A 57671-nucleotide genomic window follows, 5' to 3' on the forward strand; every position below is an offset into this window, starting at 1 on the left:
GCCCCATGAAGGGGCCTATATTCCGGCGTTTTCCGCGAGAGGTGAGAATGCTGCGATCTGCCCGCTTTGCCGCTATTGCCGTCCTTTGCACGCTGACCTTCTCGGCGAGTCTTTGCCACGCCCAGACGCAGGACCGCCGCGTGCCGTCCTCGCAGGCGGAACTGCGGCTGTCCTATGCGCCGATTGTGCAGCGGGTGCAGCCGGCGGTGGTCAATGTCTACGCCGCCAAGATGGTGCAGAACCGCAATCCGCTGCTGGACGATCCGATCTTCCGCCGCTTCTTCGGCGTGCCGGGACAGCAGCCCGAGCAGATGCAGCGTTCGCTCGGCTCCGGCGTAATGGTCGATGCGTCCGGCCTCGTCGTGACGAACAATCACGTGATCGAGGGCGCCGACCAGGTCAAGGTCTCGCTCGCCGACAAGCGCGAATACGAGGCCGAGATCGTGCTGAAGGACAGCCGCACCGACCTTGCGGTGCTCAGGCTGAAAGACACCAAGGAGAAATTCACGACGCTCGACTTCGCCAATTCCGACGAGCTGTTGGTCGGCGATGTCGTGCTCGCGATCGGCAATCCGTTCGGCGTCGGCCAGACCGTCACGCACGGCATCATCTCGGCGCTGGCGCGCACCCAGGTCGGGATCACCGACTACCAGTTCTTCATCCAGACCGATGCCGCGATCAATCCCGGCAATTCCGGCGGCGCGCTGGTCGACATGACCGGCCGGCTCGCCGGCATCAACACCGCGATCTTCTCGCGCTCCGGCGGCTCGCAGGGCATCGGCTTTGCCATCCCTGCCAACATGGTGCGCGTGGTGGTGGCCTCCGCCAAGAGCGGCGGCAAGGCGGTGAAGCGGCCGTGGCTCGGCGCGCGCCTGCAGGCCGTGACGCCCGAGATCGCCGAGACGCTGGGGCTGAAGCTGCCGAGCGGGGCGCTGGTCGCCAATGTCGCGCCGAACAGCCCGGCGGCGCGGGCGGGGCTGAAACTCTCCGACCTGATTGTCGCGATCGACGGCCAGGCCATCGATGATCCCAATGCGTTCGATTATCGCTTTGCGACCCGTCCGCTCGGCGGCAGCGCGCAGATCGACGTGCAGCGCGGCGGCAAGGCCGTGAAGCTCACCGTGGCGCTGGAGACCGCACCCGACACCGACCGCGACGAGATCGTGCTGACCGCGCGGTCGCCGTTCCAGGGCGCCAGGGTCGCCAACATCTCGCCTGCGGTGGCCGATGAGCTGCATCTCGATGCCGGTGCCGAGGGTGTCGTGGTGACCGATCTCGCCGACGACGGTACCGCAGCCAGTGTCGGCTTCCAGAAGGGCGACATCATCCTCGCGGTCAACAATGAGAAGATCACTCGGACCAGCGACCTCGACAAGGCCTCGAAGACCGGGACGCGGGTCTGGCGCATCACGCTGGTGCGCGGTGGCCAGCAGATCAACGTGACGCTCGGCGGATGAGCCCCAAAGTGAGCCGCAAGTGAGCCCAAAGCAACCGCGCGACGCTGCCAATTTGTTCGCCGCGGCGGGGATGGAGCAGGACGCTCCGCGACCGCTGCCGGACCGGCTGCGCCCGCGATCGCTCGCCGATGTCGTCGGTCAGGACCATATCCTCGGTCCCGACGGCGCGCTGACCCGCATGCTGGAGACACGCACGCTGGGCTCGCTGGTGTTCTGGGGACCTCCGGGCACAGGCAAGACCACGGTGGCGCGGCTATTGGCCGATGCCACCGAGCTGCATTTCGAGCAAATCTCGGCGGTGTTCTCCGGCGTTGCCGACCTCAAGAAGGTGTTCGACGCTGCGCGCGCCCGCCGCGAGACCGGCAAGGGCACGTTGTTGTTCGTCGACGAGGTGCATCGCTTCAACCGCGCGCAGCAGGATTCCTTTCTGCCCGTGATGGAAGATGGCACGGTGGTGCTGGTCGGCGCCACCACGGAAAATCCGTCGTTCGAGCTCAACGCGGCGCTCTTGTCGCGCGCGCGCGTGCTGGTGTTTCACTCGCTCGATTCCTCTGCGATCGAAAAACTGTTCGCCAATGCCGAGAAGATCGAGGGCAGGGCGCTGCCGCTCGATGCGGAAGCCCGCGCGGTGCTGGTGCGGATGGCCGATGGCGACGGCCGCGCGTCGCTGACCCTGGCGGAGGAGGTCTGGCGGGCCGCGCGCAAGGACGAGGTGTTCAACGCCGAGCAGTTGCAGGAGATCCTGCAGCGCCGTGCGCCGATCTACGACAAGTCCGCCGACGGTCATTACAATCTGATCTCGGCGCTGCACAAGTCGGTGCGCGGCTCGGATCCGGACGCTGCGCTGTATTATCTCGCCCGCATGTTCGATGCCGGCGAGGATCCGCTGTTCCTGGCGCGGCGCGTGGTGCGGATGGCGGTGGAGGACATCGGGCTTGCCGATCCGCAGGCGCTCGCGGTCTGCAACGCCGCCAAGGACGCCTATGACTTCCTCGGCTCGCCGGAGGGTGAGCTCGCGATCGCGCAGGCCGTGATCTATCTTGCCACCGCGCCGAAATCGAACGCAGCCTACGCCGCGTTTGGCGCTGCGATGCAGGCGGCGAAGCAGAATGGCTCGCTGCTGCCGCCGAAGCACATCCTGAATTCGCCGACCAAATTGATGAAGTCCGAGGGCTACGGCTCGGGCTATCAATACGACCACGACATGCCCGACGCGTTCTCCGGCCAGGACTACTTCCCGGAGGCGATGGGGCGCCAGACCTTCTACGATCCGCCCGACCGCGGTTTTGAACGCGAGATCCGCAAGCGGCTGGACTATTGGGCCAAGCTGCGGGCGCAGCGCGGAAACGGCTGACACTTCCCTGAAATAGCCTTATGATATACCGGCAACCTCTGGAGGTGCCGCGTGGATAATGTCTGGCTGACCGCTGCCATCGTCGGCGTGCCACTTCTCGCCGGTCTTGGTTTGGTCGGGGCATTGGTGCGCAGGATCCTCAACAATCCTGACATCCCCAATGGCGTCGCAGCCGTGCTTGGTGTTGCGGCGTTGCTGTGCGTCGCGCCGACCATCCTCAATCTCGCCATCAAGCTGCCCGGCGGCACCGAAGTCAGCCTGGTCAGGGAACAGCTGCAGACGCAGACCCAGCAGATCAAGGCCGATGTCGGCGAGCAGGGGGCCGACGTCAAGGGACAGATCGTGGCATTGCGCCGCCGCGTCGAGGCGCTCGAAAAAACGACCAGGGTTGCCGCGACGCCCGCCGCCGCGCCGGCGGAAACCGACGTCAACAAGAACAAGGTCGTCGTCGTCCTCTATGTCGCCGAGCAAAAGGACCTGGCGAAGCAGATGCAGGACTATTTGCTGCAGCAGGGCTATAGCGCCAACGCGGTCTATACCGATTTCGCCGAGCTCAGCGATGCCAACCACCTCGCATCAGGCACCGTTGCGTTCGTCTCGGCCGAAAGCAACTCTTCGCTGCGCAACGATGTCGAGAAGGTGCTGCGCACCAAGTTTCCGCAGGTGCAAACGGCCGTCGACGCCAGTTCGCCGAAGATCACCAGCGGCGCGATCCAGGTACGGTTGTTCTGAGCGCGCCGCCACGGCCGATCTGGCGCATCCCATTCGAGCGCTCCCCGATTCAAGCCTGTTTAGCCCAGCATCGCCTACTCTGGCGCGGAATTTGTACCGATTCGCCGTGACGATTCGCGGCATTTGCGCTACCCAACGGCTTAACTTCGGAGTTCCAACCCCATGAGCCGCCGCGTCAAAAGACCTCTCCGCCCAGCGGGCGATCGCCCCAAGGGCGCGCGTCCCTATCGCGGCTCGACAGCCGAGCGCGCGTCGGCGCACCGTCCGGGCGGCAAGCCGCCGGTGCCGCGCTTTGCGGCCGCGCCGCCGCGCGCGGCCAAGCCATTTGTGCCGGAACCTGAGAAAGTCGTCGCCGAGCCGCCGCCGTTGCCGACCAAGGTCCAGACCGTCGTCGTGACGGCGGATGAGAACAACATGCGGGTCGATCGCTTTCTCGAGGCGCGTTTCCCCGGCCTGTCGTTTTCCCACATCCAGCGCATCGTTCGCAAAGGCGAGTTGCGCGTCAACGGCAAGCGCGCCGACAGCAAGGACCGGCTCGAAGAAGGCCAAAGCGTCCGCATTCCGCCGCTGAAGCTCGACACGCCCAAGGTGGCCGGCAGCCTCTCCGAAGCGGCCAAGAAGACTCTTCAGGACCTCAAGGACATGATCCTGTTCGAAGACGCCGACGTGATGGTGCTGAACAAGCCCGCGGGTCTGGCGGTCCAGGGCGGCTCCGGCATCACGCGCAATGTCGACGACATGCTGGAGGTGATGCGCGATGCCAAGGGACAGAAGCCTCGGCTGGTGCATCGCCTCGACCGGGAGACTTCGGGCTGCCTGGTGATTGCCAAGACGCGCTTTGCCGCGACCGCATTGACCGGCTCGTTCCGGCATCGCTCGGCGCGAAAAATCTACTGGGCGCTGGTCGCGGGCGTGCCGAAGCCGAAGCAGGGCCGCATCTCGACCTATCTCGCCAAGGAGGAGAGCGAGGACGACACCATCATGCGGATCGCAGCGCATGGCGATGAGGGCGCAAGCCACGCCGTGACCTACTATGCGCTGGTCGAGGCGTCGGCAGCGAAGCTCGCCTGGGTGTCGCTCAAACCGGTGACCGGCCGCACCCACCAGCTGCGTGCTCACATGGCGCATATCAATCACGCGATCGTGGGCGATCCCAAATACTTCAACAAGGAGAACTGGCAGCTGCCCGGCGGCATGCAAAACCGGCTGCATCTGCTGGCGCGCCGCATCGTGATTCCGCATCCGCGCGGCGGCGTGATCGATGCGAGCGCACCGCTGCCGCCACATATGCTGCAATCCTGGAATCTGCTTGGGCTCGAGGCCGACCGGTTCGATCCGATCGAGAACGCCCCCGAGGAGTGACCGGCTGCTGCCGGCGCTGAATATACTCCGCACAGAGCAACAACGATCAAACGGCGTCGAACGCGGCGGCTATGTTGCCGCGCGCTGGGTCTTGCCAGCGTGCAATCATAATCAATGAGGCTGTCCATGACCGGGACTTGGCTCCGCACCGCGCTTTTGCTTGGGCTTCTTGGCTCGGCTGCCGTCCCGACGGCCGCTGATGCCGAAACCGTCGTGCTGCGGGGCGGCAGCGTCTACGCTTCGCCGGACGCTGCGCCGCTCTCCGATGCCGTCGTCGTGATGACCGACGGCGTCATCAGCGCGGTCGGCAAGTCCGGCGACATCCAGCTGCCTTCAGACGCGCGCGTGATCGATTGCAGCGGCAAGACGATCGTTGCCGGCTTCTGGAACAGCCATGTCCATTTCACGGAAGGCGCGTGGCGGAATGCCGCCACGGCACCGGCCGCGCCGATGACGGCGCACATGCAGGAGATGCTGACGCAATGGGGCTTCACCACGGTGTGGGATCTCGGTTCGAACCCGGTCGACATCATCCCACTGCGCAAGCGCATCGCCGCGGGCGAGGTCGCCGGCCCCACCATCTTGCTTGCCGGCAACATGTTCCCCAAGGGCGGTCATCCCGTTTACGTCCCCAGCGAGGTCAAGCTTCCCGAAGTCGCGACGCCGGAGGAGGCCGCGCAATGGGCGCGCGACTATCTCGCCATGGGCGAGGACGGCATCAAGCTGTTCACCGGCGCGTTCATGGGCGACAAGCCGGTCATCAACATGGACCCGGCCATCGCCAAGGCCGCGGTCGATGTGGCGCATGCGCGCGGCAAACCAGTGTTCGCCCATCCGCAGAACAAGATCGGCGTAGAGACGGTGATCGCGGCTGACGTCGACATTCTCGCGCACACCGCGCCTTCGCAAGGCGACTATACTCCCGAACAGCTTGCACGCTTCAAGGCGCAGGGAACGGCATTGATCCCGACGCTGTCGCTGTTTACGACCGTCGTCCTGATCCCCGCAGTCACGGAACGCCTCGTTGCCGCGGGCGTCAACCAGCTCAAGCAGTTTTCCGAGAACGGCGGTGCGATCCTGTTCGGCACCGACGTCGGATTCATCAATCTCTACGACACCACGCGGGAATATCAGCTGATGCATCGCGCGCTGTCGGAGCGCCAGGTGCTGGCGTCGCTGACAACCAACCCCGCCCAGTATTTCAAGACCGCAGGGAAGGGCCGGGTCGAGAAGGGTCTTGACGCCGACATCGTGGTGCTCGACGGCGATCCCGTCAGCGACGTCAGGAATCTTGCCAAAGTGAGCACCACGATCCGCGCCGGTCACGTGATCTATCAGAAGCCGTGAAGGTCAATCCGGGAAGGGGCATATCAGCGCGGCGTTGACGATCGTGCGGTTGGCTTGAACCGTCGCCACAGGGTGACGATATGTAAGCCATGAAACGATCGTTGATCCTCAACTGTGCCGTGATCTGCGCCTTGAGCGCCGGCAGCGCATTCGCGCAAACCATCCCGCCCGGCGGCTCGCTGTACAACCCGCCGCCGCCTGCGCCTCCGCCGCCGCCCCGGATCTATGTGCCGGAAATCCCGAAGATGGATGCGGTGCCGACGCAGCCGAGCGTCCGCTCCGGCCGCAGCTCGTTCGGCGACCGCGTCAGCAGATGCCTGGACGAGGGCGCCGCCGCCGGACTGAACCAGGCCGACCGTTCCACCTATTCGCGGTCCTGCGCCAATCTCCGGGACTAGGGCATACGCTCATCAAACTTGAGACGCCCGCTTGAGAGACCAAAGCCGACGCAAGCCGGCCATTCCAGCATTCCGCCTTTACCCCGCAGCGCACCCACATCTGAAGATAGACACGATCTGAACCTGTCAGTTGGGACGGTGCGTCCGTCGGCACCAGGCGCACGCGGCGTCGCCTTCACGATTGCTTCGTTGCGATCGTCCGCCTAAGATTTCATCGGCGCTGCATAGAACCGTCGAATTTACGCAAAGGAGGCGCCGCCATCTCTCGGCGTCGCAATATCGCAATTAGGCCAGCCTCGCCATTCTGGCGATATCTGCGAGGTGTCCGCGCCGGGTGGCCTAAATGTTGCTTTCCATTCTTCAAGCCAGACCCGGTGTTTAAGCCAATGTCCCGGTGAATCGATCGTAGGCTCCAAGCGAGGCACTCTTACCCCCAAAGAGGAGACCCCATGAAACCGTTCCAGCAGACACGCCGTGCTTTAAACGTAGCCGTTGCGGCAGCCGCGATCGCCGCGGTCGTTGGAGGCACCGCAGCATTAGCCGAACAAAAGGTGGTCAAGGTCGGGATTATATTGCCGTTCACGGGGGCCGACGCCGAGGACGCCACCCTGATCAAGAACGGAGTCCTGATCGCTTTCGACGAGGCCAACGCTGCCGGCGGGGTTGCCGGTTACACGATCGTTCCGGTGATCTACGACGACGGCACAGCCACCGCCGGCCAGTATGATCCCGCCCAGGCCGCCACCAATACAAAGAAGCTGATCGCCGACCCGCTGGTCGTCGCCAATGTCGGGCCGGAAATGAGCGGCAGCGGCAAGGCAATGTCGCCCATCCTCAGCGCGGCTGACATGGCGACGATCACGCCTTCCTCGACCAACCCCGATATCACTGATCCCAAGATGGCCGCGCAATTCCGGCCCAAGGGCAAGGCGGTCTATTTCCGGACCGTGACGACGGATGCCTACCAGGGGCCGAACATGGCCAACTACTTCAAGTCCAAGCTGCATGTGAAGAAGGTCTACATCCTCGATGACTCCGGTGCCTACGGCGTCGGTCTCGCCAATGCATTCGAAAATCGGGCAAAGGCGATCGGCATCGAGGTCGTCGGTCACGACCAGCTCGATCCCAAGGAAGCCGACTACACGACCGCTCTGACCAAGATCAAGGCGCTCAATCCGGACGCCCTCTATTATGGCGGCGTCGCGCAAGCCGGCGTCAAGCTCGCCAAGCAGGCGTCGGAGACCATCCCGACCATGATCAAGGCTGGCGGCGATGGCGTCGCCGGCGGCAGCTTCCTCAAGGGCGGCGGCTTCCCGGCGATCGAGGGCTGGTATGGGACCAATGCCGGCCCGCATTTGACCGAAAGCCCGGAGGCGGCTTCGTTCGTGAAGACCTTCCAGGAGAAATATAAGGCGACCCCGGACGATTATTCGATCACCGCCTATGACGCGGCGAAGGTCATCCTTTCGGCCGTCGAGGACGTGGCCAAAAGCGGCAAGGACATGAACCGCTCGAATGTCCGCGACGCGATCCAGAACTCGCATGTCAAAACGCTGCAGGGAGTCGTTGAGTTTGACCAGAATGGCGACATTCTCGACCGCACCGTCAGCGTCTTCCAGTATCGGCACGACGACAAATATCCTCTCGACGACATCACGCACCAGCTGAAGTATCTCGAGCCAGCGCCGCAGTCGTGAGCTTCGGGCTCTTGATGCTGATGCGAGAGAGCTGGCGATGACGCATTGGGATGTGCTGATCCAGCAGGTGATCAACGGTGTAAGCCTGGGCGCGATGTATTCGCTGCTCGCGCTCGGCTTCACCATGGTCTACGGCATCATCGAGCTGATCAATTTCGCGCATTTCAACGTCTTCATGGTGGGCTCGTTCATCGCCATGTGGACGCTGGAAGCCCTGGGCTTTCCCGGTCAATCGCATGTTCTCCACGGGCTGCCATTGGCCGGCATCCTTATTCTGGTGTTCATCGTCACGATGCTGGGGTCCGGCCTTCTCGGCGTCGCAATCGAACGGTTCGCGTTGCGGCCTTTGCGCGGCGTATCGGGCACCGCGCCGATGATCACCACGATCGGCGTGTCCTACATCCTGTACAATCTGGTGCTGCTCGGGGCCGGTGCCGACTCCAAGAATTACTCCAACCCGATGCCCAACACCGCGTGGGTTTTCGGCGGTGTCACGCTGCGCCTGCGCGAGGTGCTGCTGTGGACCATATCGCTGGTGCTGATGGTGGCGCTCAACTATTTCGTCCGGCGGACGAAGATGGGCAAGGCGATGCGGGCGATGGCGCAGGACCAGGAGGCCGCGCGCATGGTCGGCGTCGACGTCGACCGCGTGGTCGGCATCACCTTCTTCCTGGGATCTGCGCTCGCTGGAGCTGCCGGGCTGATCTTCGGGCTCTACTACAATTATACGAGCTACGTGATCGGCTACACCTCGGGCCTGCGCGCCTTCACTGCGGCGGTTCTCGGCGGGATCGGCAACATACCCGGCGCGATGCTCGGGGGCGTGGTGATCGGGCTGATCGAGTCGCTGGGCGGCCAGTACATCGCCGTGCGCTGGACTGACGTCATCATCTTTTCGCTTCTGGTGCTCGTGCTCGTCCTGCGCCCCTCGGGGCTGCTCGGCCGCGCCGCGCCGACAAAATCCTAGGGCACCGGCGTGGCGGATCAACATCTCGAACGCGCGCAACAGGCGGTGCTTCCGGCGATCGGGCGCTCGCAAAGCTTGATACAGGCGATCCGGGATCGCGTCGGGAGTGAGCAGTTCCGTCCCTATCTGCTCGCCATCATCTTCGTGGCGGCGCTCGCCTTTCCCTATATCGACCGCAACGAAGGCGACATCGATGCGGCGGCCAATGCGCTCGCCTATGCCATGCTGGCGATCGGGCTCAACGTTGTCGTCGGCTACGCCGGCCTGCTCGACCTCGGATATGCGGCGTTCTTCGCCATCGGTGCCTATACTTACGGTGCGCTGTCGTCCTATCAGATCCAGCCGGAGTGGAGCAGCTTCTGGGAGCCGTTCCAGTGGCTTGGCCTCGTCCAGCATCTCGACGCGGGGGGCGGCGTCGGCACCGTCCATCTTGATGTGTCGTTCTGGCTGATGCTGCCGATTTCAGCTTTGGTCGCCGCCTTCTTCGGGGTCCTGTTCGGTGCGCCGACGCTCAGGCTCAAGGGTGATTACCTTGCCATCGTGACGCTCGGCTTCGGCGAGATCGTGCCGATCGTGGCGCGCAACACGCCCTATCTCACCAACGGCGCGCAAGGCCTCAGCGGCGTCACGACACCGAAATTCTTCGGCTACGATTTCAGTGTCATGTCGACGCCCTATTACTATCTCGGGCTGGCCATCGTCGTGCTGTTGATCTTCGTCAGCACGCGGCTGAAGCATTCCCGCGTCGGCCGGGCCTGGCTTGCGATACGCGAGGACGAGATCGCAGCCGAGGCGATGGGGGTGAACCGGACCAAGCTCAAGCTGCTCGCCTTTGCCATCGGTGCGAGCTTTGCCGGTGTGACCGGAACCTTCTACGTGGCCAAACTACAGACGGCCACGCCGGAGATGTTCATGTTCCCGGTCTCGATCATGATTCTCGTCATGATCGTGCTGGGCGGCATCGGCAATGTGGCCGGCGTGGTGGTCGGCGCGCTCATCCTGCAGCTGCTGCAATCGTGGTTCCTGCAGGACCTGACGCAGTGGATTCAAGCGTTAGGCAATCTGACCGGCATTGGCTTTCTGCAAAGGGTTGACCTGACCCAGTCGATCGAGCTGATCTTCGGCATTATCCTTGTGGTGATGATGCTCTATCGGCGCCAGGGGCTGATTCCCGAACGCACGGCTGTGGCGGCGCTGACTTATGAGCAACAGAACGCGATGCCATCGCGAAATGATGTCGAGGCCGGACTTGTGCCGCTGCATCGGCGGACGATTGACCCAGGCAAGCCGCTGCTTGAGATCAAGGGCCTGGCGAAGTCGTTCGGTGGCATCAAGGCCGTGAATGGCATCGATCTCACCGTCATGCCGGGGGCAATCGTCGCCATCATCGGGCCGAACGGCTCCGGCAAGACGACCTTCTTCAATCTCATCACTGGCCTGATCCAGCCAAACGGCGGCAAGGTGCTGCTCGCCGGCGAGGACGTCACTGGATTGAAGCCCCACCGGATCGTCGAAAAGGGCATTGCGCGCACCTTCCAGAACCTGCGGCTGTTCGCCAACATGACGCTGATGGAGAATGCGCTTGTCGGCGCGCATACGCGCACCTCGACAGGCGCCATCGGAGCCGTCCTGCGGCTGCCGCGCGTGAAGCGCGAGGAGGCCGCCTCGCGCAGCCGCGCAATCGACATCTTAGGTATTTTCGGCAACCGGCTGATGCCGCGCCTCCAGCATCTCGCGTTCTCGCTGTCCTATGCCAACCGGCGGCGGCTGGAGATCGCGCGCGCGCTGGTCACGGAGCCGGTGCTGCTTTTGCTCGACGAGCCGACGGCCGGCATGAATCCGACCGAGACGCTCGAACTGACCGACCAGATCCGGCAACTGCGCGAACGTGGCGTGACGATCCTCCTGATCGAGCACAAGCTCGACGTCGTCAACGAGATCGCAGACAAGGTGATCGTGCTCGATCACGGCGAGAAGATCGCCGAGGGCACGCCCAAGCAGGTTCATTCAAACAAGGAAGTGCTGCGTGCCTATCTTGGACGAACCACAGACGCCGTCGCGGCGGCCGCCGCCGCTTCTTGAGTTCAAGGACGTCAACACCTATTACGGCGAACTCCACGTCCTGAAGGACGTCGACTATCGCGTCGGCGAAGGCGAGATCGTCTGCTTGCTCGGCGGCAATGCCTGCGGCAAGTCCACCACCATGAAGACGATCCTCGGCATCGTGACGCCGAAAAGCGGCGCGATCACCTATGCGGGCGCGCGCATCAATGATCTGCCGACCGCCCAGCGGGTGAAGCGGGGCATTGCGCCGGTACCGGAGGCGCGCCGGCTGTTTCCGCGCATGACCGTGCTCGAAAATCTGGAAATGGGCGCCTTCACGCGCGACGACGTGGTCGAAATCGAAGCCGACAAGGAGCGCGTCTTCAGCCTGTTCCCGCGCATCAAGGAACGCCTCAAGCAACAGGCGGGCACGCTGTCGGGCGGCGAGCAGCAGATGGTTGCCATCGGCCGTGCGCTGATGGCGCGACCGAAGCTGCTGTGCATGGACGAGCCGTCGATGGGCCTGTCGCCCGCCTTCGTCGAGCAGGTGTTCGACATCATCCGGGTGATCAATCGCCAGGGCACCAGCATCTTCATGGTCGAGCAGAACGCCAACATGGCGCTGTCGATCGCCAATTACGGTTACGTCCTGCAGACCGGCCAGGTGGTGCTGCACGGCTCCGCCGCAAGCCTGCGCGACAACGAAATGGTGCAGCAGGCCTATCTCGGCGAGATGAAATCGCGGCCGGCGGCTGTGGGTGCTGGCGGGGATTAGGCGGCGTGTACTCGTAAGCGCGAGTCGTCGCTCTTAAGGGTGAACCAGAGTTGTGCAGGCAGCTCCGGGATGTCGCCTTTTGATCCAAGGCGGAAGTCGGAGGGTCGTCGGTTGCCTCGCCCGCTTGCCTGCGGAAGCCGGTGGTATCTGCAATTGATCGTGTCGGCGCAACCTTGACCGAAAGGCGACGAGAGCGCATTTTGCCTGTGCCATGACCAGGCTTCCCCGAGCGCGCGCCGCAACCACCGAAGCTTTCCTGGAGCAAACCGGCCCGGAGCTTGCCGCGTTGTGCACGGAATGCGGCGCCTGCTTCAACGCCTGTCCGATGGTCGACGACGTCAATTTGCGCGGCGCTGATCCCAAGATCGTCACCAGTGGATTGCGCCAGTTGGCGAGCGGTGCGGCCGCTCCAGAAGAGACGGTGGCCTGGGTCGGCGCCTGCACCAAGAGCGGCCAGTGCGTCGATGCGTGCCCGCAAAAGGCTGCGGGGCTTGATGCCATGCTGCTGGTCCGGATTGCCAAGCAACGCGCGATCAACGAAACGCGACAGCTACCGGCCAAGCAGGATCCTTCTTATTTCCCGCGCATCAAGACCTTCGCACGACTGCAGCTCAGCGATGAGGAGCTTGAGAAATGGCTGTGAGCGACGATCGCGTCACGTTCTGGTTCGGTTGCAACATGCTGCGCCACGCCGAAATGATCCGACTGTCGATCATGCTGCTGGAGCGTGCAGGCTACGATGTCAGCGCCGCCGGCGGCCCGGCCTACTGCTGCGGCACCAGCCACGACCATCAACCGCATGGCGCGAGCAACATGGCGGGCCGGACCGTCAGCCGCTTCAATGAAGCCGCCACGAGGGATGGTCGCGGCACGCTCGTTACCTGGTGTCCCTCGTGCCACATGCACATGTCCGACATCATGGCACCGGGCAATGCGGCTGCGTTCGATATCACGCACATTTCCGAATTGCTCGTCGCATCAATCGAGCGGCTGGCGCCATTGTTGACTGTTCCAGTGCCGCACCGCGTACTGCTGCACCGGCATCTCGGTTTCTCAACCCACGTGCCGATCAACGATCGTGTCGCCAGCGTGCTGTCGCGAATACCAGGGCTCGAACTGATCGAAGGACCTGCACATCCCGGCCACATGTGCAGTGGCATTGCTACTGTGCCAGGCGCACTGAAGGCGGTGATCGGCGAGACCTGGTCGGCGGCGATCGCAAATTGCGCCGATACCGTGTGTACGATCTTTCATCCGTGCCATCGCGAAATCGCAGCGCTCGACGGTCGCGACAACATCAGGGTCAGGAACTGGGTTCAGCTCGTTGCCGAAGCAATGGGTATCGAGACCAGCGACGCCTATGTTGGCTGGCGCAATGGCGGCGCACCCGATATTGCGGCAATCGAACGGGCCGAGCCGTCGCGCTATCAGACGCTGATTGAACCTGAACTGCGCGCACCGCCGTTGCCGGTGGCCTCCGCAGGCGTGGCGGAGTGACGAGGCGGCTGCGCCCAAAGGCGCACGCCGAAACTCTTCCCTTCCGCTCGCGGACACTGACTACTTCTTCTGTGCCCTGTTGGGGGGTGAACCGGACTCAGGCAGGCAACTCCGGGATCTCGTCCTTTGACCCAAAGCGGACGTGCGCGCTGCCGAAATGCGTGCGCAATCGGCCGTGGAGCTGCGGAGGACCTTGCTCGACCGATTGAAACTGACCTGAGAACGCCGGATGTGGGGATATCGGACGCCACGGCGGGGCGTTCGGTCGTGCGTGGGCCGCCAACCGTCCCGAAATGGTTCCAATCCGATTGCTGGAGGGCCTCGGAACGAATGCCAACGCGCCGGATTGGTGTGCAGAGGGAATGACGATGCAGAAGTTCTTCTTCGATATGAAAGACGGCGTCCCGCACAGAGATAAAGTGGGGATCGAGTTCAAAACACAGTCGGAAGCAATTGACTATTGCAAAGAAATTGTCCGGCACTTCCGCGACGAGAGCCTCCGCGACGACCAGGACCTCGAGATATCCGTAGTTAACGCATTAGGACGGGAAGTTCATCGACAGTTCGTTCACCGGCAGAACGACGATGGCGATTAGCCTGGAGCGCCGCTCCTGGCCTGAACGAGTGAGCAAAAGTGCTCACATTTGGGTTCGATCCTTTGATATGCACGACAATCGGTTTTCGTGAGCCTGATTGCATGTCAGCTCGGAAAGAAATTGTCAGGTAGTCATGCTTTTGCGCCAACCAGAAGTGTCGCCGAAGGTTCTTGTCGTCGAAGATGAAATGATGCTGCGCATGCGCGCGGTAGACATCGTCGAGGACGCGGGCTTCACTCCTATCGAAGCGGTGAACGCCGACGAGGCGTTGGCCATTCTCGAGTCGCGCTCGGATATCGAACTCCTGTTTACGGACATTCAGATGCCCGGCAGCATGGACGGCCTCAGGCTGGCTCACGCCGTCCATGAGCGATGGCCTTCCATCAAGATTATCCTTGCTTCCGGTAAATTGGTGCCGACGGACGCGGAAAAGCCCGCCCATAGCCGCTTTTTTGGAAAGCCGCTGGAGGTCAAGCAGATGATTGCGGAAATGCAGCAAATGATCGGGCAGGGTTCCCTGAGCATCATCCAGGCTGATCTTTCTCCGGTTCTCGCAAAGGCCATGCAGGCGGAAACCCGGAAAATCTCCGACGCCTCACGATCAACGAACCCTGTTTCCAATGAATTGCTGACGGCAGAAAATGACAACCTTCGCCTGTTGCTCGAGCAAGCAAGCATCGACGCAGAGGTGCTGCTTGCGCAGGCTGGCATCGACGCAAAGGAGCGCGAGGCGGCTGACAAGCTGCAGAAATTAATTCTGGAGGAGCTGCACCACCGCATCAAGAACACCTTGGCGACAGTGAGCGCCATTGCCTCACAAAGTCTGCGGACCGCAACGAGTCTCGAACATGGGCAACACGCGATCGAAGGACGGCTGGTCGCGCTCGGTCGAGCGCACGATCTGCTTTTGCAGGCGAGATGGGCAAATGCCGACTTTGCAAACACGATCCGCGGCGCAATAGCGCCGTATGACAACGAAGAAGGCGTCGGGAGATTTTCGATCGCGGGTCCCGACATCAAGATCACGTCCGGAGCTGTGATCGCCCTCGCGATGACGCTAAACGAACTTTGCACCAATACCACGAAATTCGGGGCGCTCTCGATGCCGACCGGAAGCGTCGACATTGTATGGAAGATTGACGAGCCGATGGAGCGGCTGCAGCTAACCTGGTCCGAAAAAGGTGGTCCCTCAGTCAGTGCACCTTCCCGACAGAGCTTTGGAACGCGATTGATCGGATCTCTTGGCCAACAATTGAAAGGTCAGGTCAAATTGGCGTATGACGCAACAGGCTATGTGTATACGCTGGACGTTCCCATGTCGTCGCTTGTCGCACCGGCCTGAAGAAAGCGGCTATCTCCATTGTTCTGCGCTGTGATCAGAGATTCTGTTCACCTCCTTTTTGGCCCTTAACCGACGTGCTGGATCGAGCCGACCACGTCCGCTCCTGACGGCAGCACGGACATGGACTGACCGGATTTGCGAGTACAAGCCCCCGCTAGAGCATGCTGCCGGTGATTAAACGGATGAAGCACTGACCGCCCAAGGGCAGGCCTTTTGCGCAAACCGTCGCGCCGGTGGCTCATACGTGCAGAATGTCTGCTTTGGGGGCTACGCAGACTACGCAAAGCAACTCCGGGATGTCGCCTCACTGTTGTGAGCGTTTCGGATCGAGCAAATGTGGACTCGCGTGATCAACAAAATCAATAACTTATTCGGAGCTGGAAAAGGGCTTGTTCGCTTTGTTGAACAGGGTCCAAATGCTGCGAAATTACGTGTGTCTGTTTTCTCCGTGTGACGCCGATTGGGAAAGCGCATGATAACTCGTCCAGCGAACATCGCCGATCTACCTGCGATAGAGCGTATCGTATCGGATGCATACCGCGTGTACGTCGAGAGAATCGGAAAACCTCCAGGACCTATGCTGGACGACTATTCAGCGCACGTACGGAACCATGCCGCCTGGGTGGCGGAAGTTAGCGATCAGGTAGCAGGGGTGCTGATCCTCATCGACGAAACAGACCACCTTCTCCTGGATAACGTCGCCGTTGACCCGAGCCATCATGGTCGCGGTATCGGGCGCGCGTTGTTGAATTTTGCTGAACAAGAAGCAGTCCGTCGCGGCTATCGCGAGATAACCTTGTACACACACGAGAAGATGACGGAAAATCTGGCGATGTATCCCGCTCTCGGATGGGTAGAAACAGAGCGTCGTGAGCAGAACGGTTATCAGCGCGTGTTTTTCCACAAGTCGCTTGGAGACTGATTGGCGTGCAGTTGTTTGCTACTCTGGCTTGACTAACCAGATCTCCGAACCGTCCGTTTGACACGCAGGGAAGGCGGACGACTTCGCTTTCCCCCATTTTTGGCGGCCCTCCCATTTGGAAGCGCAATGGGACTCAATCGAATGAACGGCTGATCTTCGGCAATTCCTGCATCGCCCCTCCAAGCCTGTCACAGAGGAAGGCGAGCGTGTCGCATTCGCGATTGATGGATTTGCCTAACGCATTGCCCTCGGAGTGGCCGGCACGCCGCTCAACGCCCAGGTACACCGCGCTGTCCGGCGACAGGGCCTGCATCGTTGCCACGAACTTGTACGAATGAGCCGGCGCAACCCTGTCGTCGTTATCCGCCGTCAGAACCAGCAGCGGCGGATACTTCACGCCCTTGCGGATGTTGTGAAGCGGCGAATAGGCGAAGAGCGCCTTGAAGTCGGCTTCGTTGGCTTGAGGATTTCCGTATTCCGGAATCCAGTTGATGCCGAACGTGAATTTCGTGAACCGCAACATGTCGGTGACTGGAACCGCGGAGACGACTGCTCCGAAAAGCTCGGGCCGCTGCAGCATGGCTGCCAGCACCAGCAGGCCGCCATTGCTCGCGCCGTTGATACCCAACCTGTCCGGGCGCGTGTAGCCGTTGGCCATCAGCCATTCGGCCGATGCGATAAAATCGTCGAATGAGGCCTGCTTGTGGGTGCGTCGACCTCCGTCATGCCACGGCTGGCCGTATTCGCCTCCGCCACGTATGGAGGCAAGGGCGTAGACGCCACCCATCCGGACCCAAGCGGCAATCTTGTCACTGTAATAGGGCCACAATGCGTAACCGAAGCCACCATAGGCGTTGAGCATCGTCCGATTGCTGCCGTCGAGCTGGATGTCGCGTTGATGGATCAAGGTCATCGGGACACGCGCGCCGTCCTTGCTGGTCACGAAAATCTGCTGGACCACAACATCGGCAAGGCTGTGCTTCGCCGCGGACGGACGAAACAGGGACGGCTTGCCGGTCTCCAGGTCCAACCACTCAATGCGGCTCGCTTGCTTGTAGTCATTGACCTCGAGCAGCAGATGGTCGTCGTCCCTGAAATGCCGTCCAAACGACACGCTCTCGAAGCCGCCGAGGTCAACGGTCGACAGGTGCTTGCCGCTGAGATCATGAATGGCGACGCGCTGATTGACGTCTTGGTAGTGTTTGACGACCAGCTTGCTGTCGAACACCGCAGCGGAATTTAGCGGCGCCTCACTTTCGGCAATCACGGTGTGCCATCGATCCGGTTTTGGATCGGATTGGTCAATGCGCACAAGCCGCCATTTCGGTGCATCGAGGTTGGTGATCGCATAATGCGTCGGACCGACATTTGCGATCGGATAGAAGCCCGCTGAACCGATTGGGAAGATTTCCGCAATCTGGGTGGCATCGTGGAGGGGCGCGACGAAATAACCGGCCTTTTCCGACGTTCCGACCCTGGCGACGATCTTGAGCAGGTCGGCATCAATGGATGACGCGACCTGAAAATAATAGTCACGCGCATCCGTCTGCCGGAAAATGACTCGATCGGCCGACTGCGGCTCTCCAAGCCGATGCAGACACACGATCTGGCCGCGGCGGTTCCAATCGGCGGGATCGTTGTCACCGGGGTAGCGGGAATAATAGAAACTGTATCCGTCACGGGACCAGGCAACCGTCGTATGCTTGCACCAGGCCAGAACGTCGGGCAGGTCCTGGCCGGTCTCGACGTCGCGGACTCGCATCGTTTCTCGATCGCTTCCGGCTTCGGACAAGAGGTAAGCGACCTTGGTGCCGGGCCGGTCGGGGAAGATCGACTGGATTGCCACCGTGCCGTCGGACGACAGGGCGTTTGCGTCGATCAGCGTCTTTCGCGGGCCACCTGGATGCTCCTGAACCCCGGCACTACGCTGATCGTCCAGGCCTTCGGAGAAAAGCGTGAAGTAGCGTCGGCCATATCGCGCCGGAACCGTGGTCCGCGGATAGTCCAGGGCCGCATTCATGAAATCATGAAGCTGCTTTCGGATCGGCAGGGAGTCTATCAATGCGCGCGTGCGGACGTCCTGAGCGTCAATCCAGGCCTTCACATCGGCCCGCGCTGAATCCTCGAGGGGTCGATACGGATCAGGGATGTTGACGCCATGAAAGGTGTCCACAGTGCTGTCGCTCGGGGCAGGCGGCGGATTGCCGTTGCTGGCGGCGAGGCCGTTCACTGCCTGGCCAAACGCCCGATCGGCCACGACCAGCGCGCCGGATGCGACCCCACTCAGGACGGCCCGGCGGGTCAGCCGGCTCCCTTCGTTCAGCTTCATTTGTCCCCCCAACGAGGCGTTCGCCTTTCAATGACGGCTGGGGATCAAAACTACCATAGATTTTATATTTGTAACTGGGACCCCTTCGGACGGCTCTGGACGACCTGTCCTGACGCTTGAAATGAGGAATCGCCGGATGTGAGCGGATTGCTGCGCGGCGTGGACCGTAGGGAGTCTTCGTGTGGTACTGTGAAAGTTACCCTTGGGCAGTACCCACGCAAGGAATGCGTCGTGGCCAACGAACCTGATAGTCCCAACGACGGGCCACTGGATCGCGCTATTGCCATCCTGGTCTTCGTGGCCGAGCAGAAGAAGGCGCTCTCGGCTGCCGAAATCGCCGCCGCGCTCTCCCTTCCACTCCCGACCGCGCATCGCCTCATCGGCAATCTTGAAAGCCGCGGCCTCATCCAGAAAGCCCTCGGGACGAAACGCTATGTCGTCGGAAGCAAGCTGGTCACGCTCTCGGCCAAGACCATCGGGGCGGCGTTTCGCACCGTGCGCCGGCACGCGGTTCTAAGTGCGGTCGCCGACCGCATCGGAGAGCAGTGCGAGATCGGTGTCGTCCGCGACAACGTCGTGGTCTACGTCGACAGTGTCCGATCCAAGCCGCAGCAAGGATTGCAGTTCAATCCCGGAGATGCAGCTCCACTGCACTGTACGTCGACGGGCAAAATCTACATGAGCCGGCTGCCTGAGAGGGTCCGACAACGGTTGGTCCATTCACTTCCGCTGGTCCGGTACACCCCGACGACGATCGCCGATCCCGAAGCGTTGTTGGCGCTACTGGAGGAGACGCGGCGCAGAGGCTGGGCGAAGACGAACGAGGAATTCGTTCGAGGGGTGGTGGGGTGCGCCGTGCCGATCGTCTCTCCGGAGGGCGACCTCATCGCCTGCCTGGGAGTTTCTGTGCCGGCGGCGCGCGTTGGCTCGCGGGCCTTGATGCCTTCATTGCTCCTTTGCAGGACGCAGCGTCCTTGTTGTCCCAGACGATCCTGCAGGATCATGAAGATGAAGTCTATATTTCTCAGTTTTCGGAATAATAACTCTCGTTTTTTGATGTTATAACTCGACCTCGAACGAGGTCGGTATATTCTTGGGGCAGTTGATTGAGCTGACTGAAATCCAGGCAGCTCTCTGCAGTCCACGTCGCCAAACCTGAATTGATCGTAGGCACCCGCCGGCCCCGTCCGGCGAGATGCTCCGCCATGTCACGTCACCGGGGTGATCATGATCCAGCACTATGACGTAGCCGCCGTTCGCAAGGCCTTCCCGGCCGTCGATCAAATCGTCTACCTCGATAGCGGCTTTCAGACGCCGCTCTCTCTTCCGGTGAAGGAAGCATATGAGCGCTTTCTACGGGAAGGCTTCGAAACGGCCGGCCCCAAGCAAATCTGGCTCAACCGTCTCGAAGAAACCCGCGCCAAGGTCGCGACCTTCCTTGGCGTCAAGCCGCATGAGATTGCCTTCACGAAGAACACCTCCGAGAGCATGAACATCGCCGCCAATGCGCTACCCCTCGGCGCCGGCGACAAGGTTCTGATGATCCATGGCGATCATCCCAACAACGCTTACGCGTTCCTCAATTTGCAGAAGAAGGGTGTGGAAATCGTCTTCATTCCCATGACTGATGTTGTGGACGCAGAGAGTTTCCGATCGCACATCGATGACAGGACGCGTGCGATCTCCATGTCGCACGTCACCTTCCACGCCGGGCATCGGTTTGACGTGGAGAGCGTGGGCGAACTTTGTGCGCAGCGTTCGCTCTATTTCGTCGTGGATGTGATGCAGGGCATCGGCGTGGTGCCGATCGACGCAAAGGCCATGAAGGCCACTTTCATCGGCTCCGGCACGCACAAGGGCCTGCTCGTGCCGCAAGGGCTCGGTTTGCTCTACTGGGACGCGACGCGCATCGAACTGGAGCCGGCCTACCTCGCGGCTGCAAGCCTTGCCGAACCGCCGCAGGACTTCATCGCCCGGCCGGACAACATGGCCTTGCCGGCGACGGCATGTCGGTTCGAACTCGGCAACTTCAATCTTCCGGCCGTCCAAGGCCTCGGCGCAGCGATCGACTTCATCAACGCGATCGGGATCGAGAACGTCCAGCGCCACTGCTTCGACCTCGGCGACTATCTGATCGAGCGTCTCGATCAGCTCGACGTTGGATTGGTTGGCCCGCGCGATCGGCAGCACCGCGCGCCGCACATCTACGTCATCGCCCTGCCGGCGGCCGATTGGCTGGACTACTTCACGCAGAACGGCATCCGCGTCTCGCCGGAGCGTGACGGCATTCGCGTGTCGCTTGGCATGTTCAACACGACGGCCGACATCGACCGGCTGATCGAGGCCATCCGCGCCCGCAACGTGCCGTCAATTCAGACCCGCACCGCCGTCCTTTCCAAGCTCGGATAGTCCTGTCCGGCCCCGTCCGCAGCGGCACCCCGAGACGCTGAGAAGCGCCACAGCTCGGATGCCATGAACCCTTGGTGGCGCGAAGGATCACCTCATGCAGGCAGGCAGCAAAGCTCCAAATTCGAACCGGCTGACCACATACATCATGGTCAGCCTGTTCCTCGGCATCACCGTGGGTTACGCGTGCAATACGCTGGCGAGCCCGGAGCAGGCCAAGGTCATCGCCGGCTATTTTGCCATCGTGTCGGACGTCTTTCTGCGAATGATCAAGATGATCATCGCGCCGCTGGTGTTTGCCACGATTGTCTCCGGAATTTCCAGCCTCGGTGCGAGCGGCGGCGCAGTCGGGCGAATCGCCGTCAAGTCGCTGGCCTGGTTCATCACCGCATCGCTGCTGTCGTTATTGGTCGGGCTTTTGCTGGCCAATCTGCTTCAGCCGGGGCACGGTCTTGGTCTGACGCTGCCGGAGGCAAATGCGACGACCAACGTCCAAACCAGCAGCCTGAACATCAAGGACTTCGCTGCGCACGTCTTTCCCATCAGCGTCGTCCAGGCAATGGCAGGGAACGAGGTGCTGCAGATCCTTGTCTTCTCGATATTCTTCGGCTTCGCGTTGAGCGCCGTCAAGACGACGCTTGCCCCTGATATCGCAAGGTCGATCGATCAAATCGTTCCGGTGATGCTCAAGTTCACCGATTACGTCATGCGCTTCGCGCCGCTCGGCGTGTTCGCCGCGATGGCCGCGGTCATCACCACGCAGGGGGTAGGGGTCCTCGTGACCTACGGAAAGTTCGTCAGCGCGTTCTACTTCGGCCTTGCGGTGCTCTGGGTCATCATCATCGGCGCCGGCAGCGTCGTACTCGGCGGTACAATCAAGACGCTGCTTCGCCTGCTGCGGCAACCGATGATGATCGCTTTCTCGACCTCGAGCAGCGAGGCTGCGTTCCCGAAGATGATCGAGCAGCTGATGAAATTCGGTGTCTCGGAGCGCATCACCGGCTTCGTCCTGCCGCTCGGCTATTCGTTCAATCTCGACGGTTCGATGATGTACCAGACCTTTGCGGCCCTGTTCGTTGCCCAGGCATTCAACATCGACATGCCGATCACGACCCAAATCGCAATGCTGCTTCTTCTGATGGTCACTAGCAAGGGCATCGCTGGCGTGCCGCGTGCATCCCTGGTAGTGGCGGCCGCAACGCTTCCCACGTTCGGCCTGCCTGCGGGAGGCCTCGTCCTGCTCATCGGCATCGACGCCTTCCTGGACATGGGACGTACGATGACCAACGTCATCGGCAACGGCGTTGCAACCGCCGTCGTTGCGAAGTGGGAAAACGAGCTGGGTGAACCCGTCGAGGAAGACGCACAATTCCTGCCGACGGCAGTGCCCGGATAGTGTCCGATCGTGCCAATGGCGCTTGAGATGATCGCTGAAGACGATGGCGCGTCCGAAGCTGCTGTGCATGGACGAGCCGTCCATGGGCCTGTCGCCTCGTCTTCGTCGAGCAGGTGTTCGATATCATTCAGGTGATCAACCGCCAGGGGACCGGCATCTTCATGATCGAGCAGAACGCCAACATGGCGCTGTCGATCGCCAATTACGGCTAGATCCTGCGGACCGGGCAGGTGGTTGTTTGGAGCCGACTCGGCGCGCCTCGGCCCAAAGCCTCTTGACGAAAATGGAGATTGCATTCACCCTTAAGTTGTGCAAACCTTGCGCATACTTAAGGTAGTGTTCTGTTCTTTCTTCGATCATATTTGAAAACGCACTCCGGGGCGTCGAGTACAAATACCAGCGTCAAAAGCATTATGCAGGGGTAAGTCGCGTGGCACGTTACGCAATGCCAGCGATGGGGATGTGATGCGTCAACATTCGTCAGAGCATGGTTTTTTTCCCAACTGGGGAGACGCAAGTATACGCGTCGCCGTCTTGGACGGTCGCGTTGATCTTGAACACCCCTGTTTCCAGGGAGCAAATCTTACTCTCCTGCCCAGTTTGATCCCCGCCGATGGCCGATCGACAGGCCCGATGGCCGCTCATGGGACCCACATTACGAGTATCATCTTCGGCCAACCCGGCAGTGATGTTGAAGGGCTGGTGCCACACTGCTGCGGTCTCGTCATTCCCGTCTTCTTCGAGGATCGTCGAAGTGCTTCGCAGCTCGATCTGGCGCGCGCCATCGAGTTGGCTGTTGATCATGGCGCCCACATCATCAACATCAGCGGCGGTCAGCTGACGGACGAAGGAGAGGCCGATGCCTGGCTGCAAAATGCCATCCGTCTCTGCGCCGACCGCAATGTCCTTGTCGTGGCGGCCGCCGGCAATGACGGATGCGAATGTTTGCATGTTCCGGCAGCGCTGCCGACGGTGTTGGCTGTCGGCGCACTGGATCGCCAAGACCGGCCGATAGGCTTCAGCAACTGGGGCGGGGCATATCGCACCGGGGGCTTGATGGCTCCGGGGCAAGACATCCTCGGTGCCAAGCCGGGCGGCGGGGTAACCCGCCGCAGCGGCACCAGCTTCGCGGCCCCCATCGTGGCCGCCGCTGCCGCGCTCTTGTTAAGCCATCAGGCTGATCGGGGCGAAACACCAGATCCGCATCTAATCCGCCAATTGTTGCTCGATAGTGCGTTGCCCTGCGACGGCATTCGCTCGGAAGATTCCGACCGGTGCTTGGCGGGAAGGCTGAACTTACCAGGTGCTTTCGAACTCTTAAGAGGGAGTAGGACACAAATGACAAGAGAATCGACGACAGTAAATGCAGCGATTTCCCCTCAGTGTGCGTGCAGCGAGAGTGAGCAGCTTCCGGAGGAGCTGAACGCGATCACGCAGGCCGAAATTCCGCAACGGAATGCCGGAGACCAACATCCGGCCTCCTCATCCTCGAACGCGGTCCCCTCGTTCGCGCCAAATGCTGTCAGCGGCGGCCGGTCGTCTGCAACACGCTTTGCGGCGGGCGCTGTGACGGCGAGCGAAGCCCCGGACACGAGTACGGCTACTGGTCTGGTCTATGCCCTCGGGGTTCTTGGATATGATTTCGGAACCGAGGCGCGGCGGGACTCCTTCAAACAGTTGATGCCGCCGAGCAATCAAATGCCGGCGAATCCTTATGATGCGCGTCAGATGGTCGATTATTTGACCACCAATCTTGCCGAAGCCCGATCGCTGATCTGGACTCTGAACATTGAGCTGACACCGGTCTACGCCATCGAGCCCGTCGGCGCGTTCGCTCGCGACGTCTATGAGGTTCTCCGCTTCATGCTTGCCGGTGAGATCATGGCGGAGACCGATGCGAACTACGTTCAACGCGTGAGTATTCCCGGGCTGCTTACAGGGCGCACAGTGAAGCTCTTCTCGGGTCAGGTCGTACCGGTGATCGAGCCGGTAAACACACGCGGAATGTACGGCTGGAAAACCAACGCCTTGGTTGATAGCGCCTTGAAGGCCAGTGCCGCGGCCGCATCGGCTTCGGACGAGGGAGCGAAGATACGAGAGACGCTGGAGGGGTTCCTCAATCGAGTTTACTACGACTTGAGGAATCTCGGAAGAACGTCGCGTGACCGTGCGCTCAACTTCTCAGTGACCAACGCATTTCAAGCGGCCGCGACGTTCGGTAACGCTCTCGTAGCGGGAATGCAGCTTGATGAAATTTCGGTCGACAAGAGCCCGTTCTGCCGGATGGACAGCGATTGCTGGGACGTGAAGTTGAAGTTCTTCGACCCGGAAAACAACAGTCGAGCAAAGAGAATCTACCGCTACACGGTCGATGTGAGCGATCTCATACCGGTCACGATGGGCGAAGTGCGGTCCTGGACCTCACCCGATTGATCTCAGGGGGTACGCGGTTATGGATATCAATCCTGTTCTTTCAAAGCCGGTGAAACGTCCGCATTTCATCGATCCTTCAACCTGTGTTGATGTGGTGCATGGAACGCGCGACAACTTATTGTCGGTAGGCATCGCGTTGATTCACGGCGCCAACCACAACGATCCGGCTCGGTTTGAATCGCCCAGCTACCAGCAAATCATGCGCTCGGCCTTCACGCATTCGGGTTTCTGACGACGTCGGGTGACCATCTCGCCAACGCGGCGCGTGGCCACTCCTCACTGGGCAAAGTCAACGAGGAGCTCTTCGAGATGGCAGGAAAACCACGGACAGCGAAACCAAGGGCAGCGAAGCCAAAGGCAGAGAAACCAAGGGCGGAGAAGCCAATGGCAGAGAAGCCAATGGCAGAAACGTCTGGCGAACCTTCGTACATTCCCGCCAGTTGGCAACAGCCCAGCGAAGTGGGGATGAATTTCGGCACTTATCTACAAATTGAAAAGCACGCGGTGCCCAAGACGCCGAGCGGATCGGCTGGGCAGGCTGCTGCGGGCGCCGAGAGTGCTGGCGGCAATGGTCTACGAGCGAGGCCGTCGTTCCGGAGGGGGAGAATATGGGCGTGAGACCATGTGATCCAAGGCAACTTAGTGCCTTGAGTTTCCCTTCGATTGGGTTGACCCGCCTGGCTACGTCTCTTCGAGCTCAATAGCTGAAAAACGCGGAGCTTGTGCGAATGCTCTCTGACCTTGGCAACCAACCGAAGAATTGCGGGACGAGGTTCGAAAGGCCACGGATCAAGTCGCATTTCAGCGTCGAGATCGTTGAACCAATGCACGTGTATTTGCTCGGCGAACACACCTCTCACGTGCTGAGCGGACGCTTGTATTGCGCCATTGTGCCGTTCCTCGATGGTCAGCACTCGATGGACGATATCTATGGTCTATCGTCAGAGATGGTCTCAAGCGACGTTGTCGACCAGGTCATCGATCGGCTCAGCCGCCTCGGCTATCTCGCCGAGGCGGCCCAAGGGATTGCCCCTGGGGTAGCGGCGTTCTGGAGCGAGCTTGGTTTCGATCCGTTCCAGGTCGGGCCGCGTCTGCGACAGAGCAAGATCTCTTTGACGGCGATTGGCGATGTATCCGTAGCGCCGTTGAATGCGCTCGTATCAGAGGCTGGCCTCATCGTTGATGATACGACCACGGCGAAGGCGAACGGGGCGGCGGCCGCTCTGCTCGACCTGCAGGTCGTCGTGACAGACGATTACTTGCGCCCGGAACTCGAGCAGATAAACCGCACCGCACTGGAGACCGGTCGTCCCTGGATGCTCGTCAAACCGGTCGGCAGCGTGATTTGGCTCGGCCCAATCTTCGTACCTGGCGAGACCGGCTGCTGGCAGTGTTTGGCTCAACGCCTCCGCGGCAACGCCGAGGTGAAGGCTTCAATCATTCGCCAGCGGAAGGCCCAGGCAGATTCAGCCGACTGTCTGACAACGTCGCGACCGGTCTTGCCCTCAACGGCTGGACTGGCGCTGAATTGGGTGACGACGGAGATCGCAAAGTGGATCGCTGCGCGGTCGCTCGGGATCCCCGACCATGGCGCGGCGAAGCCTGAGACCCTGGCCGGGAAAATCCTCACACTGGATCATGTAACTCACGAGTACCGGGCGCATTCGTTGCCGCATCGACCCCAATGCCCTTGCTGCGGTGATCCCCAGCTGGTCGGACGGCGAGGCTTCCAGCCAATCGAATTGAAGTCTTCCCCGAAGCGCTACCTCGACGATGGCGGGCATCGATCGATGTCGCCCGACGAGACCCTCGATCGCTACGGGCATTTGATCAGTCCGGTCTCCGGGGTGGTGATGGAGTTGTCGAGGATTTCCGATCCCTCCAACCCGTTGGTGAATACCTATAGATCCAGCCACAGCATGGGTGTCGTGGGGTCGTTGCGCGGCTTGCGCCGAATCCTCCGGCACACAGCCTCCGGCAAAGGCAAGACCAACGCCCAGGCGCGCGCCAGCGGGTTTTGCGAGGCGGTCGAACGCTACTCCTTCATCTATCAAGGCGACGAGCCACGGATCAAAGCCTCCTTGGCGGAACTGGGTGAGGCGGCGATCCATCCGGAAAGTTGTCTGCAAATCAGTGAGGCGCAATACGCCAATCGGGAGACGTTGAACGCATCGTCGACGATCGGGAACAATTGGATACCCCAGCGTTTCGACCCAAACCGATCAATCGATTGGACACCCGTCTGGTCGCTTACGGACGGACGCCAACGATTCCTGCCGACGGCCTATTGTTATCTCTGGTATCCGGTGCCCAAGGATCATGAATTTTGTCGTGCGGACTCCAACGGGAATGCCGCCGGCAACAATTTGGAAGAAGCCATCTACCAGGGATTTCTCGAAGTTGTCGAACGCGATTGCGCGGCGCTTTGGTGGTACAACGGCCTGAGGCGTCCGGCCGTCGATCTGGCCAGTTTTGACGATCCTTATTTCCGCGACCTTGAGCGATTCTATCGGGATATCGGCCGGGAAATTTGGGTCCTGGCTCTTACGGCCGACCTGGGCATCCCGGTAATGGCCGCGGTGTCGCGAAGGACTACGGGCGGGTCCGAGCGCCTGATTATCGGCTATGGCGCGCATCTTGACCCAGCGGTCGCTATCACCCGGTCGCTGACGGAGATGAGCCAGGTTGGCCTCGAGCTGGACAAGATCCCCGATGAGCAGATCGACACCGAAAGCGCCGAATGGCTGCTTAGGACGAGAGTAGAAGACAAACCCTACCTTATGCCCGATCGGTCGGTGCCACCCACAAAATCGGGTGACTTCAAACCCATCTGCACCGACGACATCCGCGGTGACGTCGAGGCAGCGGTCGCGGCTGCCCGACGCGTCGGTCTAGACGTTCTGGTTCTTGACCTGACCCGGCCAGACATCGGGCTCAACGTTGTGAAAGTGGTGGTGCCGGGGATGCGCTTCTTCTGGCAACGGTTTGCGCCGGGACGCCTCTACAATGTGCCCGTTAAGTTGGGTTGGCTGAGTGAACCGACGCCAGAGGCCCTGCTCAACCGGACCCCGATGCCGTTTTAGTTGATGCCGCCAGATTCCGGTAACACCGGAATCTGGCGGCGACCTGAGCTTCTTCCGAAGGGAGGAGGAGTTGAGCGACCCACTCAAAGCGGTCGAACCTGTGTCACTCAACCGAAGGAGAACGTCATTATGAACACGCAGACCAGACCAATCCAGACTGCACCGGTCGCTCGCAGCATCGTCGGCAGTCAGACTGACTTGTTGGCCGAATTGTCGGAAGAAACCCTCGTTGGCGTGACCCCCTCGGTCAGCGTCACGATCACGTGCGTCTCGGCCACGGTAACGTGCGCCTATTCGGGTGGCGACGCCGAATAAGGGGTCGACCGCAACAACCAACTGATCGTCGACAGGTAATTTCCATGACGATCTGCAGGGTTGTGACAGGGAACGCCCGCCGCTTTCGTGGCGGGCGTTCCCCAGCCCCAGAACCAAGTGTCCGCGACCAGGTGTCCGCGACCTCGGCCGGTTCGATTCGCAGCGTGTGACTGCGCGAGTAACGGAGGCAACGGTGGAAAGAATGCGGCGGCTATCAGACAGAGGGGCAGCCCGATGAACGACTCGCATTCTTCACGACCTCTGAAAGCGTCACAAGAAGAAGCCGCTGACGTCTATGCGCGGTTTGCTGATGGACCATCGAGCGCGAGGCGTGTAAGTGCCTCGGACCGTGATGTCGAGAACCGATCGCTGGTAACGACGGCCGCCGAACACCTGCATGGCGCTGGCCACCTCCACGATTTGGACGACCGCATTTCGGGGCTTGGCGAGCTTCGAAGCCTGACATTAGGCGACTCGCGGATCACGATTGTCATTCTCGACGGCGATCCCGACCTGACGCTGTCTTGTTTTCGCAGTGATCGGATCTCCAAAGTGTTTCCTTATTGGCACGCCCGCGCTGAGCCGATTACGGTGGCGCAGCATGCCTTGTTCCGCGAGATTGCGAACAGCGATCTGCCGCAGGCGGAGAAGGACGAACGATTCCTGGCCAGCTTCTCGCCAAGTATTCTGTTTCGGATTCTGGTAAACCGTCACGCAACCCACATTACCAGCGTCATCGCGGGGCAGCGCGGCACGCCGGCGCCAGGGATCGCACCCGATTGCCGGGTCATTGTCGTGCCGTTGAATGAGGTTGGCGATCCGGCAGAATTTCTATCGCCTCTCAATCTGGCTCGTGCGTTCGATTTGGCCCATGACTTGGGAGCCGACATTATTCACTGCGCCGCGTGTGTGCCGACTCAGACTGACGCCCCCCACGAACTTTTGGCGCGTACGATCCGCAGATGCCAGGATGACAACATCCTGATCGTGGCACCTGCCGGCAATAACGCCGGCGAATGCCGTTGCATTCCCGCAGTACTCCCCGGAACGCTGGCGGCAGGTGCGTTGAAGGACAACGGCCGGCCATTCAAGTTCAGCAATTGGGGCGGTAACTATTCGATCGACGGCATCATGGCGCCGGGCGAAAGAATCCTTGGAGCGCAGCCGGGCACGGAAGAGCCGGTTCGCGAAATGGGAACAAGCGTCGCGGCGCCGATCGTTACCGGCGTCAGCGCCTTGTTGATGAGTCGGCAGTTGCAAGTCGGCCGGCAGATTGATGCAACGGCGATCCGCACGGCACTGCTCAACACCGCGCGTGCTTGTGATCCTGCCGTGGTCGACGAGCCCGAACGCTGCCTTCGCGGTGTGATGAACCTGCCTGCGGCCTTCGACGCCTTGTTCGCGTCCGGCGTCGGGATTGGGGCTGCGGGGAGCGACGATCGCCCGATCACGCGTGCCGGAACTGCCCCTCAAACCAGCGTGGCCGCGAGCGTCGTTTCCGTGGCAGAGGGAGAGACGCGCGAGGAAAGGGCTACACCATCGAGCGCGCCGGCGTATCCATCCTCCACCGCGGCTCCGACCTCGGTTCGTGCCGCCGGAAGCGGATCGGTCGAACAAAGCACCGCCCACTCGGGTTTGGTCTATGCGCTTGGCAGCCTGTCGTACGACTTCGGATCCGAGATAGGCCAGCAGGAGTTCGAACAGTACATGGCTCGGGAGGCGAGACATGGCGACCTGGATCGGCCGACCCCACACGAAGTGCGACACTTGATTGAATATCTCGATCGGAACCGGACCGAGCGAGACTGCCTCATATGGATCTTGGCGATCGATGGCGCGCCCGTTTATGGGCTTGTACCGGATGGTCCCTTCGACGACGCAATATACGATACTCTCCTCCAGCTCCTGGCCGACCAAAGCCTTGCGCGAGATCAATCCGATTTCATCGAGAGGATCAGCATTCCGGGCCGACGTACCGGCGAAATGATCAGGCTTCAATCAAAAGCGGAATTGCCGATCTTGGCCGTGACCGACCTGCGCGGTATTTATGGCTGGAAGATCAACGCGCTGGTTCGTGACGCGGTCGCTTCGGCTGGACTACAGAGCGGCAGCGGCCAAGCCGATCAGAGCCTTTATGACGCGATCGCCAATTTTCTCAACCGGGTGTATTTCGAGCTTCGCAACTATGGATCGATCTCACGCGATCGGGCGATGAATTTCGCGGCCACGAATTGCGTTCAGGCCGCATCTGCCTTTGCCAGGGCACTGGCTGAAGGGCGTGCGCTCGAAACCGTGACCGTGGAAAAGAGCCCGGTTTGCCGAATGCACAGCGATTGCTGGGATTTATATCTGACCTTCAATGATCCTGATGACGACAGGCGGGCAACAAGAGTCTTTCAATTCACAGTTGATGTCTCCGATATGATGCCGGTCACGGTCGGCACCGTGAAGTCATGGACAAAGAGGCGGATTTAGCGACGAGATTCTTGCACGGACGTTCGCGGCTACAACGAATGCCCCCTAGCCGACGTGCCGGGGCGATCAGCCCGTGTCCGCTCCTGAGGGGAGTGCGCAGGTGGGCTGATCGGATTCATACACGCTCTAGCGCCTGAACTGCGCCAGGAACAACCGCAATGAATCGTGCGGGCTCTCGACATCTGAGATCACCCAACCCTCCGGCCCATTGACCACGATGAAGTTGAGCGTGATCGTGCGGCCCTGGTTGTCGAATCGCGCCGTCACGTAGGTCTTGTCGAACTGTCTGCGCAGGATCGCGATCGAGACGGCGCCGAGCCGCCAGGTCGGGCTCTGCACCAGGAAATCATAGGGCGCATCGTGCGGGGCGGTCCACGCGCTGCGCAGGCCGGGGTCGAAGAACTGCCGGGCCGTGGCGTCGTCGCGGGGCAGGCCGTTGGAGAACTCCGAGCTACCCTTGCCGTAATGGGCGTAGACGTTGCGGACCAGCGATTCCGGCGAGCGGAACCCGGCATCGGCGGTGGCCACGCCCAGAGCGGCCGCCGCCAGCGAAAGGCCTGCGAGGAATTTGGCTTGCCGCATCGGCTTTATTTGCTGTTGTCCATGACATATCTTGCAGGCAAATCCTCGGGAACGAAAGTCGGCCGGCGCGATGCGCGAACTCTTTGACGAAGCTGCAGGACAATCCCCGTTCGACCCGCAGGAGTTGGTGCGGCGCCAGATGCGCGTGCCCCAGCGCAAGCGGTTCTATACCAGCGCCGGTGTTGCCGAGGCCGATGGCGGATTTTCGGTCACGCTCGATGGCCGGCCGATCCGTTCGCCGTCGGGCAAGCCGATCGTGGCGCCGACGCGCACCATTGCGGAGGCGATCGCGGCGGAATGGAATGCGCAAGGCGAGACCATCGCTCCCTTGAGCATGCCCGTGACACGCTTTGCCAACAGCGTCGTCGAGGGGGTGATCGAGCGCGTCGGCGAGGTGGCGGAGGACGCCGCAAAATTCCTCCGGAGCGACATGCTGTTCTATCGCGCCGGCCATCCCGAGACGCTGGTGGCGCGGGAAGCCGCGCATTGGGACCCGGTCGTGTTCTGGGCCGCCGAGGCGCACGGCGCCCATTTCATCCTGGCCGAGGGGATCGTGCACGTCAGCCAGCCTGAGGCCGCGATCAAGGCGGCGCGTGCGGCGTTCCCGGCCGATCCCTGGGCGGTGGCGGCGTTCCATGTGGTGACGACGCTGACCGGCTCGGCGCTGCTCGCGCTGGCGCTGGCGCATCGGTTTCGCGACGAGGACGAGGTCTGGGCGGCCGCGCATGTCGACGAGGACTGGAACATCGAGAAATGGGGCATCGACGAGGAGGTCGCCTCGCGCCGCGCTGCCCGGCTGGTCGATTTCAGGGCTGCCGCTGACATCCTCAGGGGCCTGATGCCGGCCGGCGGTTAACGAGGGGTTTACGGCGCCGGGCTAGCCTGCGGCACGACCTTGCCGCCTGGCCGAGACCCCCGACATGGCAAATTCCATCAATCCCGTGCTGCCGGTGCTTGCCCCCCAGGAGGCGGGCAGTGTTGCGCCTGATCTCACGCTGCAGCAGGGCAGCGTCGTCAATGCGCAGGTGCTGAAGGTGCTGTCCGCCGATCTGGCGCGGATTGCGATCGCGGGCCTGTCGATCGACGTCCAGACCGAGGTGCCGCTGCAACCGGGCCAGAACCTGCAGCTAGCGGTCTCGCAAACCCAGGATGGCATCCGCCTTCAAATGGTTGGATCAGGCGCTGAGGCGACCGGCACATCCAGCGATGCGGTGCGGCTGTCGCCGGGGATCGTGACCGGTCTTGGCGCCGCTTCCCAGGCCAATGCGACGGCGCCCAGCGCGGTGCTGACGCCGCTCGAGCGGGTCACCGTCACTGCGGCCGTGCAGGGCGCGGCGATGGTGCAGGGCAGCCAAGCGGCGCTGTTTGCCAACCTTGCCGCGATCGCGTCAGTCAATCTGCCGCCGGGGCTGCAGGCGGCGATTGCGCAGGTGCTGGCGCAGCAGACCAGCCTCGACGACAATCTCGGCGGCGATGACCTCAAAGCCGCGTTCCAAAAGTCCGGCCTGTTGTTCGAGGCCTCGCTGGCGTCGGGCGTCAGCCCGTCCGATGGCAGCGCGCCGGATCTGAAGGCGGCGCTGATCGTGCTGCGCCAGACGCTGCAATCCTCGCTCGGTTCGGACGACGCCGTCAAAACGGGCGCGCCGGGCACGCCGTTGCACGGCGCGGCGCCGAGCCTGGTGCCGGCGGGGACGCTGGATCTTGAATTTCAGGAGATCCTGCTGCCGCAGGCGCGCGTGCCGGCCGCGCACGATCTTCTAACGGGTAGCGCAGGCCTTGCCGGCGCCCTTGCTGACGCGCTCGACACGGGTCCATCAGCGGGCGGCGCGCTCAATCTGATCCAGGAAGCGCTGCAGGAGCTGGACGGTCACGCTCATCAGGGCGCTGATACAGATGACATGACTGGCGACGTCGTCGTGCGCACCAACACACCGCCGCCGCCGTTTCGTGGATCGCTGCCATCAGCCCAGGCCATCGCCGAGCCGTCGATCGCGCCCGACGCGCCGTTTGCGACCGTCGCGCACCGCCTGCTTGACGATACCGACGCCGCGCTGGCGCGGCACACGCTGCTGCAGGTCGCCTCACTGCCCGATCGCCTAGACGGACGCTCGCAGATCGATGCGATGCTGCCGCGCTGGAATTTCGAAGTCCCGTTCCTGACCCCGCAGGGAACCGCGATGGCGCAGTTCGAGATTTCCCGCGACGGCGGCAGCGAGGCCACTGATGCGTCCAAGCGGGTCTGGAAGGCGCGCTTTACGCTCGACGTCGAGCCGGCCGGTCCGGTGCATGCGCTGGTCTCGCTCGCCGGCGAGCACACCTCGGTGCGGATGTGGGCGGAGCGGCCGGTGACCGCCGCGCGGCTGCGCGCCGGCGCCTCCGAATTGAGCCTGGCGCTCACCCAGGCCGACCTGACGCCCGGCGCCATCGAAATCAGCGACGGCGCGCCTCAGCAAGCCACGCCAGCGCGGGCCGGCCATTTCCTGGACCGCGCGCTATGAGCGACACCAAGAACCAGCTTGCGATCGCCTTGCACTATGAACATGGCGGCGCGCCCCGCGTCGTGGCCAAGGGCAGGGGCGCGATCGGCGCCAGGATCATCGAGGTCGCCAAAGCCAACGAAATCCCGATCCGGGAGAACGAGGTGCTGGCCGGCGCGCTCTCCAATGTCGATCTCGGCGACGAAATTCCGGCCGACCTCTACAAGGCCGTTGCCGAGGTGCTGATCTTCGTGCTCCGGCTGTCGCGCCGGGCGCCCCAGCAATAGAACCGCGTCAAAAGAGAGCGGCTGGTTGCCATCCTTTCACCACGATGGCATCAACCATCGTCGTCAGTCCAAACCAAATTCAGGTCCCCGTCGTGATCCATCGTCGCCATGCGCTCGGTCTGTTTGCCGCAGCGAGCCTCCTGCCGTCCCGCAGCCTTGCCAACGTGTCCTCCCAGCGCAGTGAGTTTCGCGAGGATCTGGCAAAGCGGTTCTTCGATCTCGGCACCGAGGGCAGCTTCGTCGGCTACAAGGTCGATGATTATCTGATCATCGCGAGCGACAAGAATCGGTCGGGCGAAGGGAGACTGCCAGCCTCGACCTTCAAGATCCCGAACTCGCTGATCGCGCTCGAGACCGGTGTGGTCGAGGATCCCGACAAGGACGTCTTCAAGTGGGACGGCGTGACCCGCAGCATCGCGGCCTGGAACAAGGATCACACGCTACGCTCGGCGCTCGCGGTGTCTGCCTTCCCGGTCTATCAGGAGATCGCCCGCCGGATCGGCGCGGAGCGGATGCAGAAATATGTCGACGTGCTCGACTACGGCAATCGCGATATCGGCGGCGGCATCGACCAGTTCTGGGTGGCGGGCAACTTGCGGATCGATCCGGTCCAGCAGGTCGATTTCGTCGACCGGCTGCGCCGCGGCGTGCTGCCGGTTTCCAAGCGCAGCCAGCAGCTGGTGCGCGACATCCTCCCGGTGACAAAAGTCGGCGACGCAATTATTCGTGCCAAGACCGGACTGACCGACAAGGAGCACGGCGCGCTCGGCTGGCTGGTCGGCTGGGTCGAGAAGGGCAGTGCGGTGACGGTGTTCGCCATGAACATGGATTGCAAGACGCCGGCGCAGATCGACGCGCGGATGACGGTGACGCAGCAATGCCTCACCGATATCGCCGCGCTGTGACAGGCTGACCTGCGCGCGTTGCGGCTGGCGCGCAAGCCGCGGCCCGACTAACATCCCTCCGATAAAAGCAAGACCGGAGGAAACCACATGCATTCAGCGTCAGTCTGGCTGTCGTCGCTCACGCTCGCCGCGGCCGGCGGCTGGTTCGCGGCCACTGTCTTCGCCGGCCCCGCCACCAGCAAGGAGCCGCGCTTTCCGCAGCTCACCATGGAGCAGCTCAACGATCAGCAGCGGCCGCTCGGCGAGCAAATCATGAAGGTGTCGAGCGTCGGCATCGGCGGCCCCTACAATCCGATGATCCGCAGCCCCGTGCTTGGCCAGCGCCTCTACGACCTGTTCTATTATCTACGCTGGCAGACCTCGGTGCCAACGAAGCTCAACGAGTTCGCGATCCTGATCATCGGCCGGCAGTGGCGCTCGCAGGTCGAATGGTTCGCGCACGCACCGCTCGCGGCCAAGGCCGGATTGTCCACCGAGGTGATCGCCGACCTGAAGGCCGGCAACCGGCCGTCCAAGATGGCCGAGGACGAGGCGCTGGTGTTCGATTTCGTCACCGAGCTGACCACGACCAAAAAAGTCTCCGACGAGACCTACGCGCGGGCCAAGAAGCTGTTCAACGATCAGCAGATCGTCGATCTCACCGCGCTCGCCGGCAACTACGTGATGGTCGCGATGCTGCTGGCGATGTCGGAAGAGACCGTGCCTCCGGGCAAGGAAGAGCCGTTCAAGGTCGGGGAGAAGTAGGGCGCAGCGCCGTTATGGACGAGCGCAGGCGAGGCATTCTCGGTGTGTCATGCCCCGCTTCAAGCGGGGCATCCAGTACGCCGCGGCCTCTCCATTGAAAACTGCCGTCTCTGGAATACTGGGTCGTCCGGTCAAGCCGGACGACGACAGAAACAGCGCTATCCCAGCTTGAACAGCGCCTGCAGGAAATCGCTGACCGCCTTGCGCGCTTCGATCGCGGTCGCCGCGTTGCCGCCGACATGGGGGCCGAGCTCGACGCAGGCATCCTTGTAGCTGAACGGCGCCTCGGTCGCTGCGTTCATCAGCACGCCGCCTTCGCCTTCCCGGATGGTGCAGTGGCGCACGGTCTGCGCTCCCGTCGATTCCACCACATTGGTTGCGCCGATCAGGCCGGCATCGAAGCCGTGCGCGGAGTCAGGATATTCGGTCAGCACCACGTCGCGCTTCGCGGCCTCGAGCCGCGCGACATAGGCCTTGCAGCTCGCGACCGGGTTATAATCGTCAGGCGTGCCGTGGAAGATCCGGATCGGCCGCGCCGCAACCTCGGTGTCAGTGGCGTAGCTCGTCGAGCAATCCGGATAGAACGGGATATAGGCCGCGAACTGCACGCCGGACTTGTTCCAGAGCTTGTTGAAGCGATCGAGGCTCGCATACAGCGTCGCCTGGCCGCCGCGCGAAAATCCCATCAGCACGATCCTATCAAGGTCGACGCGCGGATGCTTGGCGAGGATCTCCAGGGAACGGTAGATGTCGAGGATCAGATTGAGCCGGCCGAGCAGCGCCTGATTCGGCGATGTCGTGGTGAGGCCGCGCCCGGAGAAGCCGTCGATCACGAAGGTCGAGATTCCCATGCTGTTGAACTGGTGCACCCAGGCGTCCGTGGTGCCGCCGACGCCGCTCGAGCCGTGCATCAGCACCACGACCGGCAGCCGGCCACTTCCTTGCGCGATGCGGAGTTCGCCGCCGACCGTGACCGGCTTGCCGTTGGTGTCGCCGGTCAGGAACTGCTGGTCGGAGATCGTCAGCGACGGGATGCCGTAGATTTCGGTGCGGGAGGGGATGTCCTTCGGGATCGATTGCGCACTGGTCGCGATGCAGGTGAACAGCACGGCGCAGCAGAAGATCACGGCCGTCGCGGCCAGGCGCCAGTCTGCCAGCATCGGTTGTCCCCGAATTCGCATCGCGCTTTTGTGCCCGCGACTACAGCAAGCGCCCGTCAGCCTGTCAATTTGTCCTTCCCGATCCGCCCGAGATGGGTGAAGCCAAAGCCGTTGGAGTATTTTAGGCCGTAGCCGAGCGCGCGGTCGATCCCGATATGGGCAAGCCAGATCATCGCGATCGAGAGCACCAGCGGTCCGGAGCCGGCAAAGCCGAACGTCATCAGCGCGACCGGCGCCAGATAGGTGTGGGCGGCGTTGTAGGCGATGGCGCCGACGCGGGGGCCGGCGAGATAGGCGGCAAAGCTCAAATCCGGCACCAGGAACAGCAGGACATAGACCAGCCACGAGCCCTCCCATTGGTAATAGAGCAGGGTCATGCCGAGAAACAGCACCAGCCCCTCCAACCGGAGCAGGGTGCGCACCCCGCCGGTCGCAGCGCCGGTCTCGGCCGTGGTCGTGTCAGTCATCGTCGTCTCCCCCAGATATCGGAAAATGCTACCGTTTTTACCATCCGGGCTGCCCACAACCCGGTTTCCGGTTGGGAAAATGCCGTGTTAGAACCCGGCCCAATCCCTCACGCAGGTCCAGTAGCTAATACGGGCGGAAGCAAATGAAAGATATCCTCGATACCCTCGAAGAACGGCGCGCCGGCGCCAAGCTGGGCGGCGGCGAAAAGCGCATCGAGGCGCAGCACGCCCGCGGCAAGCTGACGGCCCGGGAGCGAATCGAGCTGCTGCTGGACAAGGGCTCGTTCGAGGAATTCGACATGTTCGTCGAGCACCGCTCGACCGAATTCGGCATGGAGAAGAACAAAATCCCCGGCGACGGCGTCGTCACTGGCTGGGGCACCGTCAACGGCCGCAAGACTTTTGTCTTTGCCAAGGACTTTACAGTTTTCGGTGGTTCTCTCTCCGAGACCCACGCGCTGAAGATCACCAAGTTGCAGGACATGGCGATGAAGGCGAGGGCGCCGATCATCGGCCTCTACGACGCCGGCGGCGCGCGCATCCAGGAGGGCGTCGCAGCCCTCGCAGGCTATTCCTACGTGTTCCGCCGCAACGTCATCGCCTCGGGCGTGATCCCGCAGATCTCCGTCATCATGGGCCCCTGCGCCGGCGGCGATGTCTATTCGCCCGCGATGACCGACTTCATCTTCATGGTGAAGAACACCTCTTACATGTTCGTCACCGGCCCGGACGTGGTGAAGACCGTCACCAACGAGGTAGTCACCGCCGAAGAGCTCGGCGGCGCCTCGGTGCACGCGACGCGCTCCTCGATCGCCGATGGCGCCTTCGAGAACGACGTCGATACTCTCCTGCAGATGCGCCGCCTGATCGACTTCCTGCCGTCGAACAATACCGACGGCGTGCCGGAATGGCCGAGCTTTGATGACATCGAGCGGGTCGACCTGTCGCTCGACAAGCTGATCCCCGACAATCCGAACAAGCCCTACGACATGAAGGAACTGATCCTGAAGGTCGTCGACGAGGGCGACTTCTTCGAGATTTCGGAGACCTTCGCCAAGAACATCGTCACCGGCTTCGGCCGCATCGCCGGCCGCACGGTCGGCTTCGTTGCCAACCAGCCGATGGTGCTGGCGGGCGTGCTCGACAGCGATGCGTCACGCAAGGCGGCGCGCTTCGTGCGTTTTTGCGATGCCTTTAACATCCCGATCGTCACCTTCGTTGACGTGCCGGGCTTCCTGCCGGGCACCGCGCAGGAATATGGCGGCCTGATCAAGCACGGCGCCAAACTGCTGTTCGCCTATTCGCAGTGCACGGTGCCGCTCGTCACCATCATCACCCGCAAGGCCTATGGCGGTGCTTTCGACGTCATGGCCTCAAAGGAAATCGGCGCCGACATCAACTACGCCTGGCCGACCGCCCAGATCGCCGTGATGGGCGCCAAGGGCGCGGTGGAGATCATCTTCCGCAGTGACATCGGCGATCCCGACAAGATCGCGGCCCGCACCAAGGAATATGAAGACCGCTTCCTGTCCCCCTTCATCGCCGCCGAGCGCGGCTACCTCGACGACGTCATCATGCCGCATTCGACAAGGAAGCGGATTGCGCGGGCGCTGGCGATGCTCAGGGATAAGAAGGTCGAGATGCCGGCGAAGAAGCACGACAATTTGCCGTTGTGAGAGATCGTCGGCGCATGATTGCTTCTCTTGAAGAGCTGATTGAAGCCGTCAAAGGTATGACTCCGACGCCAGAGCATCTGGAGCAGCAGCGACGAAGCTTTGTCTACGGGAACACGCATCTTGAGAATGAGTTGATCACGCGAGAAATGGTTGATCGCGCAGCGGAGAGTTTAGCGCGAGGCGTAACCCGCCATCTTTCGTGAACGACGAGTGCGGCGGTTACAGCTGTGCCTCATCCGCCCCGCGGGACCTTGAATCCGATGACCGAAGACGACTCGACCGACGAGATTTCAGAGATCGAAGACCGGATCGAGGGGCTCGCCGTGATCGCCGAGCGATGCCGGAAAGTCAGTCTGGCTTCCAAGATTGCAATCGGCGGCGGTTTTGCGTTGCTGATCGTCACGGTGCTTGGTTGGCTCGGAGCCAGTGAGGTTGTCGCACTGGGGTCGATCGCCTTGATTATCGGCGGAATCGTGTCGCTTGGATCGAATTTTGGCACGTTGCGACAGACCGAGGCCGCCATCAGCGCCGCCGAGGCACGCCGTTCGGACCTGATCGGCAGGATCGATCTTCGCGTGGTTCATGATGCGCCGATGAAGCTGATGTGAGCCGATGGCGCGTGAGCGCGTAGGGCGGGTTAGCGACTTGTTCGCCGTAGCTCGGCGAGCGAAGGCGGAAGCTTAACCCGCCATCTTTTCGTAACGAGGACTGCGGCGGGTTACGGCTGCGCCTAACCCGCCCTGCGACGGATTCGCATGGGACGCCGTCCTCACTGATAGCGTCCCGTTGTTTCGAACCCTTTCTCCATTCCCCGCGACCAAGGGGACCGATGGTGAGGCAAGGGGCTTTCATGACAAGATGGTTTGGTGCGGCGGCGATGATGCTCATCGCCGGTCCGGCGTTTGCGGCTGACGTTGCGACCTGCTCGCTCGGCGCTGACAAGAAGACCGTTACGGTGACCGCCAGCAATCCCTATTCGAAAGTGATGGCCTGCGAGGTGAACTGCGACATGGCGATCCCTGGCGGCTTTGCCACCGTGGTCTGCGTCAAGCCGGTGCCGGTGGGGGCCAAGGATTTCGTGATGTGCACCGACGTCGCGAAAGGCGACAAGACTTACACGCGGGTCAAGGGCACGGAAGCGAACTGCCCCGATCCCGCCGCGCCGCCGGCCGCCAGCAAGGCCGAGAGCAAGGACAAGGACGATGACGACGATGATGACGCCAAGGCCGATGAAAGGATGCAGGCCATCATCAAGCAGGGCCAGGAGTTCATCGAGCGGCAGAAGCAGAAATAGCTGGCGCCTTACCTCTGAGTTGCCCGACGGCGCAAGCGTCTCGCGCAAAAATAGTTCGCTTTATCAGAAGAGAAACTCAGTGTATGAATCAGCCCGTCCTACCCGATTGAGGGGCGAGCGCACGTCACGAACGCGCGGTGGGATGCGGTGGACGCCGGGCGTGTGACTGACGAGCACGCGTAAGGCGGACGGTGAAATCGTGTGGTCCCGACGCCCCAGTGGCAGGCAAAAGTTCGCAAGGCGCATACGCGTCTCGCGGATGACGGTGACAAACAAGCCCGGTCTTCGCCGGGGAGAGCACGTATAAGCCGTAACCCATCGCGCAGGGAAAGCCGGAGTGCCTCCGCTGGACCTGTATGCTCGTGTGCGTTTCTTTCTCTCACTTTGCACACGAGACCGCGGGTGCGGCGTGCACCCGGCTTTCCCTGCGCCCTCTATTCGATGAGAGGGCGAAACGAAATGCAAAGCTCGGACAAATCATGTCGCGAGAAGGCGAAGGTATGACTCGCAACGTGTGCCAAAAACTCGGTGTCGTCCCGGGCTTGACCCGGGACCCATAACCACAAATGGCAATCGTTGTGCGACGTTGGGGCCACAGCTTTTTTCAACAATGCGACCCTGTGGTTATGGGTCCCTGCTTTCGCAGGGACGACGAAGAGAGAGCAGCGCGCCAACCTAATGCGACGCCAGCGGGACGTAATCGTATTCGCCGACACCTTGCAAAATCAGGAACGTCAGCGACTTCGCGCCCGCATTGGTCACCAGGTGCGGCCGTGTCGGCCTGACGGCATAGACGTCGCCGGGCTTCAGGTGCAAATCCTCCTTGGGCTCCTGCAGGAACAGTCGCATCTCACCTTCCAGAACGTAGAACGTGTCGGAGATATTGCTGTGAGTGTGCCACGGCACCTTTTGTGTCGGCGAGAGCTGCAGCTCCATGATGCGAAACCCGGGGCGGGCGGCGTGCTGGGCGCGACGCTCGACCTCGTAGAGGTGACTTGCATCCTTGACCGGTTGTCCTGGCTTCACGACGGCCTCCCTCGGGTTTTCTTGTTCACGCGGAGAGCATGCTAGTCCTCTTCCGCCATTCGCGAAACGGCCGGAGCATTGATGAACCGACGGACCAGCTATCTTCGTTGCGATTGGCCGATGGTACCGACCTGCCTTGCAAGCACAGCCCGTATGCCGGCGTCGCAGTCGATGGGCAATTAAGGGTTGTAATTTCAAGCTCCAACCACTGCTCGATCCATTGTACTATTTACAATAGACAAGAAATAAACATATACCTCATGGGTTGTATTGCCGTGGGACGGACGATGTCGGGGCCAGCAAATAGTTCGATCGCAGCATGCCCCCGTCCACGGCAGACGATCCCCCTCGAACTCCGTTGAGGAGCCGACATGAGTGCCTTTCTCAACTGGCTATTGAATCTGATTCTAAAATTCGGACCGAAGGTCGAATACGTCACCCATCAGGCGCACTACAATGTCAGCGCCGATGATGCTGCGCTGATCTGTCAGGATTATTCGAAGTTCATTCGGGTCATGCTGCGCGACCAGAACGAACCGCCCAATCCGCAATGGATCAAGGGCGGTCCCGGACAGATCGGCGGGCAGCTTCAATATACGCTCGAACGCGATGGATCCACCAACATCATCGTTGAAGAAATCACGCAACTGTCGTTCGACGCGACAACGGCGGCGCATACCCTTGCCTGGGAGCAGCTCAGCTCAAATCCCCAGCTTCCGCTGCGAGGTTATGGATGCAGCTGGGTTTTGACCCCAGCCGAGCCGGATTGTCCAAGTCCGTGTCCGTGTTCGCACCTGGTGTGGACGCGGCACTTCGAGGAGCCCTGGCTGTTCGGCTTGTTCTCGCTTGCCGGATACATGAAGACCAACTTCCAGCGCTCCGCTGGTCCGATCATGGATCGGATATTTCGCCAGTATTTTGCGGCCGAGTTTCCGCCGGCGGACAGACGGCTGCCGAAGAAGGGCGAGCGCGTTGCCGTGATCGGCGCCGGGCCCTCGGGCCTGCATATGGCTCACTTGCTCAGGACGGAGCTCGGAATCGAAGACATCACAATTCTGGAACGTTCGGACCGCCATGGTGGCAAGACCCTGACAATAAAGGACTCCACCCAGCAAGGTGTCGTCCACGAACTCGGCACCTGCTATCTGGACCCGGCTTACTTCGCCGTGCGAACGCTGGTGAAGCAACTGAAGGCCATGTTGGGCGCCGAGGGCAAGGAGTTTGGTGTCGAAGTGGCGCCCATCCATTACTCGGTCAACAGTCTGGGCAAGGGCAGCCTGACATTGGAGGAGTGGGTCACCAGCAAGCTGCAGGTACAGCCTTCCTGGAGCCCGATGGCCTTGTTTCGGATTCTGTTTCCACCGATCGATACGGCCGTAGAGCTGCTGGCGGCGAAAGCGGCTTACAACCGGCTGCACGAAGATATTTTCGGACAGTACGACTACACGATGCCGTCGAAGCTCTCGGACGAGACATTGCAAAAGATCGACATGTCGTTTGGCCAGTTTCTGGAGAACAACGATCTTACGGCGCTGTCGCCGATCCTCGCCTACGGACAGACGGCGCAGGGATATGGCTCGATCGAGGATACGCCTGCATTCTGGGCGATGTGCTGGATCACACCGGCGCTGCTCGACGGCTATTTCTCGTTGCTGCCGGATGCGCTGCCGAAGAAGTCGATGTTCAAACAGGGGTGGGAGAGCGTCTGGGACACGATCGTCAAGGTCGACAAGCCGGATATTCGTTACAACACCGAGATCGAGTCGATCGAACGGCCCGAAGATGGCAAGCTGATCGTGATTGCCGGCGTCGAGGGCTCTGGCGAGCGGGCGGTTCGTTTCCGGCGCGAGTTCGATTATTTGGTGGTTGCGGCGCCGCTGGTCAATCCAGACCCGGACGGCACGGTCGTTCCTCTCGACCTGAGGGCCGCGGAGCGGACATTGCTCGGAGGCGATCATACGTCGAGCTCCCAGTTTCGCACCGTGCTGTTCAAGCTGAACCAGCCCAAGCCGTATCTGTACTCGCATCTTGAACTCGACGCCGATCGAATCCTCGGTCCCGCGGTCGGGCAGGGCGAGGTCTTTGCGTCTCGCGATTCCTATCTCGCGCTCCACCCCGAATTCTGCACGTTCGAGGCGCATCAGTCCGACCCGGTGCGCGGACAAGTTCGTGAGCAGATGGCCTATCAATGGGTTGCGAACGACAGGCACCTTCCGCTCGAGGACGTGGACCGGAAGTTTCACGAATGGGCGGTCGACCAGTTCGGGGCGCAGGCCAATTACGAGGTCCTGCAGCACAAGACCTGGACCTATTTTCAACGCTTCGATCGCATCGGACTGGCGGCGAAGGCCCCCTGGAACGTGCTTGAACTTCAGGGACGGAACCGCACCCTGTTCGTCCATGCCTCGAACTATTTCGAATCCGTTCTCGATATCGTCAACTACAACAACATGCTGGTCGACGGTCTCTCCGGCAAGCTGAATGGATGGCAGCATCCGGCCAGCGACCCAAAGCCGTTCTACTATCAGACCGATCACTGGAGGATTTTCTACAACAGGTTTGTCAAATACGGCCTGATGGCGCTCGACATCGTGCTCGGAACGATCTGGACGGTGCTTTACATTCCGATCCGGCCGATCCTCGCGCTTACCTTGATCCGCTGGCAGCGCCTTCAATTGCAAAAGTCGTTCAAGACGGCGAATCCGGGAAAATGGTGGCAGTTCAACATGAGCCATTTTCTGAAAGTGTCGCCAAGCGTGATCTGTTTCCTCAACGGCAAGGAGGATCCGATCGTCACCCTGTCAAAGGACGCGTTGCGAAAGGATTTTCCCGAGATACCCGTCGTGGACAAGGCGCTCAAATGGAGCGACCACGACTACCGCACGGCCATCGGGGTTTGGATCGATGTGCTCAAGCCCGATTTCCTGACCTTCATCGGTCCACGGCTGGCTGCCGGTATCCGCCGTTTTCGCGGCAGTTTTCCGGTTCTCTACAACTACCTGTTTTCCTGGCTCGTCTGCCTCGCATACAACCAGTTGACCGGGTACAGCGTTCGGATCGAAGACGACAAGGGCGGCGGCTGCTACGTTCCGCGCTGCGAGTTGCTCGCCACGGCCAAGGCGGAATATGGCGACATCATTGGTAGCCGGGTCTGCACCCATCTCTGCAAGATCTTCACGGAAGAGACGATGAAGCGGAAAGGCTTCGATTGCGTCCTTGAGCCCAACCAAGGGAACGGGTCCTGCATGATCCGCGGCGTGCCCTACCGCCAGCCGGCCTACGCGGATCATGCGGTGGACTGCAAGCTGTCGATCACGGTCCAGGGTGCAAATCGGGCAGGTGTGTAACCCCGCGGAAGGGCTGGCGACGCCGTCATTGGCATCGTCGCCCGCAAAAGAAAAACCCCGCAAACAGGCGGGGTTTTGTTGGTCGTATCTGATGGCGATCAGATCGGGCGGCAACGGCCGTAGCGCCAGGCGAAGCCATAGGGGCAGGCGCGGACAATTGGCGCCACCACGACGGGCCGCTCGACGACGACGGCACCCGGAACGACGACGACTTCGCCACGATTCCTGGCGCATCCGCCATAGGGGCCGCGATGGAAGCCGGGACCGCATCCGCCCGCAGCGTCAGCTGCACTGATGCCGGCAAATGCAGTCGTAACCAAAACTGCTGCTGCAAAAAGATACTTCATGTCTTCTCCCTTGGATTTGGGCCGCACTGCGGCACCGCAACAAACTTTTCGCTCAACGATTCGCCCGGCGGAATACTTGCAGAAGCCGTACCCGATGTCTTGGACCATAGGGCCTCCGGCTGAACGCGGCATGAACATGCCAGTCCGTTGCTACGTCACTGCGACGCAAGGAAGCCGAGCAACAATTCGTCATACTTCGCCGGCGCTTCCAGAAACACCAGATGCCCGGTGTTGGCGATCACCTCGGCGCGGGCGTTCGGCATCTGTGCCGACAGCGCTTTCGCGAGGTCGGCATTGTGCCCCATCTTCGGCCGCAGCGCCTCCGGCGCGTTCGGCCGGCCCGGCGCGTTGTGATCGTCGGCGCCCATGATGAACAGCGTCGGCTGCGTGATGAGCGGGATTTCGTGCACGACCGGCTCGCGATAGATCAGTTGCGCGGAGGCGACGAAGGCGCGCAGCCAGCGCGGATATTCGGCGCTGCCCTTGATGTTGAAGCGCGCGTCGATGAACGGCGTCACCTGGTCGGGCGGCAGCTTCAGCGAATAGTTGGTCTCGAGCTGCTTGCGATAGCCGTCGGCGGTCAGCTTCTCCTCGTTCTCGAGAATCTTCTCGGTCGGCGTCGGCGGCACGTAGAGCCGGTAGTCTTCCAGCCCGATCGGTGCGGTCAGCAGCAGATGATTGACGCGATCCGGATAGGCGCGGGCGATGCGGATTCCGACCATGCTGCCCATCGAATGCGCGACGATGTCGGCCTTGGCGATTTGCAGATGATCGAGCAGCGCAACCGTGTTGCGCGCGAGATTGTCGAAATGCAGGTCGCCTTGCGGCTTGGAGGATTTGCCGAAGCCGACCTGGTCCGGCACCACGACACGATAGCCGGCATCGGTCAGCGTCTTGATGACCGGCGCCCAGTAGCTCGAGGGGAAGTTGCGGCCATGCAGCAGCACCACGGCGCGCCCGTTCGGTTTTGTGGGCGCCACGTCCATATAGGCCATCCGGAGCTGCTCGCCGTCATTGACCAGCGGCAGCATCTGGACGGGGTAGGGATAGGGAAAGCCTTCGAGCCCGATGCCGTAGGGTTCGCGCTCGGCGGCGGATGCGGGCGCGAAGGGCACAGCGAGCAGGGCGCCGAACAGGGCGGCGGCGAGGAAGCGAGGATTCATCAAAGGCTCCGGAGACGAGGTCACGCGTTCGTGCATGCCAGCCGTGACGGCTGGCTTGAACGCGCGCCGTTATTCGCCCGCCCCGAACAGCGCTGCAAACCGCTTTTCGCCGTTTCGCGAAAAATTGACCACGCGGCTGCCCGGCGTGATGTCGCGCGCCGCCCATTTCAGTTCCGTGAAACGGTCCATCATGGCCGCTCCGAGCGTGCCTGCAAGATGGTGCCGCCGCTCGCTCCAGTCGAGGCAGGCCTTGCACACCGGGCGGCGCGGATGCGCCAGCGTATCAGAATCGATCTGCAGCGCCTCGGCCATGAAGCGCTTGCCTTCGCCAGTCAGCTCGATGGCCTGCTTGGTCTGGCGGATCAGCTTCTGGCTCTTCATGCTGTCGAGCATCTGCACGCCGAGGTCGCCGGCGAGATGGTCGTAGCAGATCCGCGCACGCCGGAGCTCTGGATCCTTCGGCCCGGTGCGCACGCGCATGTGACCGGCGCGGGCGGCGATGCCCTGCAGGCCCTCGAGCATATCAGCGACGTCGGCGCCGGTGAGGCGATAATAGCGATGGCGGCCCTGTTTCTCCGGTTCGATCAGCCCGCCGGCTTCGAGCTTCGCCAGATGCGAGCTCGCCGTCTGCGGCGTGATGCCGGCCTCCTGCGCCAGCTCGCTTGCGGTCAGCGCACGGCCGGTCAACAGCGCGGTCAGCATGTTGCACCGTGCGGGATCACCGACGAGCGCGGCAATCCGGGAGATGTCGGGTCCAGCTTTCATAGTTCGATGGTAGCCGAAGCATCGACGTCAGGCAAGGGGCTATGATTGCCCCGGATCGTCATTGCGAGGAACGTAGTGACGAAGCAATCCATTCATCCACTTGCGGAGAGATGGATTGCTTCGCTGCGCTCGCAATGACGGCAAACATGGAGGCCATCATGACCATTACCGTCTTCATCCGCTACCAGCTCGATCCGTTCAAGCGCGCGATGTTCGAGGAGTACTCGAAGAAATGGCTCTCGATCATCCCGCGATGCGGCGGCGATCTGATTGGCTATTGGATGCCGCACGAGGGCACCAACAACATCGGCTTCGCGCTGATCTCGTTCGAGAGCCTGGCCGCCTACGAAGCCTATCGCGCGCGGCTGCGCGCGGACAAGGAGGGCATGGCGAACTTCAACTTCGCGGAAGACAACAAGTTCATCCTGGCGGAGGAGCGGACATTTCTGCGCAAGGTGGAAGGATAAGGGCCGCGGGCTCGCACGCCGGACTGGCGCGCCGCGCCGCGTATGCCTATCTCTGCGCGGCGAACCAAACAGGGAGAGAACGATGCCAGTGACAACTGCTGACAAACGCACCGCCTTCAAGAAGCTGCATGACAGCGGATGCTTCATCATCCCGAACCCGTTCGATGTCGGCAGCGCGCTGGCGCTGCAGCATCTTGGCTTCAAGGCGCTGGCCTCGACCAGCGCAGGTTTCGCCTGGACTATCGGCAAGCCCGACAACCGCGTCACGATCGATGATGTTTGCAACCATCTGACCGTGGTGTGCGCGGCGGCCGACATCCCCGTCAATGCGGACTATGAGGACGGCTTTGCGGTCGAGCCGGAGAAAGTCGCCGTCAATGTCGCGCGCGGTGTCAGGACCGGCGTCGCCGGGCTCTCGATCGAGGATTTCACCGGCGATGCCGCCAATCCGCTGTTCGAGCACAAGCTCGCGGTCGAGCGCATCAAGGCGGCGCGCAAGGCGATCGATGCCGACAACTCTGGCGTGCTGCTCACCGGCCGTTGCGAGGCATTTTTGCGGGGCGTGAAGGATATGAAGCTGGTGATCGAACGGCTGCAGGCCTATTCAGACGCCGGTGCCGATGTGCTCTACGCGCCGGGCATCTCAACCAGTGAGGAGATTTCCGCGGTCGTGAAAGCGGTGGCGCCGAAGCCGGTCAATCTCCTGATTGGCGGCGCGTCCGACCTGTCGCTGCAAAAGGTCGCCGAACTCGGCGTGCGCCGGATCAGCGTGGGCGGCGCACTGGCGCGGATGGCGTGGACCGGCGTGATGAAGGCTGCGAAGGAAATGGCCGAGAAGGGCACCTTCACCGAATTCGCCAATGGCTATCCCGGCGGTGAGCTCAACAAGATGTTCAAATAGCCGACGCAAAAAGGCAGCGGGCCGATTGGCCCGCCGCCTGCGTGGTTTTCGCCTATCAGCCGCTTGCTTACTTGGCGTCTGCCGGTGGGGTCGCGGGCTGTGCCGGCGCCGCACCCGTCGTCATCCCGGGCTGACTGTTTGTCATGCCGGGCTGACCATTTGTCCTCGGCGTCACGTCGCGCATGCCGGGAGGCGCCCCGGCGGGATTGACCGGCTGGGTCTGTGCGGTCTGCGTCGACGGCGTCGTGCCGGCCTGGTTCACCGACGTATTGTTCAGCCCATAGAACAGCGCGCCCACCACCACGGCTACCGCAACTGCGAACATCGCGATCTTGGTGCTGCTGCCCGGACCGTCCGCGAGTTCCGGGTCCGGCTGCAGTTCGTTGTCCAGGCTGTTGAAGCGCGCCTGCCGGCGGATCTCGTCATCGGTCAGGTTGGCGCGATACGGATCGTTGGGTTCGTAGGTCATTATCGTTCCTCCGTGAGCACCCCAAAGCTAAACGCAGGAGACAATGGCTGGCGCGGGAGGATGTTCCGCGCCAATGTTGCAACCCGTTCATGATGGAACTGCCGATTCCCGGTTCCAAACCCTCTCCCATGGGGCCTTTCCGATGTGGACCATGCCACCCGTCGATTCGGTGCTGCACGTGCTCTCGTTCATCGCAGTCGCGGCGCAGGCCATGACGGCGGCGCTCGCCGCGGGCCGGCGCAGGATGGACTGGGCCGGCGTCTGCATGCTCGGGGCCATCACCGCGCTCGGCGGCGGCACCATCCGTGACGTGCTGCTCGGGCACTATCCGCTGCTCTGGGTCGCACAACCGGTCTATCTCGCGATCGCGGGGGCTGCGGCCTTCGCCACCATCCTGCTGGCGCGGCTGGTGCATCGGCTCAATCTCGCATTCCTGGTGCTCGACGCAATCGGGCTCGTCGTGTTCACCATGGCGGGTTGCGACGTCGCCTGGCAGGTCGATGCCTCGCTGGCGATCGTGATCGTCTCCGGCATGATCACCGGCTGCGCCGGCGGCGTGCTGCGCGATATCCTCTGCAACGACGTGCCGCTGTTGTTTCGCAGCGAGCTCTACGCCAGCGTCTCCGTCGTCACCGGACTGTTCTATGCGACCGCCTTCGGCCTGCAGTTGAACGAGCACCTCTGGACCGCGCTGACCTTCGTGCTTGGACTTTCGCTGCGGCTGCTGGCGATCCGCTATAAATGGGAAATGCCGAAATTCGTGTTCAGCGGCGAGGAGCGGTGACCGGCTATTTTGTCTGGCGCGCCTTCGCTACCTGATCCGCGGTCACCGCGGGGGCCGCATTGCCCCAGGAATTGCGGATATAGGTCGCAACATCGGCGATCTCCTGGTCGGTGAGCTTCGGATAGGACGGCATCGAGCCGGCGTTCGGCGCCCGTGGCGTGGTCACGGTCTGCGCACCGTCGAGGATGATGCGCAGCGTGCTTGCGGGATTGGCCGATTGCAGATTGGCATTGCCGGGCAACGGCGGATAGATCCGTGGTGCGCCTGAACCGTCGAGCTCGTGGCAGGCGACGCAGGCGCCGCGATAGATACGCTCTCCATCGCTCATCTGGGCCGGCGAGGGCGGGGTGACGTCCGGCTCAGGTGTGCCGGCCGGCAGCGCCTTCAGGTAGACTGCGATCGCGCGCACATCGGCGTCGCTCATCTGCGAGGTCGAGTTGACGACGACCTCCGACATCAGCGGGCCGGCATGGCTGCGCCCGTTGCGGCCGCTCTGCAGATATTCGACGACGTCGTCGACGCTCCAGGATTTCAGCCCGCTGCGTTCCACGCCATCGAGCCGTGGCGCGAACATTCCCTGAACCACACTGCCGCCGAATGCCCGGTCGCGCTTGTCGGCGCCAAAGGCGTTCTTCGGCGTATGGCAGGCGCCGCAATGCGCGACGCCTTCGACCAGATAGCCACCCCGATTCCATTCGGCAGTCTTGCTCTGGTCCGGCTGGAAGATGCCGGGCACAAAGAACAGGTAGTCCCAGGCCCGCATCAGCACGCGGTAGTTCAGCGGCCAGCGCAGCTCCGGCGGCGGCGCCTTGTTGCTGACCGGTGCAAGGGTCGCGAGATAGGCCCGGATCGCCAGGATGTCGTCGCGGATCAGCCTTGTGAAATTGGGGTAGGGGAAGGCGGGGTAATAGTGGGTGCCATTGGGCGAGACGCCGGTGCGCAGGGCGCGGAGGAAATCGTCGTCGCTCCAGCCGCCGATGCCGGTATTGCGGTCGGGGGTCAAGTTCGGCGAAAACACCGTACCGAACGGCGTGTCGATCCGTTTTGCCCCGGCAAAGGGTTTTGCGGGATCGGCGGTGTGGCAGCTCGCGCAGTCGCCGGCGATCGTCAGCGCCTTGCCACGGGCGATCACCTCATCGGACGGCTCGGCCATGCAGTCGCCTGATACGAACGCACCGCACAACAGCAGGGCCGCCAGAATCGCCCGCATTGCCTGAAGCCGTCGCCGCATTTGTCCACCTCCGGTCCACACGACGCGTTACGCCGTTTCGCCGCGGGCCTGTTCTGCGACAGAAACCGAAACGGCGCTCCGATATTCCCGGCACTAAGTTGCGATTTTCGAACGCCGGGCGTCATGGCCCAGAATTGTGGTGCGTGCGCTGGAGCATCCGACATAGACTGGTTCTAACAAGCTCGGATGACTAGCTAAAACACAGTCGTCGCGACCAGGAAAAAGAGGGCTAAATGGGTATCAACCAAGGGCCTATCAGCCTCGACCAGAAATACACCCAAGGCACCGGCCATGTCTTCCTGACCGGCATCCAGGCGCTGGTCCGCCTGCCGATGGCGCAGATCAGACGCGACCGCGCCGCAGGCCTCAACACCGCAGGCTTTATCTCCGGCTATCGCGGTTCCCCGCTTGGCGGCTACGACCAGCAGCTGTTCGCCGCCCGCAAGCATCTCGAGCAATACAACATCAAATTCCAGCCCGGCGTGAACGAGGACCTGGCTGCGACCGCGATCTGGGGCTCGCAACAGCTCGGGCTGTCGCCAGGCGCCAAATATGATGGCGCGGTCGGCATCTGGTACGGCAAGGGCCCCGGCGTCGACCGCTGCGGCGACGTATTCCGCCACGGCAACGCGGCCGGATCGGCCAAAAACGGCGGCGTGCTTTGTCTGGCCGGCGACGACCACGGTGCAAAATCCTCCACCGTCCCGCATCAGTCCGACCACGCCTTCATCTCCGCGCTGATGCCCTACCTCTACCCCTCCAGCATCCACGAAATGATCGAAATGGGTCTCTTGGGTATCGCGATGTCGCGCTACTCGGGCTGCTGGGTCGGCATGAAGGTGATTACCGAGACGGTCGAGACCACGGCCGAGATCGACCTCACCGACGAGATGACGCCGTTCATCATTCCTCCCGATTTTGAAATGCCGCCAGGCGGGCTGAACATCCGCTGGCCCGACGACCGCTTCGAGCAGGACCGCCGATTGCAGGACTACAAAGGTTTTGCCGCGATCGCCTTTGCCCGCGCCAACAAGGTCAACCGTATCACCATGGATTCGCCGAACGCGCGCTATGGCATCATGGCCTCGGGCAAGAGCTACGAGGACATCCGCCAGGCGCTGCGCGAGCTCGGCATCACGCCTGACATCGCCGCCAAGATCGGCATCCGCCTTTACAAGATCGGCATGCCCTGGCCGCTGGAGCCGGAAGGCGTCCGCAACTTCGCCGTTGGTCTCGAGGAAATCTTCATCGTCGAGGAACGCCGCGAGATCGTCGAGAACCAGGTCAAGCAGGAGCTGTTCAACTGGCGCGACGACGTGCGCCCGCGCATCGTCGGCAAGATGGACGATCACGACAAGCGTTTCCTCACCTTCGCAGCCGAACTCAGCGTCGCCTCATTGGCAAGCTCGCTGACCGAACGATTGCTTCGACTTAATCTCAACCCTGAAATCGCCGAGATGCTGCGCGCCAAGGCCGACTGGTTCAACGGCCGCCAGTCGACGCAGATGCAGGCGGTCGCTCCCGTCAGCCGCACGCCGTATTTCTGCTCGGGCTGCCCGCATAACACCTCGACCAAGGTGCCGGAAGGCAGCCGCGCGCTCGGCGGCATTGGTTGCCATTTCATGGCGCTATGGATGAACCGCTCGACCGAGACCTTCACCCATATGGGCGGCGAGGGTGTGCCGTGGGTCGGCATCGCGCCCTTCACCAACGAGAACCACATCTTCGCCAATCTCGGCGATGGCACCTATTTCCACTCCGGCATTCTGGCGATCCGCCAGGCGATCGCCTCCAAGGCCAACATCACCTACAAGATCCTCTACAACGACGCGGTCGCGATGACTGGCGGCCAGCACCATGACGGCGACCTGTCGCCGCAAAAGATCACCTTCCAGCTCCACGCCGAAGGCATCCGCGAGATCTACCTGGTTTCGGAAACGCCCGATGCCTATCCGTCTGACACCATCGCGCCCGGCGTAAAACTGTTCCATCGCGATGAACTCGAAAACGTCCAGAAGATGTGCCGCGACACCAAGGGCACGTCGGCGATCGTGTTCGTGCAGACCTGCGCGGCCGAGAAGCGCCGCCGCCGCAAGCGCGGCCTGATGGAGGATCCGGCGCGCCGCGTGCTGATCAACCCTGCCGTGTGCGAAGGCTGTGGCGATTGCTCGGTGCAGTCGAACTGCATCTCGGTCGAGCCGCTGGAGACCGAATTGGGGCGCAAGCGCGCCATCAACCAGTCGACCTGCAACAAGGACTATTCCTGCGTGAAGGGTTTCTGCCCGTCCTTCGTCACCGTCGACGGCGGCAAGCTCAAACGACGTGCGCCCGCCGAACTTGGCGATGTCGGCGCCTTGCCGGAGCCGGTCTCGAAGCCCGCGCTCGACCGGCCCTATAACATTGCGGTCGGCGGCGTCGGCGGCACCGGCGTGCTGACGATCGGCGCGCTGCTCGGCATGGCCGCCCATATCGAGGGCAAGGCCAGCATGATCCTGGACATGTCCGGTTTGGCGCAGAAGGGCGGCGCGGTGCTGAGCCATGTCCGGCTCTCCGAACACACCGCCGACGTCACCTGCTCGCGTATCGTGACCGGCACCGCCGATCTCGTGCTCGCGGCCGACGAGGTCGTTGCGGTGTCGAAGGACACCATCTCGCTGTGCGACTCGAGCCGCACCGTTGGCGTCATCAACAGCCACATCATCCCGACCGCGGACTTCATCCTCAATCGCGATTTCAATTTCCAGAGCCGCAAGGTCAACAATGTGCTGGAGACCGAGCTGCGCAAGGACTCCGCCTTCTTCGACTTCACCAAGCCGGCCGAGGCACTGCTCGGTGACAGCATTGCCACCAACATCATGATGATGGGTTTTGCCTATCAGCGCGGTTTCTTGCCGCTGTCGGCGGAATCGATCCAGCAGGCGATCGAGGTCAACGGCGTCTCGATCAAGATGAATACCCAGGCGTTCCAGCTTGGGCGCCTGGCGGCTGCTGATCCGGCGCGCCTCGCCTCAATGATGAAGGGGCAGGATGACGACGTCGCCCCGGTGAAGTCGCTGGATGCGATGTCGCTCGACGAGATCATCACCCATCGCATGACCTTGCTAACCGACTACCAGAACAGCCGGCTGGCAAAGCGCTATCGCAAGCTGGTCGATCAGGTCCGCGAGACCGCGACCAAGGGCGGCTATGGCGAGGCGTTGCCACGCGCGGTCGCGATCAACTACGCCAAGCTGCTCGCCTACAAGGACGAGTACGAGGTGGCGCGCCTGTTCACCGACGGCCGTTTCGAGAAGCAGTTGCGCGACCAGTTCGAAGGCGATTTCAAGTTCAACTTCAACCTCGCGCCGCCGCTCCTCGGCGGCGGCCTTGACGCGCAGGGCCGGCCGAAGAAGCGCGAGTTTGGCGCCTGGATGATGTCAGCCTTCAGGGTGCTGGCCAAATTCCGCGTCCTGCGCGGCACGCCACTCGACGTCTTCGGCTACAATTCCGACCGCAAGCTCGAGCGCGATCTGATCGCGGGCTACGAGAAGGACGTCGCGACCGTGCTCGGCCTGCTGTCACCGCTCAACCACGACATCGCGGTCGAATTGTTGTCGCTGCCCGATCGCATCAGGGGCTACGGCCCGGTGAAGGAAAACGCGGTCAAGGAGGCCAAGGTTCGTTACGCGCAGCTCGCCGCTGACCTCGCCAACCCGCCGCCGGCTCCGCGGCAATTGGCGGCGGAGTAGGGGCCGATAGCTCATAGCATTGCCGGCCCGCCGATTGTGGGCGCGGCCGGCGGCTGGCCCTCAATCGTTCACGGACAGCACCATCACCGGATTGGGTATCTTCTCCGGTGCGATCTCCTCAGCGAGCGGCAGCACGGCTGTTCCGATCGCAAAGAACTCGATCACATGGGTCTGCCAGCCATGGCTGCCCTCGTGAATGTCGACGCCGACGACCCCTTCGGCCTTCGCCGCCTCGGCTTCGTACTGCATCCGGTCGATGGCGATCTCCCGCGCTTCGTACATCGCGGAGGTATAGTTTTCGAGCTCGACGTTCTGGCCGACGCTGGCGAGGCCAGCGAGGATGCCGCGATGCGCCACGTGATAGACGCAGCTTCCCATCACCATCTCGACCGGCCGATATCCCGAATGCAGCAGTGACCAGAAATCCTGCCCCGACAGGTCTGACGTGAACGGGCCGCCATCATGTGCGCGGAATCCGGTATGCCCCTCGCCATGGACCACGCCGGTGCCGATGGCGATGAATTCGAGTAGATGCTCGTCCCATTCCAGCCGCTTGATCGTCAGCTTCACGCCGACGATGCCATCCGCCCCCATTGCGGTCGCTTCCGCCCGCATCCGGCTCATCGCCAGCTCGCGCGCGTGATACATCGCCTTGGAGAGCACATCGAGTTCCTGGTTCTTGCTCCAGCTGCGGTACTGAATTCCAACGTGATACACGCAGGTTCCGACACAGAGACCGATCGGTTCGAACCCGGCCTTGCGCACCAGCAGAAATTCATTGACCGAAAAATCGGAGGTGAACACGCCGGTCGCATGCGCTGAACTGCGCAGGCCCTTCAGGCGGTCTTTGGCGTGCGCCGGCATCTCATCGGTCATGTCAAATCGCTCCCTCGGATTCATTGGACGCATAGGATTGGTGATGCTGCGCGGTTCCGACCAGCGGCGACCGGCCGGCGTGCATATCGACCACCATTCTCACCTCGTGCGGAATTGTGGTGCCACGCTTGGCATCGACTGTTGTCGCCACCACGATATGGCGCGCCAGATATTGCTTCTGCTTGTTCTGGCCTTCGCGTTCAAACATCTCGCTGAAGTTGAGATGCGCCAGCACGCCATTGCCCTGCGCGCGCGCATTGGTGCGCAGATTCTGGTGCGCCCGCTGGCGGACGTGTTCCCACAATTGGCTCAACCGTTCGGACTCGATATTGCCCATCCACGTCAAATTCGTGTTGTTGAGCCAGTCATTCATCCACTCGTAATAGGCGCCGATGGCAATGCCGGTCGGCACCACGTCGGCTTCCAGCAGCTTGACGAATTCGAGGGCAGGGACCGTCGCGATGATCGGCTCACGGCTGGGCGGCAGCCCCTCGACGTGGACCGCAGTGCCAACCAGCGTGAAGTCCATGCTGTTCTCGACGTCCAACGGGATCGTACGCATCTTGACGTCGAGGACGGCGTTCGCACCGGCCGCCAATGCTTCTTCCCGCATTCGGCTCAATGCCATATTCCAGCCTTCGGAATGTCCGTTGGTCCATGACCATCCATAGTGCAGCCAGCAGGTCGCCGAGATGGCCGCGATTGGCTTCAGCCCATGCGATCGTGCAATCAGCAGCTCGGCCGGCCGCAGCGTTGCCGTCCAGGGCCGACGCCCGCTGCGCGCACCCTCCAGCCGGTCCTTGATCGCCGCCGGCACCCCGCCGTTACGAAGAGACTCCTCAATGTCGGCGATGCGTTCGTCATGGGCCGCGCGTCGGGCGACGGTGTCGGCATCCGGTCCGCTGAAGATGTCGAAAATGCCCATATCAACTCACCATAAAGTCGCTGAGTGACCCACTGAGCGCTCGCGCATAGTCGCTGGCTTTTTTGGTTTCTTCTGCAAGCCGCGCGAACCACTCAGCCGGGTCAATGCTTTTGGTGTTGAGGACGACACCATGCACCACCATGGCGATACTGGCTTTCAGCCTGCCGCTGTCGATTTCAAGATTGTATCGCTTCTCGCCCAGTTCGACCGAGACGCCCTTGGTCTTCACGCTGCGCGAAAACAGACCGCGGCTTTCGTGGACCGTCACCAGTTCCGGCAGGGCCTCCTTGAGTCGAAGCGCGAACGCCCTGAGATTGCTTTCGGCGTCCGACTTGAAGCGGCGCAGCCACGCCGCGTGCATGTCGAAATCGAGTTTCTCGGTCACCGCTGCACCGCCGCCGCGTTCACGCCCTGCATGCCCTGCACCAGGCGGTCGCGGATCGCGGTCAGCTTCGCCTCGCGCTCGCGGTCGCCAGAGGCAACCTCGCGTTCGATCTCGATGACTTCATGCATCGTCTTGATCGCTTCGTCCGCGACCTGCGCCAGCACGTCGATGTTGCGCTGATCGCCGCCGAGGCTGCGCGCCGCGCTGGTCGCCGCGTCGTGCGCGCCTTTCGACGCCAGGATCGTGATCTGCCGCGCGGCTTCGTCGAGTTTTTCGGATTCCTGGGCGGCTCTGGCGATGTCGACCTGGACCACCGCCTGGCTTGCAACCGCCATCAGGCGCGGGATCACCACCAGCATGCCGTTGGATATTTTCATGATCCGGGTTTCGGCGGCCTTCTTGTTCTGGCCGATGATCGGGATCAGCATCGCCGACGCCACCAGATTTTCGCGCATCTCGGCGATCTTGCCGCGAAAGTTCGCGACCGCCGACCGAAACTCCATCACGTCAGCGGCGTCGGCGGCGTCGCCGGTCCCGACCGCGTTTTGCCGCAGCGCCTCGAGGTCTGTCTGACCACGGTCAAGCGCGAGCTGGCCGCCTGCGATTTCGATCTTCAGGTCATTTAGGCTCTGCCGTATCGCCATCGCCTGCTGGTCGAGCAGTTGGACCGACACGGTCAAATCGGCCTTGGTCTTGCGCGCCTTGGCCTGCTCGGAATCCATCAGGTCGAGAAACTGCT

50 protein-coding genes and 1 pseudogene (1 of these 51 only partly in view) are annotated in these 57671 nt (G+C 62.1%); 37 read left to right on the forward strand and 14 right to left on the reverse strand.

From position 1 onward, the window contains the following. The first annotated feature begins 47 nt into the window (after window positions 1-47). The 15 genes from UP09_RS12910 to UP09_RS12980 all read left to right on the forward strand — a co-directional run bounded on the left by UP09_RS12910 (window position 48) and on the right by UP09_RS12980 (window position 16489). The gene (locus UP09_RS12910; RefSeq protein ID WP_044538570.1) at window positions 48-1457 is read left to right on the forward strand and encodes a DegQ family serine endoprotease; all 1410 of its coding nucleotides are present in this window, start codon (window positions 48-50) and stop codon (window positions 1455-1457) included. A 70-nt stretch (window positions 1458-1527) separates the two neighbouring features. Further along, complete coding sequence (locus UP09_RS12915) at window positions 1528-2811, forward strand: replication-associated recombination protein A (RefSeq protein WP_502689049.1); 1284 nt, start codon at window positions 1528-1530, stop codon at window positions 2809-2811. Between the two features lie 51 nt (window positions 2812-2862). Beyond that, a complete protein-coding gene (locus tag UP09_RS12920; protein WP_044538572.1) occupies window positions 2863-3543 on the forward strand; it encodes a hypothetical protein in 681 nt (226 codons plus the stop codon). A gap of 162 nt (window positions 3544-3705) precedes the next feature. Continuing rightward, window positions 3706-4905, forward strand: coding sequence for an RluA family pseudouridine synthase (locus tag UP09_RS12925; protein ID WP_044538573.1), 1200 nt, complete (start codon window positions 3706-3708; stop codon window positions 4903-4905). 126 nt (window positions 4906-5031) lie between these two features. Further along, window positions 5032-6252 carry an amidohydrolase family protein gene (locus UP09_RS12930; protein WP_044538574.1) on the forward strand — a complete coding sequence of 407 codons (1221 nt, stop codon included), beginning with the start codon at window positions 5032-5034 and terminating at the stop codon, window positions 6250-6252. Window positions 6253-6341: 89 nt separating this feature from the next. Beyond that, on the forward strand, window positions 6342-6650 hold the full coding sequence (locus UP09_RS12935) for a hypothetical protein (protein ID WP_044538575.1): 309 nt from the start codon (window positions 6342-6344) through the stop codon (window positions 6648-6650). Window positions 6651-7099: 449 nt separating this feature from the next. Beyond that, a complete protein-coding gene (locus UP09_RS12940) occupies window positions 7100-8347 on the forward strand; it encodes a branched-chain amino acid ABC transporter substrate-binding protein (RefSeq protein WP_082070116.1) in 1248 nt (415 codons plus the stop codon). Between the two features lie 37 nt (window positions 8348-8384). Further along, window positions 8385-9314, forward strand: coding sequence for a branched-chain amino acid ABC transporter permease (locus UP09_RS12945; protein WP_044538576.1), 930 nt, complete (start codon window positions 8385-8387; stop codon window positions 9312-9314). Between the two features lie 9 nt (window positions 9315-9323). Continuing rightward, window positions 9324-11396, forward strand: coding sequence for a branched-chain amino acid ABC transporter ATP-binding protein/permease (locus UP09_RS12950; protein WP_197082661.1), 2073 nt, complete (start codon window positions 9324-9326; stop codon window positions 11394-11396). After that, the gene (locus tag UP09_RS12955) at window positions 11341-12132 is read left to right on the forward strand and encodes an ABC transporter ATP-binding protein (protein ID WP_502689047.1); all 792 of its coding nucleotides are present in this window, start codon (window positions 11341-11343) and stop codon (window positions 12130-12132) included. Before UP09_RS12950 ends, UP09_RS12955 begins: the two co-directional genes overlap by 56 nt. 211 nt (window positions 12133-12343) lie before the next feature. Next, window positions 12344-12775: a 4Fe-4S dicluster domain-containing protein gene (locus tag UP09_RS12960; protein WP_044538578.1), complete on the forward strand. Its 432-nt coding sequence runs from the start codon at window positions 12344-12346 to the stop codon at window positions 12773-12775. Then, entirely contained in the window at window positions 12766-13629 is an 864-nt protein-coding gene (locus UP09_RS12965) for a heterodisulfide reductase-related iron-sulfur binding cluster (protein WP_044538579.1), read from the forward strand. Before UP09_RS12960 ends, UP09_RS12965 begins: the two co-directional genes overlap by 10 nt. Before the next feature lie 368 nt (window positions 13630-13997). Further along, window positions 13998-14225, forward strand: a complete 228-nt coding sequence (locus UP09_RS12970; RefSeq protein ID WP_044538617.1) for a DUF6894 family protein — start codon at window positions 13998-14000, stop codon at window positions 14223-14225. A 133-nt stretch (window positions 14226-14358) separates the two neighbouring features. Next, the gene (locus UP09_RS36955; protein ID WP_082070117.1) at window positions 14359-15567 is read left to right on the forward strand and encodes a sensor histidine kinase; all 1209 of its coding nucleotides are present in this window, start codon (window positions 14359-14361) and stop codon (window positions 15565-15567) included. Between the two features lie 472 nt (window positions 15568-16039). After that, a complete protein-coding gene (locus UP09_RS12980; RefSeq protein ID WP_044538580.1) occupies window positions 16040-16489 on the forward strand; it encodes a GNAT family N-acetyltransferase in 450 nt (149 codons plus the stop codon). A 133-nt stretch (window positions 16490-16622) separates the two neighbouring features. On the opposite strand, the gene UP09_RS12985 is transcribed toward UP09_RS12980, so the two are convergent. Beyond that, window positions 16623-18818: a prolyl oligopeptidase family serine peptidase gene (locus UP09_RS12985; protein WP_052833082.1), complete on the reverse strand. Its 2196-nt coding sequence runs from the start codon at window positions 18816-18818 to the stop codon at window positions 16623-16625. Between the two features lie 231 nt (window positions 18819-19049). Here UP09_RS12985 and UP09_RS12990 point away from each other — a divergent pair. The 8 genes and pseudogenes from UP09_RS12990 to UP09_RS13025 all read left to right on the forward strand — a co-directional run bounded on the left by UP09_RS12990 (window position 19050) and on the right by UP09_RS13025 (window position 30926). After that, window positions 19050-19858 (forward strand): annotated as a pseudogene (locus UP09_RS12990) (IclR family transcriptional regulator). 187 nt (window positions 19859-20045) lie between these two features. Further along, window positions 20046-21227 carry an aminotransferase class V-fold PLP-dependent enzyme gene (locus UP09_RS12995; RefSeq protein ID WP_082070119.1) on the forward strand — a complete coding sequence of 394 codons (1182 nt, stop codon included), beginning with the start codon at window positions 20046-20048 and terminating at the stop codon, window positions 21225-21227. A 94-nt stretch (window positions 21228-21321) separates the two neighbouring features. After that, window positions 21322-22620: a dicarboxylate/amino acid:cation symporter gene (locus UP09_RS13000; RefSeq protein WP_044538582.1), complete on the forward strand. Its 1299-nt coding sequence runs from the start codon at window positions 21322-21324 to the stop codon at window positions 22618-22620. 465 nt (window positions 22621-23085) lie between these two features. Beyond that, the gene (locus UP09_RS13005; protein ID WP_044538583.1) at window positions 23086-25053 is read left to right on the forward strand and encodes a S8 family peptidase; all 1968 of its coding nucleotides are present in this window, start codon (window positions 23086-23088) and stop codon (window positions 25051-25053) included. A gap of 19 nt (window positions 25054-25072) precedes the next feature. Next, window positions 25073-25285: a cyanobactin biosynthesis system PatB/AcyB/McaB family protein gene (locus UP09_RS13010; RefSeq protein ID WP_044538584.1), complete on the forward strand. Its 213-nt coding sequence runs from the start codon at window positions 25073-25075 to the stop codon at window positions 25283-25285. Window positions 25286-25781: 496 nt separating this feature from the next. After that, window positions 25782-28136, forward strand: coding sequence for a TOMM precursor leader peptide-binding protein (locus tag UP09_RS13015; RefSeq protein ID WP_044538585.1), 2355 nt, complete (start codon window positions 25782-25784; stop codon window positions 28134-28136). Between the two features lie 129 nt (window positions 28137-28265). Further along, window positions 28266-28451, forward strand: a complete 186-nt coding sequence (locus tag UP09_RS13020; protein WP_044538586.1) for a DUF5837 family cyanobactin class RiPP — start codon at window positions 28266-28268, stop codon at window positions 28449-28451. Window positions 28452-28685: 234 nt separating this feature from the next. Beyond that, window positions 28686-30926, forward strand: a complete 2241-nt coding sequence (locus UP09_RS13025) for a PatA/PatG family cyanobactin maturation protease (protein ID WP_052833083.1) — start codon at window positions 28686-28688, stop codon at window positions 30924-30926. Window positions 30927-31052: 126 nt separating this feature from the next. Here the strand turns inward: UP09_RS13025 and UP09_RS13030 are convergent, their stop codons facing one another. After that, window positions 31053-31508: a hypothetical protein gene (locus UP09_RS13030; protein WP_044538587.1), complete on the reverse strand. Its 456-nt coding sequence runs from the start codon at window positions 31506-31508 to the stop codon at window positions 31053-31055. Window positions 31509-31578: 70 nt separating this feature from the next. Here UP09_RS13030 and UP09_RS13035 point away from each other — a divergent pair, with 70 nt between their 5' ends. The 5 genes from UP09_RS13035 to UP09_RS13055 all read left to right on the forward strand — a co-directional run bounded on the left by UP09_RS13035 (window position 31579) and on the right by UP09_RS13055 (window position 35921). After that, entirely contained in the window at window positions 31579-32364 is a 786-nt protein-coding gene (locus UP09_RS13035) for an ATP12 family chaperone protein (protein ID WP_044538588.1), read from the forward strand. A 64-nt stretch (window positions 32365-32428) separates the two neighbouring features. Further along, window positions 32429-34006 (forward strand): flagellar hook-length control protein FliK, encoded by a 1578-nt coding sequence (gene fliK / locus UP09_RS13040; RefSeq protein WP_044538589.1) that lies wholly within the window; start codon window positions 32429-32431, stop codon window positions 34004-34006. Then, window positions 34003-34272, forward strand: coding sequence for an EscU/YscU/HrcU family type III secretion system export apparatus switch protein (locus UP09_RS13045; protein ID WP_044538590.1), 270 nt, complete (start codon window positions 34003-34005; stop codon window positions 34270-34272). Before fliK ends, UP09_RS13045 begins: the two co-directional genes overlap by 4 nt. Window positions 34273-34316: 44 nt before the next feature. Next, window positions 34317-35177 carry a class D beta-lactamase gene (gene blaOXA, locus UP09_RS13050; RefSeq protein WP_502689048.1) on the forward strand — a complete coding sequence of 287 codons (861 nt, stop codon included), beginning with the start codon at window positions 34317-34319 and terminating at the stop codon, window positions 35175-35177. Window positions 35178-35264: 87 nt separating this feature from the next. Next, entirely contained in the window at window positions 35265-35921 is a 657-nt protein-coding gene (locus tag UP09_RS13055) for a carboxymuconolactone decarboxylase family protein (protein ID WP_044538591.1), read from the forward strand. A 158-nt stretch (window positions 35922-36079) separates the two neighbouring features. Here the strand turns inward: UP09_RS13055 and UP09_RS13060 are convergent, their stop codons facing one another. Together UP09_RS13060 and UP09_RS13065 are read right to left on the reverse strand one after the other, a co-directional pair. Next, on the reverse strand, window positions 36080-37081 hold the full coding sequence (locus UP09_RS13060; protein ID WP_044538592.1) for a dienelactone hydrolase family protein: 1002 nt from the start codon (window positions 37079-37081) through the stop codon (window positions 36080-36082). A 56-nt stretch (window positions 37082-37137) separates the two neighbouring features. Further along, on the reverse strand, window positions 37138-37548 hold the full coding sequence (locus UP09_RS13065) for a DUF4260 domain-containing protein (protein WP_044538593.1): 411 nt from the start codon (window positions 37546-37548) through the stop codon (window positions 37138-37140). A 143-nt stretch (window positions 37549-37691) separates the two neighbouring features. On the opposite strand from UP09_RS13065, the gene UP09_RS13070 reads away from it, so the two are divergent. From UP09_RS13070 to UP09_RS13085, 4 genes are all read left to right on the forward strand, one after another. Next, window positions 37692-39224: an acyl-CoA carboxylase subunit beta gene (locus UP09_RS13070; RefSeq protein ID WP_044538594.1), complete on the forward strand. Its 1533-nt coding sequence runs from the start codon at window positions 37692-37694 to the stop codon at window positions 39222-39224. Between the two features lie 14 nt (window positions 39225-39238). After that, complete coding sequence (locus UP09_RS13075) at window positions 39239-39427, forward strand: hypothetical protein (protein WP_044538595.1); 189 nt, start codon at window positions 39239-39241, stop codon at window positions 39425-39427. 57 nt (window positions 39428-39484) lie between these two features. Next, window positions 39485-39832: a hypothetical protein gene (locus UP09_RS13080; RefSeq protein WP_044538597.1), complete on the forward strand. Its 348-nt coding sequence runs from the start codon at window positions 39485-39487 to the stop codon at window positions 39830-39832. Window positions 39833-40074: 242 nt separating this feature from the next. Then, complete coding sequence (locus UP09_RS13085) at window positions 40075-40518, forward strand: hypothetical protein (protein ID WP_156164581.1); 444 nt, start codon at window positions 40075-40077, stop codon at window positions 40516-40518. 675 nt (window positions 40519-41193) lie between these two features. Here the strand turns inward: UP09_RS13085 and UP09_RS13090 are convergent. Next, window positions 41194-41544 (reverse strand): cupin domain-containing protein, encoded by a 351-nt coding sequence (locus UP09_RS13090; RefSeq protein WP_044538599.1) that lies wholly within the window; start codon window positions 41542-41544, stop codon window positions 41194-41196. 371 nt (window positions 41545-41915) lie between these two features. Between UP09_RS13090 and UP09_RS38095 the strand changes: the two genes are divergently transcribed. Beyond that, entirely contained in the window at window positions 41916-44891 is a 2976-nt protein-coding gene (locus UP09_RS38095) for an FAD-dependent oxidoreductase (RefSeq protein WP_044538600.1), read from the forward strand. A 98-nt stretch (window positions 44892-44989) separates the two neighbouring features. On the opposite strand, the gene UP09_RS13100 is transcribed toward UP09_RS38095, so the two are convergent. The 3 genes from UP09_RS13100 to UP09_RS13110 form a co-directional block, all read right to left on the reverse strand. Continuing rightward, window positions 44990-45238 (reverse strand): GCG_CRPN prefix-to-repeats domain-containing protein, encoded by a 249-nt coding sequence (locus tag UP09_RS13100; protein WP_044538601.1) that lies wholly within the window; start codon window positions 45236-45238, stop codon window positions 44990-44992. A gap of 155 nt (window positions 45239-45393) precedes the next feature. After that, window positions 45394-46401, reverse strand: a complete 1008-nt coding sequence (locus UP09_RS13105) for an alpha/beta fold hydrolase (RefSeq protein ID WP_044538602.1) — start codon at window positions 46399-46401, stop codon at window positions 45394-45396. A gap of 69 nt (window positions 46402-46470) precedes the next feature. Further along, window positions 46471-47166 (reverse strand): ArsR/SmtB family transcription factor, encoded by a 696-nt coding sequence (locus UP09_RS13110; RefSeq protein WP_044538603.1) that lies wholly within the window; start codon window positions 47164-47166, stop codon window positions 46471-46473. Window positions 47167-47324: 158 nt separating this feature from the next. On the opposite strand from UP09_RS13110, the gene UP09_RS13115 reads away from it, so the two are divergent. Together UP09_RS13115 and UP09_RS13120 are read left to right on the forward strand one after the other, a co-directional pair. Continuing rightward, on the forward strand, window positions 47325-47633 hold the full coding sequence (locus tag UP09_RS13115) for an NIPSNAP family protein (RefSeq protein ID WP_044538622.1): 309 nt from the start codon (window positions 47325-47327) through the stop codon (window positions 47631-47633). Between the two features lie 82 nt (window positions 47634-47715). Beyond that, window positions 47716-48534 carry an isocitrate lyase/PEP mutase family protein gene (locus UP09_RS13120; RefSeq protein WP_044538604.1) on the forward strand — a complete coding sequence of 273 codons (819 nt, stop codon included), beginning with the start codon at window positions 47716-47718 and terminating at the stop codon, window positions 48532-48534. A 67-nt stretch (window positions 48535-48601) separates the two neighbouring features. Here UP09_RS13120 and UP09_RS13125 read toward each other — a convergent pair whose 3' ends face one another. Further along, window positions 48602-49003 (reverse strand): hypothetical protein, encoded by a 402-nt coding sequence (locus UP09_RS13125; protein ID WP_044538605.1) that lies wholly within the window; start codon window positions 49001-49003, stop codon window positions 48602-48604. 142 nt (window positions 49004-49145) lie between these two features. On the opposite strand from UP09_RS13125, the gene UP09_RS13130 reads away from it, so the two are divergent. After that, the gene (locus UP09_RS13130; protein WP_044538606.1) at window positions 49146-49787 is read left to right on the forward strand and encodes a trimeric intracellular cation channel family protein; all 642 of its coding nucleotides are present in this window, start codon (window positions 49146-49148) and stop codon (window positions 49785-49787) included. Between the two features lie 4 nt (window positions 49788-49791). On the opposite strand, the gene UP09_RS13135 is transcribed toward UP09_RS13130, so the two are convergent. Beyond that, window positions 49792-50997, reverse strand: coding sequence for a cytochrome c (locus UP09_RS13135; RefSeq protein ID WP_044538607.1), 1206 nt, complete (start codon window positions 50995-50997; stop codon window positions 49792-49794). Window positions 50998-51251: 254 nt separating this feature from the next. On the opposite strand from UP09_RS13135, the gene UP09_RS13140 reads away from it, so the two are divergent. Next, the gene (locus tag UP09_RS13140) at window positions 51252-54746 is read left to right on the forward strand and encodes an indolepyruvate ferredoxin oxidoreductase family protein (protein WP_044538608.1); all 3495 of its coding nucleotides are present in this window, start codon (window positions 51252-51254) and stop codon (window positions 54744-54746) included. A gap of 60 nt (window positions 54747-54806) precedes the next feature. On the opposite strand, the gene UP09_RS13145 is transcribed toward UP09_RS13140, so the two are convergent. The 4 genes in view from UP09_RS13145 to UP09_RS13160 are tightly spaced (at most 1 nt apart) and all read right to left on the reverse strand, a layout consistent with a single transcriptional unit that may run on beyond the window. After that, the gene (locus tag UP09_RS13145) at window positions 54807-55622 is read right to left on the reverse strand and encodes a heavy metal-binding domain-containing protein (protein WP_044538609.1); all 816 of its coding nucleotides are present in this window, start codon (window positions 55620-55622) and stop codon (window positions 54807-54809) included. A 1-nt stretch (window position 55623) separates the two neighbouring features. Further along, window positions 55624-56547 carry a heavy metal-binding domain-containing protein gene (locus tag UP09_RS13150; protein WP_044538610.1) on the reverse strand — a complete coding sequence of 308 codons (924 nt, stop codon included), beginning with the start codon at window positions 56545-56547 and terminating at the stop codon, window positions 55624-55626. Between the two features lies 1 nt (window position 56548). Continuing rightward, window positions 56549-56932 (reverse strand): hypothetical protein, encoded by a 384-nt coding sequence (locus UP09_RS13155; RefSeq protein ID WP_044538611.1) that lies wholly within the window; start codon window positions 56930-56932, stop codon window positions 56549-56551. Continuing rightward, a protein-coding gene (locus tag UP09_RS13160; protein WP_197082663.1) for a toxic anion resistance protein crosses the window boundary here: on the reverse strand, window positions 56929-57671 show its 3' portion. It continues 502 nt past the right edge of the window; the window shows 743 of its 1245 coding nt (coding positions 503-1245); its start codon lies off the right edge, out of view; its stop codon occupies window positions 56929-56931. Before UP09_RS13160 ends, UP09_RS13155 begins: the two co-directional genes overlap by 4 nt.

Origin of the sequence: Bradyrhizobium sp. LTSP885 (genome assembly GCF_000938305.1) — a bacterium.
Classification (GTDB): Bacteria; Pseudomonadota; Alphaproteobacteria; order Rhizobiales; family Xanthobacteraceae; genus Bradyrhizobium.

Coding starts and splice junctions, on each gene's coding strand:
- UP09_RS12910 (WP_044538570.1), top strand. CDS start 48: ATGCTGCGATCTGCCCGCTTTGCCGCTATTGCCGTCCTTTGCACGCTG.
- UP09_RS12915 (WP_502689049.1), top strand. CDS start 1,528: ATGGAGCAGGACGCTCCGCGACCGCTGCCGGACCGGCTGCGCCCGCGA.
- UP09_RS12925 (WP_044538573.1), top strand. CDS start 3,706: ATGAGCCGCCGCGTCAAAAGACCTCTCCGCCCAGCGGGCGATCGCCCC.
- UP09_RS12930 (WP_044538574.1), top strand. CDS start 5,032: ATGACCGGGACTTGGCTCCGCACCGCGCTTTTGCTTGGGCTTCTTGGC.
- UP09_RS12935 (WP_044538575.1), top strand. CDS start 6,342: ATGAAACGATCGTTGATCCTCAACTGTGCCGTGATCTGCGCCTTGAGC.
- UP09_RS12940 (WP_082070116.1), top strand. CDS start 7,100: ATGAAACCGTTCCAGCAGACACGCCGTGCTTTAAACGTAGCCGTTGCG.
- UP09_RS12945 (WP_044538576.1), top strand. CDS start 8,385: ATGACGCATTGGGATGTGCTGATCCAGCAGGTGATCAACGGTGTAAGC.
- UP09_RS12960 (WP_044538578.1), top strand. CDS start 12,344: ATGACCAGGCTTCCCCGAGCGCGCGCCGCAACCACCGAAGCTTTCCTG.
- UP09_RS12965 (WP_044538579.1), top strand. CDS start 12,766: ATGGCTGTGAGCGACGATCGCGTCACGTTCTGGTTCGGTTGCAACATG.
- UP09_RS12970 (WP_044538617.1), top strand. CDS start 13,998: ATGCAGAAGTTCTTCTTCGATATGAAAGACGGCGTCCCGCACAGAGAT.
- UP09_RS36955 (WP_082070117.1), top strand. CDS start 14,359: ATGCTTTTGCGCCAACCAGAAGTGTCGCCGAAGGTTCTTGTCGTCGAA.
- UP09_RS12980 (WP_044538580.1), top strand. CDS start 16,040: ATGATAACTCGTCCAGCGAACATCGCCGATCTACCTGCGATAGAGCGT.
- UP09_RS12985 (WP_052833082.1), bottom strand. CDS start 18,818: ATGAAGCTGAACGAAGGGAGCCGGCTGACCCGCCGGGCCGTCCTGAGT.
- UP09_RS12995 (WP_082070119.1), top strand. CDS start 20,046: ATGATCCAGCACTATGACGTAGCCGCCGTTCGCAAGGCCTTCCCGGCC.
- UP09_RS13000 (WP_044538582.1), top strand. CDS start 21,322: ATGCAGGCAGGCAGCAAAGCTCCAAATTCGAACCGGCTGACCACATAC.
- UP09_RS13005 (WP_044538583.1), top strand. CDS start 23,086: ATGCGTCAACATTCGTCAGAGCATGGTTTTTTTCCCAACTGGGGAGAC.
- UP09_RS13010 (WP_044538584.1), top strand. CDS start 25,073: ATGGATATCAATCCTGTTCTTTCAAAGCCGGTGAAACGTCCGCATTTC.
- UP09_RS13015 (WP_044538585.1), top strand. CDS start 25,782: ATGCTCTCTGACCTTGGCAACCAACCGAAGAATTGCGGGACGAGGTTC.
- UP09_RS13020 (WP_044538586.1), top strand. CDS start 28,266: ATGAACACGCAGACCAGACCAATCCAGACTGCACCGGTCGCTCGCAGC.
- UP09_RS13025 (WP_052833083.1), top strand. CDS start 28,686: ATGAACGACTCGCATTCTTCACGACCTCTGAAAGCGTCACAAGAAGAA.
- UP09_RS13030 (WP_044538587.1), bottom strand. CDS start 31,508: ATGCGGCAAGCCAAATTCCTCGCAGGCCTTTCGCTGGCGGCGGCCGCT.
- UP09_RS13035 (WP_044538588.1), top strand. CDS start 31,579: ATGCGCGAACTCTTTGACGAAGCTGCAGGACAATCCCCGTTCGACCCG.
- fliK (WP_044538589.1), top strand. CDS start 32,429: ATGGCAAATTCCATCAATCCCGTGCTGCCGGTGCTTGCCCCCCAGGAG.
- UP09_RS13045 (WP_044538590.1), top strand. CDS start 34,003: ATGAGCGACACCAAGAACCAGCTTGCGATCGCCTTGCACTATGAACAT.
- blaOXA (WP_502689048.1), top strand. CDS start 34,317: ATGGCATCAACCATCGTCGTCAGTCCAAACCAAATTCAGGTCCCCGTC.
- UP09_RS13055 (WP_044538591.1), top strand. CDS start 35,265: ATGCATTCAGCGTCAGTCTGGCTGTCGTCGCTCACGCTCGCCGCGGCC.
- UP09_RS13060 (WP_044538592.1), bottom strand. CDS start 37,081: ATGCTGGCAGACTGGCGCCTGGCCGCGACGGCCGTGATCTTCTGCTGC.
- UP09_RS13065 (WP_044538593.1), bottom strand. CDS start 37,548: ATGACTGACACGACCACGGCCGAGACCGGCGCTGCGACCGGCGGGGTG.
- UP09_RS13070 (WP_044538594.1), top strand. CDS start 37,692: ATGAAAGATATCCTCGATACCCTCGAAGAACGGCGCGCCGGCGCCAAG.
- UP09_RS13075 (WP_044538595.1), top strand. CDS start 39,239: ATGATTGCTTCTCTTGAAGAGCTGATTGAAGCCGTCAAAGGTATGACT.
- UP09_RS13080 (WP_044538597.1), top strand. CDS start 39,485: ATGACCGAAGACGACTCGACCGACGAGATTTCAGAGATCGAAGACCGG.
- UP09_RS13085 (WP_156164581.1), top strand. CDS start 40,075: ATGACAAGATGGTTTGGTGCGGCGGCGATGATGCTCATCGCCGGTCCG.
- UP09_RS38095 (WP_044538600.1), top strand. CDS start 41,916: ATGAGTGCCTTTCTCAACTGGCTATTGAATCTGATTCTAAAATTCGGA.
- UP09_RS13100 (WP_044538601.1), bottom strand. CDS start 45,238: ATGAAGTATCTTTTTGCAGCAGCAGTTTTGGTTACGACTGCATTTGCC.
- UP09_RS13105 (WP_044538602.1), bottom strand. CDS start 46,401: ATGAATCCTCGCTTCCTCGCCGCCGCCCTGTTCGGCGCCCTGCTCGCT.
- UP09_RS13110 (WP_044538603.1), bottom strand. CDS start 47,166: ATGAAAGCTGGACCCGACATCTCCCGGATTGCCGCGCTCGTCGGTGAT.
- UP09_RS13115 (WP_044538622.1), top strand. CDS start 47,325: ATGACCATTACCGTCTTCATCCGCTACCAGCTCGATCCGTTCAAGCGC.
- UP09_RS13120 (WP_044538604.1), top strand. CDS start 47,716: ATGCCAGTGACAACTGCTGACAAACGCACCGCCTTCAAGAAGCTGCAT.
- UP09_RS13125 (WP_044538605.1), bottom strand. CDS start 49,003: ATGACCTACGAACCCAACGATCCGTATCGCGCCAACCTGACCGATGAC.
- UP09_RS13130 (WP_044538606.1), top strand. CDS start 49,146: ATGTGGACCATGCCACCCGTCGATTCGGTGCTGCACGTGCTCTCGTTC.
- UP09_RS13135 (WP_044538607.1), bottom strand. CDS start 50,997: ATGCGGGCGATTCTGGCGGCCCTGCTGTTGTGCGGTGCGTTCGTATCA.
- UP09_RS13140 (WP_044538608.1), top strand. CDS start 51,252: ATGGGTATCAACCAAGGGCCTATCAGCCTCGACCAGAAATACACCCAA.
- UP09_RS13145 (WP_044538609.1), bottom strand. CDS start 55,622: ATGACCGATGAGATGCCGGCGCACGCCAAAGACCGCCTGAAGGGCCTG.
- UP09_RS13150 (WP_044538610.1), bottom strand. CDS start 56,547: ATGGGCATTTTCGACATCTTCAGCGGACCGGATGCCGACACCGTCGCC.